Annotated in this window: 49 protein-coding genes (1 of these 49 running past the window's edge); 31 read left to right on the top strand and 18 right to left on the bottom strand. The window is 32.7% G+C overall.

Going from position 1 to position 57,671, the window contains the following annotated elements; translation table 11 throughout:
* Both QO190_RS07655 and QO190_RS07650 read left to right on the top strand, forming a co-directional pair.
* Positions 1 to 538, top strand: partial view of a DUF6048 family protein gene (locus QO190_RS07655; RefSeq protein WP_371462268.1) — the 3' portion only. Its footprint begins 113 nt before the window's first position; 538 of the gene's 651 nt are visible here — the last part of the coding sequence; the start codon falls outside the window, past its left edge; it ends in the stop codon at positions 536 to 538.
* 129 nt (positions 539 to 667) lie between these two features.
* Positions 668 to 2,650: a M43 family zinc metalloprotease gene (locus QO190_RS07650; protein ID WP_371462267.1), complete on the top strand. Its 1,983-nt coding sequence runs from the start codon at positions 668 to 670 to the stop codon at positions 2,648 to 2,650.
* A gap of 67 nt (positions 2,651 to 2,717) precedes the next feature.
* On the opposite strand, the gene coaE is transcribed toward QO190_RS07650, so the two are convergent.
* Genes coaE through ruvB form a run of 4 tightly spaced genes read right to left on the bottom strand, consistent with a single transcriptional unit; the run spans position 2,718 to position 6,388 of the window.
* Positions 2,718 to 3,338, bottom strand: a complete 621-nt coding sequence (coaE, locus tag QO190_RS07645) for a dephospho-CoA kinase (RefSeq protein ID WP_371462266.1) — start codon at positions 3,336 to 3,338, stop codon at positions 2,718 to 2,720.
* A gap of 18 nt (positions 3,339 to 3,356) precedes the next feature.
* Complete coding sequence (locus QO190_RS07640; protein ID WP_371462265.1) at positions 3,357 to 4,223, bottom strand: MBL fold metallo-hydrolase; 867 nt, start codon at positions 4,221 to 4,223, stop codon at positions 3,357 to 3,359.
* A gap of 44 nt (positions 4,224 to 4,267) precedes the next feature.
* Positions 4,268 to 5,350 (bottom strand): WG repeat-containing protein, encoded by a 1,083-nt coding sequence (locus QO190_RS07635; RefSeq protein WP_371462264.1) that lies wholly within the window; start codon positions 5,348 to 5,350, stop codon positions 4,268 to 4,270.
* Positions 5,351 to 5,365: 15 nt separating this feature from the next.
* Complete coding sequence (gene ruvB, locus QO190_RS07630; RefSeq protein ID WP_371462263.1) at positions 5,366 to 6,388, bottom strand: Holliday junction branch migration DNA helicase RuvB; 1,023 nt, start codon at positions 6,386 to 6,388, stop codon at positions 5,366 to 5,368.
* Between the two features lie 136 nt (positions 6,389 to 6,524).
* Between ruvB and QO190_RS07625 the strand changes: the two genes are divergently transcribed.
* The 4 genes from QO190_RS07625 (at position 6,525) to QO190_RS07610 (ending at position 10,653) form a co-directional block, all read left to right on the top strand.
* Complete coding sequence (locus QO190_RS07625) at positions 6,525 to 6,884, top strand: four helix bundle protein (RefSeq protein ID WP_371462262.1); 360 nt, start codon at positions 6,525 to 6,527, stop codon at positions 6,882 to 6,884.
* 50 nt (positions 6,885 to 6,934) lie between these two features.
* Positions 6,935 to 8,170 carry an imidazolonepropionase gene (gene hutI / locus QO190_RS07620; protein ID WP_371462261.1) on the top strand — a complete coding sequence of 412 codons (1,236 nt, stop codon included), beginning with the start codon at positions 6,935 to 6,937 and terminating at the stop codon, positions 8,168 to 8,170.
* 5 nt (positions 8,171 to 8,175) lie between these two features.
* The gene (gene hutG, locus QO190_RS07615; RefSeq protein ID WP_371462260.1) at positions 8,176 to 9,099 is read left to right on the top strand and encodes a formimidoylglutamase; all 924 of its coding nucleotides are present in this window, start codon (positions 8,176 to 8,178) and stop codon (positions 9,097 to 9,099) included.
* A gap of 258 nt (positions 9,100 to 9,357) precedes the next feature.
* Positions 9,358 to 10,653, top strand: coding sequence for an NAD-dependent succinate-semialdehyde dehydrogenase (locus QO190_RS07610; protein WP_371462259.1), 1,296 nt, complete (start codon positions 9,358 to 9,360; stop codon positions 10,651 to 10,653).
* A 196-nt stretch (positions 10,654 to 10,849) separates the two neighbouring features.
* Here QO190_RS07610 and pyk read toward each other — a convergent pair whose 3' ends face one another.
* Genes pyk through QO190_RS07585 form a run of 5 tightly spaced genes read right to left on the bottom strand, consistent with a single transcriptional unit; the run spans position 10,850 to position 14,989 of the window.
* Entirely contained in the window at positions 10,850 to 12,286 is a 1,437-nt protein-coding gene (gene pyk, locus QO190_RS07605; protein ID WP_371462258.1) for a pyruvate kinase, read from the bottom strand.
* Positions 12,279 to 12,734, bottom strand: coding sequence for an IPExxxVDY family protein (locus QO190_RS07600; protein ID WP_104794233.1), 456 nt, complete (start codon positions 12,732 to 12,734; stop codon positions 12,279 to 12,281). Before QO190_RS07600 ends, pyk begins: the two co-directional genes overlap by 8 nt.
* Entirely contained in the window at positions 12,709 to 13,476 is a 768-nt protein-coding gene (gene rnc, locus QO190_RS07595; RefSeq protein WP_104794234.1) for a ribonuclease III, read from the bottom strand. Before rnc ends, QO190_RS07600 begins: the two co-directional genes overlap by 26 nt.
* A complete protein-coding gene (gene fabF / locus QO190_RS07590; protein ID WP_371462256.1) occupies positions 13,476 to 14,723 on the bottom strand; it encodes a beta-ketoacyl-ACP synthase II in 1,248 nt (415 codons plus the stop codon). The genes rnc and fabF overlap by 1 nt, the downstream gene beginning before the upstream one ends.
* Before the next feature lie 26 nt (positions 14,724 to 14,749).
* Entirely contained in the window at positions 14,750 to 14,989 is a 240-nt protein-coding gene (locus tag QO190_RS07585; RefSeq protein ID WP_069800766.1) for an acyl carrier protein, read from the bottom strand.
* A gap of 171 nt (positions 14,990 to 15,160) precedes the next feature.
* Between QO190_RS07585 and folE the strand changes: the two genes are divergently transcribed.
* The 11 genes from folE to QO190_RS07530 all read left to right on the top strand — a co-directional run bounded on the left by folE (position 15,161) and on the right by QO190_RS07530 (position 30,053).
* Positions 15,161 to 15,826: a GTP cyclohydrolase I FolE gene (gene folE / locus QO190_RS07580; protein ID WP_371462255.1), complete on the top strand. Its 666-nt coding sequence runs from the start codon at positions 15,161 to 15,163 to the stop codon at positions 15,824 to 15,826.
* Between the two features lie 163 nt (positions 15,827 to 15,989).
* Positions 15,990 to 17,459 (top strand): cysteine--tRNA ligase, encoded by a 1,470-nt coding sequence (gene cysS / locus QO190_RS07575; protein ID WP_371462254.1) that lies wholly within the window; start codon positions 15,990 to 15,992, stop codon positions 17,457 to 17,459.
* A gap of 311 nt (positions 17,460 to 17,770) precedes the next feature.
* Positions 17,771 to 20,422 carry a 4-alpha-glucanotransferase gene (locus QO190_RS07570; RefSeq protein WP_371462253.1) on the top strand — a complete coding sequence of 884 codons (2,652 nt, stop codon included), beginning with the start codon at positions 17,771 to 17,773 and terminating at the stop codon, positions 20,420 to 20,422.
* A gap of 209 nt (positions 20,423 to 20,631) precedes the next feature.
* Positions 20,632 to 21,558, top strand: coding sequence for a hypothetical protein (locus tag QO190_RS07565; RefSeq protein WP_371462252.1), 927 nt, complete (start codon positions 20,632 to 20,634; stop codon positions 21,556 to 21,558).
* Positions 21,559 to 21,816: 258 nt separating this feature from the next.
* Complete coding sequence (locus QO190_RS07560) at positions 21,817 to 22,797, top strand: glycosyltransferase family protein (RefSeq protein ID WP_371462251.1); 981 nt, start codon at positions 21,817 to 21,819, stop codon at positions 22,795 to 22,797.
* 89 nt (positions 22,798 to 22,886) lie between these two features.
* Complete coding sequence (locus QO190_RS07555) at positions 22,887 to 23,351, top strand: hypothetical protein (protein ID WP_104794241.1); 465 nt, start codon at positions 22,887 to 22,889, stop codon at positions 23,349 to 23,351.
* Positions 23,352 to 23,503: 152 nt separating this feature from the next.
* Positions 23,504 to 25,390: a DUF3857 domain-containing protein gene (locus QO190_RS07550; protein ID WP_371462250.1), complete on the top strand. Its 1,887-nt coding sequence runs from the start codon at positions 23,504 to 23,506 to the stop codon at positions 25,388 to 25,390.
* 2 nt (positions 25,391 to 25,392) lie between these two features.
* On the top strand, positions 25,393 to 27,318 hold the full coding sequence (locus tag QO190_RS07545) for a hypothetical protein (protein WP_371462249.1): 1,926 nt from the start codon (positions 25,393 to 25,395) through the stop codon (positions 27,316 to 27,318).
* Positions 27,319 to 27,390: 72 nt separating this feature from the next.
* Entirely contained in the window at positions 27,391 to 28,884 is a 1,494-nt protein-coding gene (hutH, locus tag QO190_RS07540) for a histidine ammonia-lyase (protein WP_371462248.1), read from the top strand.
* Position 28,885: 1 nt separating this feature from the next.
* Positions 28,886 to 29,566, top strand: a complete 681-nt coding sequence (locus QO190_RS07535; RefSeq protein ID WP_371462247.1) for a hypothetical protein — start codon at positions 28,886 to 28,888, stop codon at positions 29,564 to 29,566.
* Positions 29,559 to 30,053 carry a hypothetical protein gene (locus QO190_RS07530; RefSeq protein WP_371462246.1) on the top strand — a complete coding sequence of 165 codons (495 nt, stop codon included), beginning with the start codon at positions 29,559 to 29,561 and terminating at the stop codon, positions 30,051 to 30,053. The genes QO190_RS07535 and QO190_RS07530 overlap by 8 nt, the downstream gene beginning before the upstream one ends.
* A gap of 41 nt (positions 30,054 to 30,094) precedes the next feature.
* Here QO190_RS07530 and QO190_RS07525 read toward each other — a convergent pair whose 3' ends face one another.
* The 3 genes from QO190_RS07525 to QO190_RS07515 form a co-directional block, all read right to left on the bottom strand.
* Positions 30,095 to 31,039 carry a LamG-like jellyroll fold domain-containing protein gene (locus QO190_RS07525; RefSeq protein ID WP_371462245.1) on the bottom strand — a complete coding sequence of 315 codons (945 nt, stop codon included), beginning with the start codon at positions 31,037 to 31,039 and terminating at the stop codon, positions 30,095 to 30,097.
* A complete protein-coding gene (locus QO190_RS07520) occupies positions 31,036 to 31,464 on the bottom strand; it encodes a hypothetical protein (protein WP_371462244.1) in 429 nt (142 codons plus the stop codon). Before QO190_RS07520 ends, QO190_RS07525 begins: the two co-directional genes overlap by 4 nt.
* Positions 31,465 to 31,531: 67 nt before the next feature.
* Positions 31,532 to 32,698, bottom strand: a complete 1,167-nt coding sequence (locus QO190_RS07515) for a hypothetical protein (protein ID WP_371462243.1) — start codon at positions 32,696 to 32,698, stop codon at positions 31,532 to 31,534.
* Positions 32,699 to 32,948: 250 nt separating this feature from the next.
* Between QO190_RS07515 and QO190_RS07510 the strand changes: the two genes are divergently transcribed.
* Positions 32,949 to 35,801, top strand: a complete 2,853-nt coding sequence (locus tag QO190_RS07510) for a histidine kinase (RefSeq protein ID WP_371462242.1) — start codon at positions 32,949 to 32,951, stop codon at positions 35,799 to 35,801.
* A complete protein-coding gene (locus QO190_RS07505; RefSeq protein WP_371462241.1) occupies positions 35,798 to 36,544 on the top strand; it encodes a LytR/AlgR family response regulator transcription factor in 747 nt (248 codons plus the stop codon). The genes QO190_RS07510 and QO190_RS07505 overlap by 4 nt, the downstream gene beginning before the upstream one ends.
* A 37-nt stretch (positions 36,545 to 36,581) precedes the next feature.
* On the opposite strand, the gene ygiD is transcribed toward QO190_RS07505, so the two are convergent.
* Together ygiD and QO190_RS07495 are read right to left on the bottom strand one after the other, a co-directional pair.
* On the bottom strand, positions 36,582 to 37,409 hold the full coding sequence (ygiD, locus tag QO190_RS07500) for a 4,5-DOPA dioxygenase extradiol (RefSeq protein WP_371462240.1): 828 nt from the start codon (positions 37,407 to 37,409) through the stop codon (positions 36,582 to 36,584).
* Positions 37,410 to 37,473: 64 nt separating this feature from the next.
* Positions 37,474 to 37,983, bottom strand: coding sequence for a YceI family protein (locus QO190_RS07495; RefSeq protein WP_371462239.1), 510 nt, complete (start codon positions 37,981 to 37,983; stop codon positions 37,474 to 37,476).
* 717 nt (positions 37,984 to 38,700) lie between these two features.
* Here QO190_RS07495 and QO190_RS07490 point away from each other — a divergent pair.
* The 5 genes from QO190_RS07490 (at position 38,701) to QO190_RS07470 (ending at position 42,503) form a co-directional block, all read left to right on the top strand.
* Positions 38,701 to 38,877, top strand: a complete 177-nt coding sequence (locus QO190_RS07490) for a hypothetical protein (protein WP_371462238.1) — start codon at positions 38,701 to 38,703, stop codon at positions 38,875 to 38,877.
* The gene (locus QO190_RS07485; protein WP_371462237.1) at positions 38,867 to 39,973 is read left to right on the top strand and encodes an LPO_1073/Vpar_1526 family protein; all 1,107 of its coding nucleotides are present in this window, start codon (positions 38,867 to 38,869) and stop codon (positions 39,971 to 39,973) included. The genes QO190_RS07490 and QO190_RS07485 overlap by 11 nt, the downstream gene beginning before the upstream one ends.
* A 440-nt stretch (positions 39,974 to 40,413) precedes the next feature.
* The gene (locus QO190_RS07480) at positions 40,414 to 41,367 is read left to right on the top strand and encodes an HNH endonuclease (protein ID WP_371462236.1); all 954 of its coding nucleotides are present in this window, start codon (positions 40,414 to 40,416) and stop codon (positions 41,365 to 41,367) included.
* Positions 41,368 to 41,699: 332 nt separating this feature from the next.
* A complete protein-coding gene (locus QO190_RS07475) occupies positions 41,700 to 42,041 on the top strand; it encodes a hypothetical protein (RefSeq protein ID WP_371462235.1) in 342 nt (113 codons plus the stop codon).
* Positions 42,042 to 42,503 carry a hypothetical protein gene (locus QO190_RS07470; RefSeq protein WP_371462234.1) on the top strand — a complete coding sequence of 154 codons (462 nt, stop codon included), beginning with the start codon at positions 42,042 to 42,044 and terminating at the stop codon, positions 42,501 to 42,503.
* A 97-nt stretch (positions 42,504 to 42,600) separates the two neighbouring features.
* On the opposite strand, the gene QO190_RS07465 is transcribed toward QO190_RS07470, so the two are convergent.
* The 3 genes from QO190_RS07465 to QO190_RS07455 all read right to left on the bottom strand — a co-directional run bounded on the left by QO190_RS07465 (position 42,601) and on the right by QO190_RS07455 (position 46,405).
* Entirely contained in the window at positions 42,601 to 43,365 is a 765-nt protein-coding gene (locus tag QO190_RS07465; protein WP_371462233.1) for a TIGR03915 family putative DNA repair protein, read from the bottom strand.
* A 159-nt stretch (positions 43,366 to 43,524) separates the two neighbouring features.
* Positions 43,525 to 44,781, bottom strand: coding sequence for a putative DNA modification/repair radical SAM protein (locus QO190_RS07460; protein WP_371462232.1), 1,257 nt, complete (start codon positions 44,779 to 44,781; stop codon positions 43,525 to 43,527).
* Positions 44,782 to 44,929: 148 nt separating this feature from the next.
* The gene (locus QO190_RS07455; RefSeq protein ID WP_371462231.1) at positions 44,930 to 46,405 is read right to left on the bottom strand and encodes a helix-turn-helix domain-containing protein; all 1,476 of its coding nucleotides are present in this window, start codon (positions 46,403 to 46,405) and stop codon (positions 44,930 to 44,932) included.
* 227 nt (positions 46,406 to 46,632) lie between these two features.
* Here QO190_RS07455 and aceB point away from each other — a divergent pair, with 227 nt between their 5' ends.
* Both aceB and aceA read left to right on the top strand, forming a co-directional pair.
* Positions 46,633 to 48,204, top strand: a complete 1,572-nt coding sequence (aceB, locus tag QO190_RS07450; protein ID WP_371462230.1) for a malate synthase A — start codon at positions 46,633 to 46,635, stop codon at positions 48,202 to 48,204.
* Positions 48,205 to 48,298: 94 nt separating this feature from the next.
* Positions 48,299 to 49,576: an isocitrate lyase gene (gene aceA / locus QO190_RS07445; RefSeq protein ID WP_371462229.1), complete on the top strand. Its 1,278-nt coding sequence runs from the start codon at positions 48,299 to 48,301 to the stop codon at positions 49,574 to 49,576.
* A gap of 206 nt (positions 49,577 to 49,782) precedes the next feature.
* Here aceA and QO190_RS07440 read toward each other — a convergent pair whose 3' ends face one another.
* Positions 49,783 to 52,194: a TIM-barrel domain-containing protein gene (locus QO190_RS07440; RefSeq protein WP_371462228.1), complete on the bottom strand. Its 2,412-nt coding sequence runs from the start codon at positions 52,192 to 52,194 to the stop codon at positions 49,783 to 49,785.
* A 196-nt stretch (positions 52,195 to 52,390) separates the two neighbouring features.
* Between QO190_RS07440 and queD the strand changes: the two genes are divergently transcribed.
* The 5 genes from queD to QO190_RS07415 all read left to right on the top strand — a co-directional run bounded on the left by queD (position 52,391) and on the right by QO190_RS07415 (position 57,587).
* Positions 52,391 to 52,837: a 6-carboxytetrahydropterin synthase QueD gene (gene queD / locus QO190_RS07435; protein ID WP_371462227.1), complete on the top strand. Its 447-nt coding sequence runs from the start codon at positions 52,391 to 52,393 to the stop codon at positions 52,835 to 52,837.
* Between the two features lie 62 nt (positions 52,838 to 52,899).
* Complete coding sequence (locus QO190_RS07430; protein ID WP_371462226.1) at positions 52,900 to 53,673, top strand: UDP-2,3-diacylglucosamine diphosphatase; 774 nt, start codon at positions 52,900 to 52,902, stop codon at positions 53,671 to 53,673.
* Between the two features lie 10 nt (positions 53,674 to 53,683).
* A complete protein-coding gene (locus QO190_RS07425; protein WP_371462225.1) occupies positions 53,684 to 54,721 on the top strand; it encodes an acyl transferase in 1,038 nt (345 codons plus the stop codon).
* A 9-nt stretch (positions 54,722 to 54,730) separates the two neighbouring features.
* Positions 54,731 to 55,270, top strand: a complete 540-nt coding sequence (locus QO190_RS07420; RefSeq protein ID WP_371462224.1) for a hypothetical protein — start codon at positions 54,731 to 54,733, stop codon at positions 55,268 to 55,270.
* Positions 55,271 to 55,397: 127 nt separating this feature from the next.
* Positions 55,398 to 57,587, top strand: a complete 2,190-nt coding sequence (locus QO190_RS07415; protein ID WP_371462223.1) for an FN3 associated domain-containing protein — start codon at positions 55,398 to 55,400, stop codon at positions 57,585 to 57,587.
* Positions 57,588 to 57,671: the final 84 nt, after the last annotated feature.

Genomic DNA, 57,671 nt, shown 5'->3' with positions numbered 1-57,671 from the left:
AGATGTGCTAAATGGTGCATTATCTGCTTTTAGCGATAGAAAATTATTTCAAGGATATGTTTCTTCTGAGATTAAGAAAAATCTTCATGCCGTTTTAGATGTAGGTTTTGAAAAAAATATTTATCAAAAAAACGGTTATGATGCTACTGCAAATGGATTTTTCGGAAAATTAGGAGGGTATTACATGCTTTCTATGGATACCGAAAATCCTGATAATGGTTTTTATGCAGGAGCAAAAATGGCCGCAAGTTTTTACAATCAAGAGTACAAAAAAGTTCCCATTCGTGGTTTTGGTGGGAGTGACCAATATCTTGCCTTTCCATCAGTGAATCAATCTGCATATTGGTTAGAAGGTTTTGCAGGAGCAAGAGTTCAGTTGTTTAAATCTAATTTATATGTAGATGTGAATGCGCAGCCAAGATTTTTATTTTATTCTACCAAACAAGAAGAAATGAAACCCATGATTGTGCCTGGATTTGGCAAAAGTTCTACTAAGTTTAATGTAGGTTTTAGTTGGAATTTAGCGTATCAATTTTAGCAAGTTTTTATTGAGATTGTAAAAATGTTACTTTTTTTTAAAAAAAATGTAATTTATTTTAAATAATTGAATAAAAGTGTATAACTTTGATACCCTTTAAAATTAAAAAAATAATTAAAATTTATGTAGATGAAGAAAATTCTATTCTTTCTAATGGCTGGATTATTATCAATAAATATCTCGGCTCAGACAAAAAAAACAAGTAAAATACTTAGCAAATCTCCCAACGGATATATAAGATGTTATTCTACTGAATACGAAAAAAGTATACAGAAAAAAAACAATAGAAGAGCTAGTACAGACGTTTTTGAAAATTGGATTGCTACCAAAATTTCAAAACAAAAAACCTTTAATCAAAGAATTACCGCAGTAAGAACAATACCAGTAGTTGTTCATGTAGTCAACAAAGGTGAGGAAGTAGGTACAGGTACAAACATAAGTGATACGCAAGTTATCTCCCAAATTACGACACTTAATAATGATTACAGAAAAAAGTCTGGAACAAGAGGTTTTAATACCAATCCAGTTGGTGCAGATGCCAATATTGAATTTGCACTCGCGGTAAGAGATCCTAATGGAAATCCTACAAATGGAATTGATAGAATTTCTTTTAATGTTAATTCATGGACAGATACACAAATAGAAGCTGTTTTAAAACCTAGTACAATTTGGGATCCTACAAAATATTTAAATATTTGGGTTACACCTGATGTAATTACAGATATTGGTGAAGTTTTAGGGTATGCTCAGTTTCCTGAAGCAAGTACATTAGATGGATTAAATTATCCGCCTTTTACAGCAAATACAGATGGAGTAGTCATTGGACATCAATTTTTTGGAAATTTGGATTATGATGATGGTAGTTTTAATTTAGATTCTACCTATGGCTATGGAAGAACTGTAACTCATGAAGTAGGTCACTGGTTAGGATTACGTCACATTTGGGGAGATGAAGATTGCGGTACAGATTACGTAGCAGATACTCCAATTCATAAGACTGAGAACTATGGATGTTTTACACATCCTAAAGTAAATACTTGCTCACCTCCTACAGCAGACGAAATGTTCGAAAATTACATGGATTATACAAGTGATACATGTATGAATATTTTCACAATTAACCAAGTTGATAGATTTAATGCCGTTTTAGCTAATTCACCAAGAAGAAAAGAATTATTAACTTCTGATGCATTAACACCTGTTACATTGTATGCTAATGATGCAGAATTAAAATTTAGTAATGTAAATGTAGAAGCATCTACAACTTGTAAAAAAGCTACAGCAAATGTAAGGTTAATTAATAGAGGAACCTCTAATTTAACTACTGCAATAATCTCAATCAATGATGCAGGTACTAATTACAATCAAAGTTGGTCTGGTAATTTAGCTCCTAATAAAGAAACTTTAGTGCCAATAACTTTATTAGGAACATCATTATCTAATAATGTCACAATTGGTGTTTCTTCTGTGAACGGTAATGTAGATGCTAGAAATACTAACAATGCAGATTCTTTTAGTTATGAGTTTTTAGCGGCTCAGAACTTTGCTTCTTCTACCGTGAAATTAGAATTGCAATTAGACGATTATGGTTCAGAAACTTCTTGGGAAATAGTAAATAGTGAAGGCATAGTGCTTTATTCTGGTGACTCTTATGGGGATGTAGAAAATCCAGCAGTTAAAAAATTCACCTTCAACTTACCTAATAATTCTTGCTATACTTTTAAAATTTATGATACCTATGGAGATGGTTTTTGCTGTGATTATGGTAATGGATATTATAAACTTACAACTGATTCAGGTGTAGTTATGGTTAATCAAAATGCATTTAATAAAGACAAAGAAATATATCCATTTATTTTGGGAACTTTATCTACCCAAGAGAATAATAAACTTGGAGTAAATATTTTCCCTAATCCTGTAAACGATGTTTTAAATATTACCAAAGTATCTAATAATGCTACTTTTACCATTTATAACGTTGCAGGTCAGTTTATTTCAAAAGGAAAAGTGACCCATAATAAAGTCAATGTTTCTTCCCTTGCAAAAGGAGTATATTTCATCGAAGTTTCTGAAAAAGGAGCAACTTCTAAAATGAAATTTATCAAAAAATAACATTGTAGGATATAAAAAAGAAAACCTTGAGTTCATCTCAAGGTTTTCTTTTTTTTTAAATTAGAATTTACAAATCCATTCGTTGCAACTCGTCTATAACTTGATGAGTAAATTCCTTTAAAGACTCTAAATCAGTATTATTTTGAATCACAAAATCCGCTAATTTCACTTTGTCAACTTCAGGCATTTGTTTATCTATGATTTCTTTTACTTCTCTGTACGTTCTGCCATCTCTATCCATCACTCTTTTTATTCTGATGTTTTCATCAGCGGTAACCAAAATAGATTGATAGCAACTTTCATTCAATTTTAATTCAAAAAGCAAAGCCGTTTCTTTAAAAACAAATTCAGCGTTTTGAGCATTTACCCAATTTTCAAAATGAATTTTCACCGCAGGATGAATAATTTGGTTCAGTTGTAAAAGCAATTCTTGATGATCAAAAACCTTTTCTGCCACAAATTTTCGGTTGTATTTCCCGTTTTCATCATAAGATTCTTCGCCAAGAAGTTCGATGATTCTAGACTTTAGATTTTCGTCTATATTCACCAATTCTTTAGCCCAAAAATCAGAATCATACACAGGAAATCCCAACTCTTCTATAAATTTAGAAACCGTAGATTTTCCACTTCCAATTCCGCCTGTAATTCCAATAATTTTTTTTCCAGTATGTAAACTTCCAGCTTCCATCTTCTAACTTCCCGCAAATTAATACCCAAAAACTTCGTTAAAACTGAACGTTTCATCTAGCTTCACGCCTTTTTCAGTCATTTTCAGACTTGCCAATTCATTGTGAGCATCGTGTTCGAAGAACAGTAAATATTCATTCTCTACACATTGTTTCAGAAATTTTCCTTTTTCTTCCATGGTAAGAAGCGGTCTCGTGTCATATCCCATCACATAAACTTGCGGAATATGTCCCGCTGTTGGAATGAGATCTGCTGCAAAAACAATCGTTTTTTCTTGATATTGAATTACAGGAAGCATTTGTTTTTCGGTGTGTCCGTCTACAAAGATCACGTCCATTTTCAAATCTGGAGCAAAACCATAATTTCCAGTTTTTGGAGTAGGCAAAAATTGTAATTGTCCACTTTCTTGCATTGGTAAAATGTTTTCTTTCAAGAAACTTGCTTTTTCTCTTGGATTAGGTTCAGTTGCCCATTGCCAATGATTTTCGTTCGTCCAAAACTGCGCGTTCTTAAAAGCTGGTCTGTAACCAGATTTATCATCATTCCATTCAATGGCGCCACCACAATGGTCAAAGTGAAGGTGTGTCAAGAAAACATCGGTAATATCTTCTCTTACAAACCCGAATTTTTTTAAATTTTTATCTATAGATTCGTCTCCATAAAGCGAATAATGCCCGAAAAACTTCTCATCTTGCTTATTTCCTAATCCACAGTCTATTAAGATGAGTTTTTTGCCATCTTCCACCAAAAGAGAACGAGTCCCTAGTTCGATTAAATTTTTAGAATCTGCAGGATTAGTACGTTCCCAAAGAGATTTCGGGACGACACCAAACATAGCACCGCCATCTAATTTAAAATTTCCGCATTGTATAGGATAAAGTTTCATATAAAGTGTGATTTTGTGCTAAAATTAAAGAATTTTTTCGAGGTTTAGTAAGTAGTTGTGATATAAAATGAATTTCCAATTTTTTTAAATATAATACTTTTTTGAGAAAATTTTCTTACACTTTTATCGTCCTTATTTTCAATTTTTGAAGTGAATCTTACATCAATAGAAATATCTCTAGAATCTTCATTAAAAATATTTTCATTAAAATAATCAACACTATATTTGTTTTTGATGTAATCATCAAAAAGTTTATTGATATTTTTGTTAAATCCTTTTGTTATAAAATCCTTTTTGTCAATGATTACTGAACTTTCTTCTATTTGTAGTTCAATACTATTGTTAAAATACTTACCTATAATTCTTCCATTAGTTTTGAAATCTGGTAAAAATTGGGTTTCAAACCATTTTTTAAAGTCTTTTTCAGGACTATAGAAAGAGTAGATATTACCATCATTTCCTTTATAGGAAGTATAGATGTCAGAATCTACATTTTCGTTAAGTTTAAAGTTTTTATAAACATTATTGTAATCAATAGAATTTGTGAAATTTTCCTTTGGGATTTCGAAAAGTTCTTGATTATTTGTATTAATCATTATTGTTTTGCCTTCCCAAGACCAATGTTCACAATTTGGATATTCTGGTTGTTTTTCATTGTTTTCTTTCCAACATTTTCTCACTCCATCTTTCATAATCATTGCAAGTCCATTGTGAAAATCTCCTGCATCATTATAAATAGCAGGAATTACAACTTGCCCATTTTTATCAAAAAACCCAACTTTATCTGTTTTAGAATCTCTAAATTTTATTTTACCTTCTGATTCTTCAGCAAAAGTGAAATCAAAAATATAAATACTGTCTTTTCCAAATTTTTTACCTTCCTTATTGAGATAATATTTTTCTCCACTATAATTTTTGGCGTATTCCCATACAATAACTACATCTTTAAATACTTTTGAATTAGTCATCGCTAATTCAAATTTGGGTTCAATTCTTACTTTTCCTTTTGCGTCTTTATACCCAATTTTTGTAGAATCAGAATTATAAAAGGTATACCAATTAGTATCTTGCTGAGAAAAATAAAAACTAGAAATCAATAAAAGAAATAATTGAACGATATTTTTCATAAATTTTTCTTTAATCTAAAACAAACTATCAGGCCTTCTTGGAATAGAAATTCCTAAATGTCTGTACGCTTTTTCCGTTACTTCTCTTCCTCTTGGAGTTCTGATGATAAATCCTTCCTGAATCAAAAACGGTTCGTAAACTTCTTCCAAAGTTTCAGGATTTTCGCCAATAGAAGTTGCCAAAGCAGAAATCCCAACGGGTTTCCCTTTGAAATTTTCTATCATTACGCGCATAATTTTATTGTCCATATCATCCAATCCATATTCATCTACATTCAGAGAATTGAGAGCAAACTTGGTAATTTCAATTTCAATTTCGCCGTTTCCTTTAATTTCTGCAAAATCTCGAACTCTGCGTAACAATGCATTTGCAATTCTCGGAGTTCCTCTGCTTCTTCTTGCAATTTCCAGAGCTGCATCTTCATAAATCGGAACGCCCAAAACTCTTGCACTTCTCTCAATAATCATTCCCAAAAGTTCTATCGTGTAATATTCTAATCGAGATTGAATCCCAAATCTTGCCAACATTGGTTTTGTGAGCATTCCAGAACGAGTAGTAGCACCAACTAATGTAAAAGGATTCAAACCAATTTGTACCGAACGAGCATTTGGACCTGTTTCCAGCATAATGTCGATTTTATAATCTTCCATGGCAGAATACAAATATTCTTCCACCACAGGCGAAAGTCGGTGAATTTCATCAATGAAAAGCACATCGTTTTCTTCCAAATTCGTTAAAAGACCTGCCAAACTTCCTGGTTTATCTAAAACTGGCCCCGAAGTAATTTTACAATTTACGCCCAGTTCATTGGCAATAATATGCGCCAAAGTAGTTTTTCCCAATCCTGGAGGTCCGTGTAAAAGTACGTGGTCTAAAGCGCCACCTCTATTTTTAGCAGCCGCCACGAAAACCTCTAAATTATCCAACGTTTTTCTTTGTCCCGCAAAATCTTTAAAACTTTGTGGACGAATCTGTTCTTCCTGCATTAATTCCTCATCAGAGAAATTTTCTTTATCTGCGTGTAAAAAATCTGGCATCAGTAATAGTACTTGTTATGTTCAAAGGTAATAAATTTTAGGTAAAGGCAAAGGCAAAGGTAAAGTTTGAGAATGTTAATAATTTTGTTGTTGAAATAAATTAATTCTATTTTTGTTAAAATAAAAATTCTAAAAAATGTTTAAGGATTTTACTGAAATGCCAGTTTGGCAAAAAGCGATGGAAATCGCTGTAGAGTGTTTTTTCCTTTCGGAGAGATTGCCAAGAAAAGAAGATTACGGATTAACTTCGCAGTTGAGACGTTCAGCAGAAAGCATTTCGGCAAACATAGCAGAAGCATTTGGTAGAAGAAGTAACAAAGATAAAAGTAGAGTTTACGATATTAGTAGGAGCGAAGCTTTTGAAACAAAAAATCATTTAATTTATGGAAATAAAGTTCAATATTTTACAGACGAAGAACGCAAAAAATTAATTGAAGAATTAGATGTAGTAATCTATGAACTCAATAAAATAATCAATTATCTCAATCGTGATTAAAACTTCTAAGCCTCAATCTTTACCTTTGCCTTAACCTTTACCTCAATCACATGAAACTAATCGGTCCTTTCAAACAAATTCTTACCCTTAATCATCTTCCGTTAAGAGGAAAACTCTCTGATGAACAATTAGAAATTATCGAAAACGGCGGAATTTTAATCAATAATGATAACTTAATTGAGGAAGTTGGTGATTTTGAAAAATTGAAATCTGACTTCCCAAACGCTGAACTCGTACCTCGAACCTCGAACCTCGAACCTCAAATCGTTCTTCCCGCTTTTGTAGATTGTCACACGCATATTTGTTTTGGAGGAAATAGAGCCAATGATTTTGCCATGCGCAATGCAGGGAAAACTTATCTAGAAATTGCAGAAAAAGGTGGTGGAATTTGGAGTTCGGTTCAGCATACCAGAAATGCTTCCGAAAAAGAACTCTTAGAAACGCTTTTAGAAAGAATCAATCGATTAATTTCATTGGGAATTACGACTATTGAAATAAAATCAGGTTACGGATTGAATGTAGAAAGTGAACTGAAAATGCTTCGTGTGATTCAACAAGCGCAAACTAAAACCAAAGCAACTTTAGTCCCAACTTGTCTTTCTGCCCATTTAAAACCAAGAGATTTTGAAGGGAGTAATGAAGAATACTTACAATATATTGTAGATGAAATTTTACCAAAAGTTAAAGAAGAAAATTTAGCGAAAAGAGTAGATGTTTTCATCGAAAAATCAGCATTTCAACCAGAAGAAAGCCGAAAATTTTTAGAAAAAGCAAAGGAATTAGGTTTTGAAATCACCGTTCATGCAGACCAATTTACAGCGGGAAGTTCTAGAATTGCAGTGGAAGTTGGTGCTGTTTCAGCAGACCATTTAGAAGCGACAATTGATGAAGATATACAATATTTAGCCAATTCAGAATCCGCTGCAGTTGCACTTCCTGGTGCGAGTTTAGGTTTGGGAGAACCTTTTACCCCAGCGAGAAAAATTTTAGATAAAAACGGAATTCTCGCTATTGCAAGTGATTGGAATCCCGGTTCAGCACCAATGGGAAATCTCATTACCCAAGCTTCTATTTTAGCCACTTTTCAAAAATTAAGCACTGCCGAAGTTTTGGCTGGAATTACATTCCGTGCTGCAAAAGCATTAAATTTGACTGATAGAGGAATTTTGAAAAAAGGAATGAAGGCTGATTTCGTAGTTTATGAAACGGATAATTTCCAAAATATTTTATACAACCAAGGTAGTTTGGTAGCAAGTGAAGTATATATTGATGGAGAGAAAATTTAATTAAAATGGGAAACAACATTTGGCAAGGACGTAACGATGGAGATTCACCGCTTCATCACAGAATATTTCAACGAGTAGAAATAGTGGAGAACTATGAAAATATTTCACCGAATAATTTCGTTTTGCATGGTTTTGCGGTAGATGAAGGCGTTAGAAGAAACAAAGGAAGAGTTGGCGCTGCCAAAGCTCCAGACATCATCCGAAAAAATATGAGCAATTTTCCTGTAGTTTCTCCAGATTTTAAATTATTAGATTTCGGAACTATCACTAGCGGAGACCGAAATTTAGAAAATACTCAAGAAAATCTTGCTGAAAAAGTTTCTAAAATTCTGCAAAAAAATGGAAAATCAATTGTTTTAGGAGGCGGCCACGAAGTCACTTTTGCTCATTATTCTGGCATCAAAAAAGCATTTCCAAACCAAAAAATTGGCATCATCAATCTCGATGCACATTTTGATAACCGTGAACCCGAAAATGGAGTAGGAGCAAGCTCTGGAACGGGTTTTTGGCAAATCGCCCAAGAAGGAGAAATTCATTCATTGCACATCGGGATTCAGAAAAATTCTAATACACTCAAATTGTTTGATACTGCTCATCAATTTGGGATGAAATATATTTTGGCAGACGAAATTTTCTTCGAAAATCTCCCGAAAATCTATCAACAGATTGACGAACTAGTTTCTTCGGTAGACCAATTGTATCTCACCATTTGCATGGATGTTTTCAACGCGTCTATTGCGCCCGGAGTTTCGGCTGCGGCGTACAACGGAATCTTTGCAGATGCTACTTTTCTGCATTTTTACAGACATATTTTGAAGTCAGAAAAATTGGTCGCGCTAGATGTTGCGGAGGTTAATCTAGAGTTTGATATTGCCGAGAGAACCGCCAGATTGGCTGCCAGTTTGGTAAATGAGTGGTTTATGATTTAGATGCAACACGTTTTCTGTTTTCTTTCACTTTCAGTCCTGCTTTCGCTACTCGCTTTTTTGTTTTTTTTCATATTGAGCGAAGTCGAAATATCTAAAAAAAACAAAAAGAGCTCAAACATGTCGCTCAATCAGGGCTAGAAATTGGTTTCGGTTTTATTTTCACTTTTTTAAATGATAAGCATTTAAAATTTTTATCTTTGGCAAAACCACGTTTAGGCTTTGGTACAGTATCTTTGTACACTTTTTTAATCAAAAATTATGGAACAATTCCTTCAAAATACCTTACAAAATTCTCAAGACAATTTTCAAAAATGGAAAAAAATTCCGTTTGAAGAAAGACAAAAACATTTCACTCAACTATCTGAAATTCTGAATGATAGAAAGCAAGAATTTGGCGAAATTATAACCAAAGAAATGAATAAGCCCATTTCGCAATCGGTTTCAGAAATAGAAAAATGTGCGGCGTTATGTGATTATTATGCTACCGCAGAAAATATACTGAAAACGGAACAAGTAGAAACAGAATTTCAAATTTCAGAAATCCATCACGAACCTTTGGGCGTTATTTTGGGCGTTATGCCATGGAATTTTCCTTTTTGGCAAGCGATTAGATTTGCAGTTCCTACCATTTTAGCAGGAAATGTAATCGTGCTAAAACATGCTTCTATTTGTGAAAAATCAGGTGTAACCATACAAGAAATCTTCGAGAAAGCAGGTTTTCCAAAAGGTATTTTTACTTTTTTAAATGTTTCTCATTCGCAAGTAGAAGAAATGATTGCTCATCCTATTATCAGAGGCGTTTCTCTCACCGGTAGCGAAGCCGCAGGAAGAAAAATTGCCGAAACTGCAGGAAAAAATTTAAAAAAATGTGTTTTGGAATTAGGCGGGAGTGATGCTTTTATTGTTTGTGAAGATGCAGATGTAGAAAAAGCTGCAAAAGATGGAGCACAAGCAAGATTACAGAATAATGGACAAACTTGTGTAGCAGGGAAAAGATTTATTATTCACGAAAAAGTATATCAAGATTTTGTAGAAAAATTCACAGAAGAGTATCAAAAATATCAGCCAGAAAATCCTATGAATGAAGAAACGAAGTTAGGATTAATGGCGAGAGAAGATTTGGCTTCAGATTTAGAAAAACAATATCAAAAAGCGCTTAACAACGGAGCGAAAGCTATTGTAGCGTTAGAATCTGTAGGAAATATGGCTTTTAAACCAGGCATTTTAGAAATGAATCCAGAAAATCCTATTGCTCAGGAAGAATTATTTGGTCCATTGGCAATGGTTTTTAAAGTGAAAAGTGATGAAGAAGCTTTACAAATTGCCAATAATACCATGTTTGGATTAGGAAACGCAGTTTTCACCTCAAATAAAGAAAGAGCTTTGTTATTCGCAGAGAATTTAGAAAGCGGAAGTGTGGCAATTAATCAAATTTTTCGTTCGGATGTAAGATTGCCTTTTGGTGGAAGAAAGAATTCTGGATATGGAGTAGAATTGTCTCTGTATGCACTCAAAGAATTTACAGCTCCCAAAACCATTATCGGTAAGTTTTAGAAATTTTATCCATTTACGAACCAAGGAACCACAAACTCCAATGCGTTTTCCTAAATCGTCTGTTCCAATATCCCCTTTGTGATATCTCTTTATAGCCTTTAATTTAAAGTCTACTGAATATTTACTTTTCCCCATAAAAAATGCCCCTAAAAAGTGTCTAACTTTTTGGGGGCAGTCCATTTTTGGAGCTTTTATTTTATATATTTGTTAATCTGAGTGTATTGGTTTTTCCACCTTCATAAACTGGCATTGCATTGAGATTTACTACGAAATCTCCTTTTTCTACATAACCGTAATGGTGTGTTAACATGTTTACTTGGATTACCGTTTCGTCTGTAGATTTGTTCATATCATAGTAGAACGCTCTTACTCCCCATAAAAGGTTCAGCATGGTAAGAACTCTTCTGTTAGAACTGAAAACGATAATTCTAGAAGTAGGTCTGTGTGCAGAAATTTGGAAAGCAGTGTAACCAGAGTGAGTAAGCGTAATAATGGCTGCTGCACCAGTAGTTTCTGCAATTTTAACTGCGTTAAGACAAACCATATCTGTTACGAAACGATCGTCTACACAAGTTATTTTTTCTATAATATCATTTTTCTTTTCGTAAAGATTAGTAGATTCTATATTCTTAATGATCTTTGTAATGTTTTTAACTACATCTACTGGATATTTTCCTACAGAAGTTTCACCAGAAAGCATTACTGCATCGGCGCCGTCTAATACGTTGTTTGCCACGTCATTTACCTCGGCTCTAGTTGGAGTAAGGCTACTGATCATGGTTTCCATCATTTGCGTAGCGATAATTACTGGTTTAGAGTAATATCTGGCTTTGTCTACTAATTTTTTCTGAATGACAGGAACTTCTTCCATTGGAACTTCTACTCCTAAATCTCCACGTGCAACCATTAATCCGTCACATTCTAGAAGAATTTCGTCAATATTTTTTACACCTTCTGGTTTTTCAATTTTTGCAATAATTGGAATTTTGAAATCAGAATGCGCTTCAATTAATTTCTTTAAATCAATAATGTCTTGAGCATGACGAACGAATGAAAGTGCAATCCAGTCGAATTCATTTTCAATCATGAATTTAGCATCTTCGATGTCTTTTTCTGTCAAAGCAGGAAGAGAAACATTAGTGTTCGGTAAATTCACTCCTTTTTTAGAGCTTAATGGTCCACCTTGAATCGTTTTTGCTTTTACCGTATCTTTTTGGTTGGTTTCGATGACTTCGAAAACCAATTTCCCATCGTCAATAAGGATTCTTTCGCCAACTTTTACGTCTTGCGGGAATTTTTCGTAAGTCATGAATACTTTGGTAGAATCTCCTTCGCAAGGCTCATTGGTAAAGGTAAGTACGTCTCCTGGATTAAGGAAAGAACCTTCTTTTACCACACCTACTCTTAATTTAGGACCTTGTAAATCTCCTAAAATAGAGATGTTATAACCGTATTCTTGATTGATTTCTCTAATAATGTCTACATTTCTCTTAACCAGTTCGTAATCGGCATGAGAAAAATTTATTCTAAAAACATCGGCTCCAGCTTTTACCAGTTCTAGCATGATTTCTTTCGTAGAAGAAGCAGGTCCTAATGTTGCGATTACTTTGGTTTTTTTCGCTCTCTTATTCATAATAATTAATTAGCTTGTATAGTTCGCTATTGGGTTGTAAAGAAAAATCTTGTATTTGAAACATGATGTTTTCTGGCAGCAAAATTAGTGAAAAATCTTTAAAACTATCCTTTGCATAAATAATGTAGTCTACATCTTTATTTTTGGGCATCAGAAATTTGATTTCTTCAGTCTGTGCAAAGAGTTCGTTGTCTGTTTTTTTTCGTAATGGTGCTGATTTGTTAGATACTATAGAATAGCAATTTTTAGTTTCTTTGTGATATCCTTCGAATTTTGTAAAACAAAACTGTTTTATTTTTAAGTCGTCTGTTCTTACGAATTGGAAGGGATTTATTTTGTTAATTTCGAAAAATATTTCGTGATCGGGTAATTTTTTAGCCAATCTAAGTAAACCAATATCCATTGGTTCATCATCTTCTAGGTCAAGAAATATTTTTTTGTTTTTCAACAATGTGTTCTTTTTTATTTAAGGAGTAAAACGCTCTTTGTGCTGCTTTTTCTTCTGCTTTTTTCTTAGAAGTTTCTGTGGCAGAAGAGATTTTTACATTATTTAAGTAGATGCAACTCTTAAATAGAAGGCTCTTATTGGGCAAAGTTTCTTCGGTGATATCATATTTGATAGTCACCTTTTTCTTTTGGCTCCATTCTAGCAATAATCCTTTGTAACTTACGATTTTGTTTTCTAGTTTTTCTATATGTTTATCGGTAAACAATTTTTCTAAAACAATTTTTTCGCAAGTTTCATAATTGGTGTCTAAATATAGCGCACCAATAAAGGCTTCGAAGAGATTCCCCGAAATGTTTTCACCTAAATTACCATTTCCACCATTTTGAATAAAATCTGTAAGCTTCAGTTTTTCGCCTAGAGAGTTAAGGTTTTTTCGATTGACAATTTTTGATTTCATTTGGGTAAGAAATCCTTCATTGGCAACAGGATAATTTTTATAAAGGTAGCAAGAAATGATGCTTCCTAAGACTGCATCTCCTAAAAATTCTAATCTTTCGTAGTTTTTGGCTCCCGTAGTTTTATTAGGAATTTTCAGAGAAAAAGCTTCATGATAGTAATCAAGATTTTTCACATTCTGCCCAATTATTTTACTAACTCTGGCAGAAAGTAGCTTTTCTTTTTCAGTCTTTTTTTTGAAAGGTCTTTTAAGTAGAAATTTTTGTAATGAATTTTTTAAGCCCATTATAATTTCTTGAATAGAACGCAAGCATTGTGACCTCCGAAACCAAAAGTGTTACTCATGGCTACTTTTACATCTTTTTTCACAGGGTGATTAAACGTAAAGTCTAATCTGCTGTCTATGTTTTCGTCATCAGTAAAATGGTTAATAGTAGGAGGAACAATACCATGTAAAATAGTTCCTAACGCTGCTATAGCTTCTATTACACCAGCTGCACCAAGAAGGTGACCAGTCATAGATTTAGTAGAGTTGATTTGAATATCATATGCATGTTCGCCTAATAGTCTGGCAATTGCATTAGATTCAGCAATGTCTCCTAATGGAGTAGAGGTACCATGCATATTGATGTGGTCTACTTCATCTGGAGTTAATCCTGCGTCTTCTAAACAATTTTTCATTACTAAATAAGCGCCCAAACCTTCTGGGTGAGGTGCTGTCATATGATATGCATCTGCACTTAAACCACCACCTGCAAGTTCTGCATAAATGGTAGCACCACGTTTTTTAGCATGTTCATATTCTTCAAGGATGATACAACCTGCACCTTCTCCTAACACGAATCCATCTCTGTCTTTGTCAAAAGGTCTAGAAGCAGTTTTATAATTATCATTTCTTGTAGAAAGAGCCATCATAGAATTAAATCCTCCCATTCCAGATGCGGTAACAGCAGCTTCTGAACCTCCACATACAATTACGTCTGCTTTTCCTAACTGAAGAAGCATCTTAGCATCTATCAAAGCATTTGCAGAAGATGCACACGCAGAAACTGTAGTGTAATTAGGTCCGTGAAAACCGTATTCCATAGAAATATGACCCGGAGTAATATCCGCAATCATTTTTGGAATGAAGAAAGGATTAAATCTAGGTATTCCTTCAGATTTTGCCCAGCCTAGAACTTCGGTTTCGAAAGTTTCTAAACCTCCAATTCCTGAGCCCCAGATTACACCCACTCTGTTTTTATCTACTTGATCTTCGATAATTCTAGAATGTGAAACAGCTTCACGAGCTGCCACCACACCGAGTTGAGTGTTTCGGTCCATTTTTTTTGCTTCCTTTTTCTCAAAATGATCTAAAGGATTGAAGTTTTTAACCTCACAAGCAAATTTTGTTTTGAAGTTAGTAGAATCGAAGAGAGTGATAGGAGCAGCGCCACTTACACCTTTTACAAGGTTTTCCCAATACTCTTGAGCATTATTACCAATTGGTGTAATTGCACCAAATCCTGTTACTACAACTCTCTTCAATTCCATAGTTTTGTTAATTTTTGTAATAAAAATTATTGTTTGATAACTTCTTCAATATAAGCGATTGCGTGACCTACAGTAGTGATTTTTTCTGCCTGATCATCAGGAATCTGAATGTTGAATTCTTTTTCAAATTCCATAATTAATTCTACAGTATCTAAAGAATCTGCACCTAAATCATTAGTGAAGCTTGCTTCAGGAGTTACTTCTGTTTCTTCCACGTCTAGCTTATCTGCGATGATAGCTTTTACTCTTGATGTAATGTCTGACATAGCAATTTGTTTTAAAAATTTTTGTTAATTCAAGTGCAAATATATAAAATTCTGTGCCAATACAAATTTTTTTCATATATTTTGATTTTAAATTATTGTAAATCAGTCTAATAATATTTTAGTAATACGAATTAGAGATTAATTCTTAATTTTGTGACATTATTTCAGACTATGAGTAACTTTTTTGAAAACGATGATGATGTTTTTACAGGCAAAGACCATACTCCGCTTCGTGAGGATGCTTTCGTAAAGACTCCAGAAGAAAAAATAAAAATTATAGAAGAAAAGTTTGCAGAGATTATGCACACTTTAGGTCTTGATATGACCGATGATTCTCTTAAAGATTCACCAAAACGTGTTGCAAAGATGTATGTAAACGAAATTTTTGGTGGACTTTTGCCACAAAACAAACCAGGGATTTCTACTTTCAGCAATAAATATAAGTATAGACAAATGCTGGTAGAGAAAGATATTACCGTGTATTCTTTCTGTGAGCATCATTTTTTACCCATTATTGGCAAAGCGCACGTTGCGTATATTTCAAACGGAGACGTAATTGGGCTTTCTAAAATCAATAGAATTGTAGATTATTACGCAAAACGTCCGCAAGTTCAGGAACGTTTGACGATGCAAATTGTTGACGCTCTGAAAGAAGCTCTCGGAACTAAAGATGTTGCCTGTATTATTGATGCAAAACACCTTTGTGTAAATTGTAGAGGAATAAAAGATACTGCAAGTTCTACCATTACCGCAGAATTAAGCGGGATTTTTAGAACCAATCCTATTACCAGACAAGAATTCTTACATTATGTAGGAAGTCATGCGAAGTTTGATTAATTTCAATTGGAAAATTTATATTGATCTAAACTTCAAATAATTAATTATGACCAGATTTAAAAAAATATCACACCAGATTTTTACAACTACAATTATTTGTTGTTGCTGATTTTTATAAAATAAAATCTTAATTCTTCAATTTTTAAATCTTAACTATAAAATAATGCAACTTAAAATATACAATTCGCTTTCTGCGGAAAAAGAAATTTTCACACCTATTAACGGCAACAAAGTAGGAATGTACGTTTGTGGACCAACCGTTTACAGCAATGTGCACTTAGGAAATGTGAGAACTTTTATGAATTTCGACTTTATTTATAGAAGTTTGAAACATTTGGGTTATGATGTTCGTTACGTAAGAAATATTACAGATGCGGGGCATTTGACTGACGATGGAGATGTAAATAACGACCGTTTCGTTAAGCAGTCTCGTCTCGAAAAACTAGAACCTATGGAAATTGTGCAAAAATATACCGTAGATTTTCATAAAGTTTTAGAAAAATTTAATCTTTTACCTCCAACGATTGAGCCAACTGCAACAGGTCACATCATCGAACAGATAGAACTCACCAAAGATTTAATCGAAAAAGGTTTGGCTTATGAAAGCAACGGTTCTGTTTATTTTGATGTTCGTGCTTACAACGAAAAAGGTGGAAACTATGGCGAACTTTCCAAAAGAAATATTGACGAACTTTTTGCCAATACGCGAGATTTAGACGGACAAAACGAAAAGAAAAATCCACAAGATTTTGCCCTGTGGAAAAAAGCAAGTCCTGAACATATTATGAAATGGATTTCACCTTGGGGAGAAGGTTTCCCAGGTTGGCATCTAGAATGTACCGCAATGTCTACCAAATATTTAGGTGAACAATTTGATATTCACGGAGGTGGAATGGATCTTAAATTTCCGCACCACGAATGCGAAATTGCACAAGGAAAAGGTTGCAACGGTGTTTCGCCAGTGAAATATTGGATGCACGCGAATATGCTGACCATGAACGGACAAAGAATGAGTAAATCAACAGGAAATTATATTCTTCCGCAGCAATTGATTTCTGGTGAAAATGATTTTTTTGAAAAACCGTTTCATCCAACTGTAGTTCGTTTTAATTTTTTACAAGCGCATTACAGAAGCGTTCTGGATATTTCAAACGAAGCGATGTTGGCTTCAGAAAAAGGTTTCCAACGTTTAATGGAAAGTTTGAAAGTTTTAAACGCTGTCACGCTGAGCGGAGTCGAAGCGTCTTCTAGTTTTGACTTAAAAGAGTGGAAACAAAAATGCTATGATGCTTTGAATGATGATTTCAATTCGCCAATTTTAATTTCTCATCTTTTTGAAGCGGTAAGTTTTATTTTTAAACTGAAAGATGGAAAAGAAAATATTACTTCGAAAGATTTAGAGGAATTAAAAACCTTGATGAATGCTTTTGTATTTGATGTTTTAGGTTTACAAAATATTGAAGAAAATAACAATTCAAAATTGGACCAAACATTACAAGTGCTCATAGAACTTAGAAATCAAGCCAGAAAAGCCAAAAATTTTGAACTTTCAGACCAAATTCGTGATAAGTTATTAGAACAAGGCATAGAACTGAAAGACGGAAGAGAAGGAACTTCTTATGTATTAAATTAAAAGAAATCTAATTTTTATAATATACCCTTTTTGTGTTCTAAATGCAGAAAGGGTTTTTGTTTTCTTGAAAATAGGCTCCTGTTTGTAATTTGAGAATACTTTTTACTAAAAATGACAAATTTCGGCAGAATAAAATTTTTTAAAATACCTTGATTTTTTAGAAACTTTATTAGATGTTATTGTATCATCAAGAGACATTAAATCCCTTTATTTAAAGGCATAAATTATCAGAAACAAATTAAAAATCATATAATTAATTTTTTCTAAAGCATATATATTTTTGTAAATTCGTGAGTTGAAAAACGAAAAAAATGAAATTATATTTCACTATTAATTATGGAACTGAGTTTGGGCAGAGGTTAGCCATTCAAGTTTCTGAAGGGAAAAATGTGAAAACACATGACCTTCATTTCTCTGATAATAGAAATTGGAAGGGCGAAATCGATTTTTTCTCTAAATCTATAGAATACAAATATTTGGTTCTAGATGATAATAATCAAATCATTAATGAGGAGATTTGCTATCATCGATTGAATTTTGTGAATAATTTCCAAGAGTATAACATTTACGATGTCTGGAACAATAAAAATTTCCCTGAAAACTATCTCAATAATAAGATTCTTCAAAATAAACTAGGAGAGTTAAAAGCAGAGAAAGTTGCCATTCTTAAAAAACATACGCATCATTTCAGATTAGAAGCACCGCTGTATTCGCCTGATTGGAAGGTTGTGATTCTTGGAAATAATGAAGCTTTGGGTAACTGGAATTATGCAGACGCTCCAAAAATGGCTCAAACTTCTGTTGGCGTTTGGGAATTGGCGGTAGATTTAAAAAAACAAAAAGAATTTGTACAGTATAAATACGGAATTTTCGACGAGAAAAAAGGCGAAGTTATTGCAGTAGAATACGGCGAAAACAGATTGGCTTTCCCTAATCAGGATGCGGAAGTTTTGCAAATTCATGCAGATCATTATTTCAGATTTAATGCCGAACAATTGTACAAAGCAGCTGGAGTTGCCATTCCTGTTTTTAGTTTAAGAAGCGAAAATGGTTTTGGAGTTGGGGAGTTTGCAGATATTAAAAAATTAGCAGATTGGGCTCATAAAACTAATCTTTCTATCATTCAGATTTTGCCAATTAATGATACTACCGCCAATTACAGTTGGACGGATTCTTATCCTTATGCTGCGATTTCGGTGTATGCATTGCATCCACAATATTTGAGTTTAGAGAATCTGCAATTTTCAATTCCAGAAAATTTAAAACTAGAATATAAGCACAAAAAAGATGAATTAAATGCTGAAAAATTTGTGGATTATGAACAAATGATTTCAGGAAAATGGAAATTCATCAAAGCCGTTTTTGAAGAAAATAAATCTGAAATTCTTAAAGACAAAGATTTCTTAAAATTCTTGAAAGAAAATGCAGATTGGCTGAAACCTTATGCTGCTTTTTGTGTTTTAAGAGATAAAAATAACACGCCTAATTTCAATAATTGGAAAACGCATAAAAAATACGTTGCAGGAAAAATTTCTCAGTTTTTTGATGCAAAACATGCCGAATTTGAAAGTGTAATGCTTCATTCTTGGGTACAATATCAGTTGCATTTACAGTTAAAAGATGCAGTAGATTATACTCACGGTTTAGGAATTTCTTTGAAAGGAGATTTGCCAATCGGTATTTACAGATTTTCTGCTGATGCGTGGACAGAGCCAGAACTTTTCGGGATGGATTTTCAAGCAGGAGCACCACCTGATGAATTCTCTGATTTAGGTCAAAACTGGGAATTCCCAACGTATAATTGGGAAGTGATGAAAGAAAACAATTACGATTGGTGGAAAAAACGCTTTAACGTAATTGCGCGCTATTTTGATGCGATGAGAATAGACCATATTCTAGGATTTTTCAGGATTTGGAGAATGCCAATGACTGCTGCACAAGGAATTTTAGGGTATTTTTATCCTGCAGTTCCTGTGACTTTGCAAGAATTTTCGGCAAGACATATTCCATTTAATTATGATAGATATTGCAGACCTTTTATCAATGACCAAATTCTTTGGGATAATTTCGGTTACGAAAAAGAGGTGATTGCAGAACATTTCTTGTATCAAGAAAATGGAGTGTATCATTTCAAACCAGAATATGATTCGCAAAGAAAATTAGTAAATTATTTTAAAACGCATCCTAGAGATTGGATGGAAGAAAAACTGATTTCACTTGCTGCGAATGTTTTGTTCTTAACCGAAAATAATGGCGAAGACATTGTTTATCATCCAAGATTTAACATTCAAAAAACATCTTCCTATCAACACCTTTCTGATTGGGAAAAGAATGCATTGCATGAATTGTATATCGATTATTTCTTCAGAAGACAAGATGGACTTTGGCATGAAAAAGCCATGGAAAAATTACCTATGTTGCTTTCTGCAACGGATATGTTGATTTGCGGCGAAGATTTAGGTTTGGTTCCAGATTGTGTTCCTGGTGTGATGGATGCTTTAGGAATAACAGCGCTCAAAGTTCAGCGTTCGCCAAAAGAAGATGTTCCGTATTACAATCCTCAAAATGCAGGTTATATGAACGTAGTTACAGCTTCTTCTCACGACAGTTCTACATTAAGACAATGGTGGAAAGAAAACCGAGAACTTACGCAGAATTACTATAATAACCAATTGAATCAATACGGAACTGCACCTTCGGAACTTCTTCCAGAATTGGCAGAGATTATTATGAAACAGCATTTGCATTCTCAAGCGATGTTGGCGATTTTCCCAATTCAAGAGTATTTTGCTACAGATTATGAAATTGTAAATCCTTATGCAGATGACGAGAGAATCAATAATCCAGCGGTTTTCCCTCATTATTGGAGATACAGAATGCATATTGCACTAGAAGATTTATTACAAAAAGAACATTTTAATGATAAAATTGCACAGTTTGTAAGTGAATCAAACAGACAATAATTGAGATTAAAATTCCTTAGTTACACAATAAAAAAGTTAAAATCGAGTTTAGATTTTAACTTTTTTTATTTTTCTACATCAAATTCTTAGTTGTTAAATATGGCTTAAATTCTACATTTTTAAAAAGATACAACCTTTCGTTATCAAAAAATAGAAAGTTTGGCACGTATTTTTAATAATGCATAATAGAACATTAAATAACTAAGAAGATGAAATCTATATTCACAAAATTATTCCTCGTTTCTGCGTTATCAGTTACAGGAATTTCATACGCACAATATTATCCTAATGATGATTATGGCAACAATTATGGCTATGAATATTATTATGATGATTACAATTATCCAGACGAATATTATTATGAATATCCTAATGATTATTACACCAATGATTTATATAGAGGATATTATAATGATTACAGGAACACGATTATCAGCATCAATTGGGACAGATTTTTTGTAGAATTCAGGCTTTCTCCTTATCAAATCAGAGAAATAAGAATCTTAAACTCACGTTTCTCTAGTTATGGACATTGGCAGAGATATTACAGATATAATCCTAACAGATGGTATTATGATAGATTTATTGCATTAGAAAGAATTTTAGGTCCTAGAATTTACGTAGTATATTATCAAAGATATTATCGAAACTATAATCCGATTGTTTACTATCAAAATTATAGAGTAAAACATTATAGACCAACTGTTTATGTGACGCCTAGATATAGAAATGTAGATGTAAGAACATTTAAAAATGATGCTTACAGAACAGGAGGTTTCAGAAATAATGATAGAGCATATAATGACAATAGAAATTTCGAGAAATCTAGAGAAAATTCAGGTTTTAGATCAGGTTCATCTGATGAAAGACCTAGAGATAATGGCGGATTTAGAAGTTCAGATTCTAGAAATGATAATGACAGAAACTACGGGAACCAAAATCAACAACCATCTAGAAATGAAGGCTTCAGAAGCGTTTCTCCTCAAAGAAGTGAAAACCAAAACAGAGGAAATGACGCAGTAAGAAGCGGTGGTTTCAGAAGTCAAGAAAACAAAGCTACAGAAAATCGTTCTTCTGGTAATAATGGTAGAGGAAATGGCAACAGTAACGGAAACAGAGGTGGCGGATTTAGATAGAAACATCATACTTTTACATACCAATATTTTGATTTTTAAATGAGGAACGATTCTATTGTTCCTCATTTTTTATGATAAAAAACATAAACCAATTTTTAGGCACGAGATTTGATTATGTTAAATATGAGAAGTAATTCTTCATATCAAACTAATTTTTTACATTCACACAAAAGCGGAACTTTAGTTTCGCTTTTTTATTTAACATTAAATTTATTTAAACTTGAATTTTGAGAAAATTTTTGTTCTAACTTCGTAGTTATGAAAATTTTATATGCGATTCAAGGAACAGGAAACGGACATGTTTCCAGAGCAAGAGAAATTATTCCCATCCTCAAAAAATATGGTGAACTTGATATTCTCATCAGCGGAACTCAAGCCGACGTAAATCTAGATGAAGAAATAAAATATCAGTTCAAAGGTTTCGGTTTTGATTTCGGAACCAAGGGTGGAATAGATTATAGAGGCAGTTTCCGAAAAGCAGATTTTTCACAATTAATAAAAGATATTAGAAATCTCCCAGTGAAAGATTATGATTTGGTGATTAATGATTTTGAACCTGTTACCGCTTGGGCTTGTAAACTGAGAGGGAAAAAATCGGTAGCGCTGAGTCATCAATCAGCATTTTTGTCTCCTAAAACGCCTATTATTTCTGGAATTCATCTGGGTGCAATCATTCTCAAAAATTATGCACCAGCTACTGATAAAGTGGGATTTCACTTCGAGCCATATGATGATTTTATCAGAACGCCAGTCATTCGTTCGGAAATAAGGAACTTAAAACCAGAAAATTTAGGACATTACACGGTTTATCTTCCTGCCTATTCAGATGAATTTATTTTGAAAAAATTATCAAAGCATCCAGACCAAAAATTTCAAGTTTTTTCTAAACATACTCGCGTAGATTATTCTCAAGAAAATGTAGAAATCTATAAGGTGAATAATGAAAAATTTAATCTATCTCTAGCAAAATCAGAAGGATTATTAACGGGTGGCGGTTTCGAAGGTCCCGCTGAAGCTTTATTCTTGGGCAAAAAACTTCTGTGTGTGCCTATGTTTCATCAGTATGAACAGCAATGCAATGCTTTGGCTGCCGAAAAAATGGGAGCAACTGTGATTTGGAGTGAGAAAGAATTTGACCAAAAATTAAATCATTGGCTCAAAAATGCAGAACCCATTCAAGTCAATTTTCCTGATGAAACAGAAGAAGTTATTAAAAACCTCATCGAAAAATATAGCTAAGTTTTTTTAACAAAATTTTAGCTTTTCAGCTTTTAACTTTTGTAAGATTCTGTCATCAAAAAGATAATTAACCAAATAATTACAAAAAAATGACAAAGAAAATAATTTTAAGTGCAGCCATTTTTGGTGCAGTATTTATGTTCGGCCAAGAGAGACAAAAACTTACGCCAGAACAAAGAGAAGCTAAAAAAGCAGAAATGGTTCAGAAAGCGAAAGAAAGACAACAAGCTCATTTAGACAAGATGACCACAGAACTTAATCTTTCTAAAAAGCAAGTGGAACAAATAAAAGCTTTACAAGAAAAAAATAATGCAGAAAGAGAAGCGAATAGAGCAAAAATGGAAGAAGTGAGAAAGCAAAGACAACAAGAAATGCAAGCGAAAAGAGATGCTCATGATGCAGAAATGAAAAAAATCCTTTCGCCTGAACAATATGATAAATGGCAAAAACAAAGATTAGAAAACATGCAGAAACAAAGAGATGCATGGAAAAATAAAGCCATGAGAAAAGGAGGGAAACAAGGCGGAATGAAACCACAAAATACACCTCAGTAAAACACAAACTTCATAAACTTTTTATTTTAATTTTTAATTCACACAGCGAGAAAATTTTTTCTCGCTTTTTTTTGTGATTTTTATCAAGTTCTTAAAGGTTTGTTTAATAAAAGTTTTTTCTTAAATTTAGCCAAAACTAACAAAACCATTTTATGAGCAAGCTTTTCTCTTTTATCTTTCTTGTTTTCAGTACTTTACTATTTTCTCAAAATTATGCGGTTTCTGCGATTCCTGAAAATTTACTTCATAAAGCCAATGCTGTAGTAAGAAATGATGAAACCACTATTGATATTAATGCCATAGATAATATGGTGCAGACTTACAATAAAACCATTACCATACTGAATAAATCTGGTGAAAATTTTTCGAGTATTGGTATTCCTTATGATAAAAGTGTTTCGGTAAGCAATATAAAAGTGTCTATTTTAGACCAAAATGGAAAGGTGATTAAGAAATATTCTAAAAGTGATTTTACCGACGCCAGTCATAGTCCTAGCTTTTCCTTTTATGATGATAGCAGAATTTTGTTTCTGAGCTATATGTCAATCACTTATCCTTATTCTATACAATATTCTTACACCACAGAGACAAGAAATACAGTATTTATGCCAGATTTTTTCCCAATTGATGACTATAATATTTCTACAGAAAAAAACAGTTTAGTAATTAATAATAAATCTGGAATTAAATTAAGAACTAAAGTTCATGAGAATGATTTCGCGAAAATTTCGTTTACAGAAAATGGACAAAAATATTCTTACAGTTTTTCTAATGTTCCAGCAGTAGAAGATGAGCCTCGTTCGCCAAGTTTAAATGAATTTTTACCGAGAGCAGAGTTTTCATTAGATCAATTTTCATTAGAAGGGAAACAAGGAAATCTTACCCAATGGAATGAATTCGGAAATTGGTTTTATCAAAATCTAATCAACCCTGTTTCTGAAGTTACGCCAGCGCTTCAAGCAGAAGTAGCAGCACTTAATCTTACAGGAAGTACGCATGATAAAGTTAAAAAACTTTATCAATATATGCAGAGTAAAACCAGATATGTTGCGATAATGGAAGGAATAGGTGGTTGGAAACCTATGTTGGTAGAAGATGTTAGAAAAAAAGGATATGGTGATTGTAAAGCATTAACTAATTACATGAGAACCTTATTAAAAGCGGCAGGAATTAAATCTTATTATTGTAGAATAAAAGATGATCGTTCAGTTCAAAAGTATGATGAAAATTTCCCAAAAATGTTTGGAAACCATGTAATTCTGATGGTTCCTACAGAAAAAGGAAATATTTGGTTAGAAAACACTTCACAAGAAATTGCTTTTAATCATTTGAATTATACCTCGCTCAATAGAAATGTGATGGCCATTTCTGAGGATGATATCAAGTTAATCAATACGCCTACATATAAACCAGAAGAAAGCAGTGAAATTCTAAATGCAGAGGTTAAACTTAATCCAGATAATAGTATAAATGTGGATGCTAAATTTAGATTTTCTGGGGCACAATATGATTTCCAGATGCCACTTACTTCCTTAAACAAAGATGAGGTAAAGGAAGCGCTTAAAGAAAGATTTTATTACCTTAATATGGAAAATCTAGAGGCTAATAATGTGACGAATAATAGAGATGAAGCGCTGATAAATTATGAAGTGAAGTTGCAAGCGAAAAATTATTCTAAAAAATTAGGTAATGACATCATTTTAAGAGCAATGCCGTTCTTAGATCTTATGCAAACTACCAGTCATGAAGATAGAAAATTACCTTTAGAAGTCTATTTTTCTTATCAAGATACTTACAATTTTTCTCTAGAAATTCCAGAAGGATATAAGTTGGCAGAAATTCCAAAATCTGTACAGTTGTCTTCTGAATTTGGCAACTATTCTCTCCAATTTTCTATGGAAAATGGCAAACTGGTTACTCAACGAAAAATTACCATTTTGAAAAATATTTATCCTAAAGAAAAATTCAAAGAATATATAGAGTTCAGAAAAAAAACCAATAATCACGACAATACTAAAATTCTTTTAACTAAAATATAACCATGAAGACTAAAATTTTAACTGTTTTTTTATTCTCAATTTCTGTCTTGGTGTTTTCGCAGCACAAGTTTATGAAATATCCAGAGTTCAATAAAAACGAACTTTCTAAAACAAAATCTACCATCAAAGAAGATGCTCCTGCAGAAATATTATACAGTTCTATTAGTAATTTGATCATTAATGGACAATTAGAAACCAAAGTCTTTAAAAGAATTAAAATTTATAATAAAGAGAAATCTTCGCAATATTTAGATGTAGAAATTCCTTTATATGAAGGAAATGGAGAAAAAGAATATGTTTCTGGATTGAAGGCAGTGACTTACAATTTAGAAAATGATAAAGTCGTTAATGCTAAAGTAGAAAAAGACGCAAAATTTAAGTCTAAGGAACAAAAAAATCAAGTAATTCAAAAATTCACGTTTCCTAATGTAAAAGATGGGTCTATTATAGAATATCAGTATCAAGTAAATTCTCCTTTTTTACAATTGCTAGACAAAACTTATTTGGAGTTTGATATTCCTGTTATTTATGAAGAATATATTTTTGATTTTCCTAAATTTTTTGGGTACAATTATAATTTTCAAGGAGGATTAATGCCAAAATATAAAGAAGATCAAGCTCAAATGATGTATGGTCAAGATTACTACAGTTTGAGATTAGGTTTCGAAAATGTACCGCCTTTTAAAGCCGAAAATTTCATGAAAAATGAAAGGAATTATATTGCTAGTGTGAGACCTGAGTTAAATTCTACAAATTTTAATAATATTTTTAAATCTTACGCTACAACTTGGGATGATGTTAGAGATAAGTTAAAAGAGTATGATGATTTTGGAGGACAATTAAGTAAAAAATCTTTGGCAAGAAATGTGCTTTCACAAGATATTTTAAGCATGACTTTGCCAAAAGAAAAAGCGGGTAAAATTCTAAAATTTGTTCAATCTACTTATAGTTGGGACGGAAATGTTGGGTTATTTACAGGAGATGGTATTAAAAGTTTAATAGACACTAAGATAGGAAATAGTGCAGAGATTAATCTTTATTTAATTATGCTGATGAGAGAAGCTGGGCTTAATGTAAGTCCTATGATTATGAATACTGTAAATAGAGGAATTTTGAATATTGCATTTCCTACAATTGGTGCTCCTAATTATGTAGTAGCTTGTTTAGAAGATAATGGTAATTACTATTTGTATGATGCAACTTCTAAATTTTCTTTGCCCAATTTATTGCCACCAAGAGCTTATAACTATAACGCTATTCTGTTAAAAGATAAAAAAGCGGAAATTCTACAAATTAATAATTTCATCGAAAGTAAAACCTATCTTAATGTAGATGCTAAACTGAATGAAGATACTACTTTTGAAGGCAACTTTAAAGATAGAGATACTAAAACTTTTGCCATTCTTGACTATGATGAATATGCAGACAATAAACAAGACTACGAGAAAAAGTACAAAGAAAGATACACCTTTAATTTTAATAATTATAAATCAGAAGTAGTAAATGATAATGAGTTTCAGACCAGTTTTGATTTCAATACAGACGGTTTTGTAGATGGAGTTGGGGGTAAATTAATTTTCAATCCTCTGCTATTTTTATACCGCCAAAACCACGAATTTAATCAAACCGAAGAAAGAAAATATCCTATAGAGTTTCTTTCTCCTTATGAAACGGTAAAAAAAGTGGTAATTACCATTCCAGATAACTATAAATTTGAAAATCTACCGAAGTCTAAAAAATTTAAGACCGAAGATGAAGGGATTATTTATTCTTATGTAGTGAGCACTGAAGGGAACAAAATCACTGTAGAAACCTCAGTTAAAATAGACTCGGATAATTTTCCTAAAGAATATTACCCTGCATTTAAGCAGATTTTTGATGCCATTACACAACTCGAAGGTCAGCTCGTAACGCTTGTAAAAAAATAAACGAAAAGCGAGATTTTTTTCTCGCTTTTTTCTTTGCAAGGATTTGTGTAATTTTAGGCAAAATAATTTAAAATGTTAATTTACGGAGTAGACCACTTTACTTACCAAGATGTCATCAATATTATCAATGGTAAGCAAAAAGCAAATTTGGATAAAAAATCAAAATCCCAAATCCAGAATTCTTACCAAAATGTTCAAAAGATTGTAAAATCAGATAAAACCGTTTATGGAATTAATACAGGTTTTGGTCCGCTCTGTGATGTGAAAATTTCCGAAGAAGAAACCGCACAGTTACAAGAGAATCTTGTCATTTCGCATTCAGTAGGAGTAGGAAAGCCAATAGCTAAAGAACTTTCAAAAATTATGATGGTGTGTAAAATTCACGCTTTGTCAAAAGGATTTTCGGGGATTTCTTTAGACGTTGTAGAACGATTGATGCTCATGCTAGAAAAAGACATTATTCCTGTAGTTCCAGAGCAAGGTTCAGTTGGCGCAAGTGGAGATTTAGCGCCACTTTCTCATTTGGTTTTACCACTTTTAGGTTTAGGAAAAGTTTGGGATGGCGAAAATACAGTAGAAACTGCCCAAGTTTTAGAAAAACATCAATTACAGCCTTTAAAATTACAAGCTAAAGAAGGTTTAGCGCTGATTAATGGAACTCAATTTATCTTAGCACATGCGATTTTAGGCTTAGATAAATTTAAATACTTATTAGATTTAGCAGATGTAGCTGCAGCTTTTTCGATTGAAGCATATCAAGGTTCTGCAAGTCCTTTTAAGAAAGAATTACACGAAATTAGAGCGTACAAAGGCAGTCAATTGGTGGCGAAAAGAATGACCAAACTGCTCAAAAATTCTGAGAATTTAAACTATCACGAAAATTGTGGAAGAGTGCAAGACCCGTATTCTATGCGTTGCGTTCCGCAAGTTCACGGTGCCAGTAGAAACGCTTATGAACATTTAAAACAAATGGCAGAAACAGAACTGAATTCTGTAACCGATAACCCTATCGTAATTTCTGATGAAGAAGCGATTTCTGGAGGGAATTTTCATGGTCAATTAATGGCTTTACCCATTGATTATGCAACTTTGGCCGTTGCAGAATTAGGAAATATTTCTGATAGAAGAAGTTATCTTTTACTCGAAGGGAAATATGGTTTACCAAAACTGCTCATCGAAAGTTCTGGTCTTAATTCAGGATTCATGATTCCGCAATATACTACTGCTGCATTGGTTACCGAAAATAAAACGCTTTGTTTCCCGGCTTCGGCAGATTCTGTTCCTACGAGTTTAGGTCAAGAAGACCATGTTTCTATGGGAAGTATTTCGGGGAGAAAATTTAATCAGGTTTTAGGGAATTTAGAAAATATTTTAGCGATAGAACTTATGTTTGCAGCGCAAGGTTTAGAATTCCGTAGACCGCTGAAATCTTCTAAAATCATCGAAGAAAACTATGCGATTATTCGTGAAAAAGTGAAAAAACTAGAAAACGACAGATTAATTGGCGAAGATATTCTTACCATTGCAGAAATGGTTAAAAATAGAGCATTTAAAGTGGATGTTTAAAATGAAAAATTTCATATTAATCTTTACATTCTTTGCTATTGGTGTTTTTGGTCAGAGTAATCATCTAATTTTGACTGAAGATAGCGATTCTACATCTATCAAATATGTTAGAGAAATGTGCAGGTTTTTCAATGTTTCTGAAATTCAAAACATTAAGGCAGAATTTGTTTTTAGGTTTTGGAATACATCAAATGTTTTAGAAATTAAAAAGATTGGTGATATAATAGAAGGAAGATTAATTTATTCTGCTAAAAATCAGGATAATAAAAATGATTTTTTTAGAAAAGAATTTATTTTACCACAGAATATTTCTCAACTAATTTATGAAAACGTAAATAAAGATACTTTTTTAAAAGTACCTAAAGATAATCTTGATTTAAATTTAATAGGTTTAGATGGAAGGGTATATTATTATGAATCTAAAAATTGGAATCAATATTCTATAAAAAATTATCTTACTGCAATGTCTTATAAAGATGAAGGAAAATCTTATATCGATTTTAATAATTTTTTAAATTCTAAAATAAATTATGAAAATTATTATAAACAGTTTGAAAATGAAATTCCATACATAAACTATACATACTATGGAGTTCCATATACTGTAACTAAAGCTAGATTTCTGAAAACTAATAAAGAAATAAGAAAATATAAAAGGCAAAAAAAACTAAAATATGACTAACAAAGACTTCTTCAGACTCATGATAAAACTTTTCGGGCTTTATCAATTTTTATTACTTATATTTACTTCTTTACCAAGAAATTTGCAGTTACTATTTAATGATTTTTTTTCAATAAGTAGTATTATAACTTTAATTTTAATAACGCTTTTTATACTTGCAGTTTACTATGTATTTGTTAAAAAACCAGATTTAATCATTGATTTTTTTAAACTAGATAAAGGTTTTGACAATAATGAAATTACAGTGAGTAACCTCAATTCTGATACTATTTTGCAAATAGGAATGGTTTTGATTGGTGGCTTTTTGATTGTTGATAATTTTGGTTATTTCATTTCTTCATTTATTAACTATTTTAAAATAAGTTATATGAGTGAAAATTTAGAGAGTTTAAAAATTTTTGAATCTCTAATTTTAGGTGGTGTAAATTTAATTTTAGGTTTTTGTTTAATCATTTATAGAAAACAAATCGCAAAAAAATTTCAATAAAAAAGGACTTCTATTTTGAAGTCCTTTTTAGTGATATGAGATTACTCTTTTACTAAATTTTTAGTTTGAGTGTTTCCATCCTTGTCAATAACTTTTATGAGGTAATTTCCTCTTTGTAAAGAAGAAATATTCATTTCTTTTGAAGCTGATTCTTTTATTTTTTTACCTGAAAAATCATAAAGTTCTATTTTTGTAATAAGAGTCTCAGATTTCACAAAAACAATATCTTTTGCAGGATTGGGATAGATGGAAATGTTGTTTTTGATATTAGACAAGTCAGCTGTAGCCAGCGTTCCGGAGTATAAACTATTTACCTGAGCATCTGTTAGTGCCACGTCAAAAATTTGTAAATCATCAATCGCTGCATTTAGAGTTAACCAAGAAGAAGTACTTGGAGTAGCACCTATTTTAAATAAATTATTGATTGTGTTAGATGTGTTGATTGCTAAATTTTGTGTTTTGATGAGTGCACCATTCATATAGATTTTAATTTTAGAGCCATCATAAGTCGTTACTAAATTATACCATTGTCCGTTATTAAAAAAGACATTAGAATTTTCATTAATGGTGATTGTTACACTATAACCGGCACCCCAATTGTATTGTTCTAAACCATTATTGTAGTTCATGGTAAGGCCAAAAGCTTGTCCGTTTACAGCATTTCCATAACTAAATATGTAACTTCCACCGGTTGCATTATATTGGTTGAATTTTATCCAAGTTGCAACAGTTCTAGGGTTATTTCCTAATGGTAAATTATTGATAATTGCTTTTAAACCTCCAGCATTGGGAATATTCACTGCTTGTCCACCATTTCTACCCGTAACAAATGAAGTCGGAAAAGAGGCATTCAGTTGAGTAAGTTGTATAGTAGAATTGCTATTAGAATATGTGTTATCAAATGTAAAGTGTTGAATTGGGTTTTGTGCCTTTATCATCAAAAAAAACATGAAGATTAATGAAGAAAGTAGTTTTATTTTCATCATTTTTTAGTTTTAATGGTTAAAAAGTAATTTTGAAATTCGTTTTCTATGTCTGTTATATCTATTTGTTTTGGGCTTTTTTTCGGCATGTAGAAAATAATATCCCAAGAAAATTCTTTAATATTGAATTTCTTAAATCGGCCATTTTCTAAGAATCTTACTTGATCAGAACTATTGATTTTAATGGTTTTGATGTTTTTCTTTTTTAAGAAAATTTTGGCCTGATCTAAATAATATAAGCCATCTTCTACAATCACAGAAAACTCATCTTCACTCGCAGATTCTTTTTTCAGTTGGTTAATTCTTTCGTTAGAAGGCATTACAATCACTACTGTTTTTTCTTTAATATTCAATTTTTTTTGAGCCAGTAATACGTTGAATGTGAAAAGAAGTAGAAGAGCAAAAAGGTTTAATTTGAATTTCATCATGTTAGAAAATTTAAAGAAATTACCACGGAACTTATAGAAAAGTCCCGCAGTAATCATATGAAGAAGGTTACTTGTTTGCGTTTGCTTTAGCACAATCTATCGGGTCCATTCCAGAGTTGGCATAATCTGTAGGTGGAGTGATATAGTTTTCGGCTAAACTTCCTGGTGCAGAATAAGAATTTTGCTGTTCTATTTGCATATTCATAAATCCACAAGTTCCGTCAGGTTTTTTGAAAACTGCTACAATAGCCATAATTCTAGAAGTTAAAGTTTTTACATAAATTCCTTGATTGTTCCTTAAATCTTGATATTGTGGCGCCCATTCACTTGTTGGGTAACAATAGATTGGCGTTTCTTTCCAGCCGTAATCTGCTACACGTTTTTTTACTGCTGCCATCATTGCTTGTTGAGAAGGTGCTTTTGCTGGAGTTGCTTTTTTAGGGAGATTTATATTTGCAGAATAAGCTTCTTCTTTTTTCTTGTCCATATCTTTAAAGATTTGAGCAATTTTTGCAGGAGGATAATTTTTAATTTTGTCTTCCATTCCTGCTTTATAGAAGAATAAATATTGTTGTCCTTCAAATAAATTATGTCCATAAGGATCACTGCCAGAAGCTGCGTAAGGTTCATCTGAAGCGTAAAATAATCCTGGTTCTAGTTGTAGTAAACCTTTTACATCTCCTTTTTTTACACCTTTTGCGGGATCTTTGTCTAAATACTGTACATATGCAATATCTGGCATATAACAGTCTCTGTAATGTAAAATTCCTTTGGATTTCATTTGTTGCAATAGCATGGCTTTGTATTTTGCATTTACACCAGAGCTAATCCAAGTGGTATATTGAGCATCAATAATTGGGTTTCCTTCGCTGTTTTTTTGAAAATGATATCTTGAATAAAGATTGACTTTGAAATTAGCATCATCAAATTCTAAATACACTTTTTTAAGGGCTAAAACCTTACCATTAGTAATGTTTTTAATTCCTAAAGGAACTGATGCGTAGTAAATTCCGCTTGGTCCTTCTTTTTTGAAATTTTGTTTTTCTAAGAAAGGATCTGCAGCATCTTCTTCTAATGCTTTTAAATCTTTTTTGTCTGGAGTAATCGCTTTTTTAGCATCTCCTTCTGGTGTTCCTAATGTTTTTTCGGCAACTTTGGTAAGGAGTTTTCCGAATTGTGCATTCGCTTGAAGAGTAAAGCAAGTAAGAAGGAGAATAGAAATAGTTTTTCTCATAATGTTTTTATATATTAAATTGTGTTTTCATCAATAAACCAATAGCGATATAATTTTTGTAAGAATTGGCTAAAGTGTTTCTTCATGTTTTTTTTGCAAAATTATTTCTAGTGATGCTTTGTTCTGGAGCACATTTAACCAAATCTGATTTTGGATTAACGTAACTAACTTTTAGATTTTCGTTAATTCAAAATGGTTTTTAGTAAACTCTAAAACGGAGTGAGAAGAATTATTGCTAATTTTGTTGATAATGATTAAGAAAATCTTATTTTTTCTAGCGGTTTTAATAAATTTTGTTGCTTCTGCACAAAATAGTATTCCCTATTATTACCATCTCAGTAAGCAAAACGGAATGCCTACAGAAGTGGTTTACGATATTTACCAAGATAGAAAAGGTTTTATATGGCTTTCTACAGAACAAGGTTTGTACAGATATGATGGTAAAAATTATCAGAATTATGCTTTAGATGAACAGACTTCTAAATCGGGTTCTTGCATCAGCGAAGATAAATATGGAAGAATTTGGTACAGTAATTTTGATGGTTATCTTTATTTCATAGAAAAAAGTCAACTGAAATTGTTCAAACCTCACATTCCTATTGGTTATCTTAAATTTGGACTCATTAATAATTCGATTTTTACGGTAGAAGAAGAAGGAGTTGTCGTTTATGATTTGATGACGGGTAAGAAAAAGAAATCTTATGCCATCAATCAGAAAAAACTCAATTTTACACATAGCGACGGGAAAAATTTTTATGTTTTCGCAGATGAATTGCTCATCATCAATGAAAAAGGAAAAACTGCAGTTCAACTTCCAGAAGCGCTTAAGAATTTCAGAGCAGGAATTATGCAAAACACCAAAAATGGTTTGCTTTTTACTTCTAAGCATGAGAGTTTTGGGTATTATTTTAAAAATAATACATTTTCTAAAGTTAATTTTCCTAAAGAAATCACTTTCGTGCAAAACACGTCTTTTGATGGAAAAGAAAACTGGCTTTGTACTACTGATGGCGCTTTTAGAACGAATTTATTACAACTTTTTTTTAAAGGATATAACATTTCTACGGTTTATAAAGATAGAAATCAGAATTATTGGTTTGCTACCATCAATAATGGGATTTTCTTAGTTCCCAATCTTCATGTGCAGTTTTTTGAAAGTAAAAATATTATCACTTCACTTTCTGCGTATAAAAACCAACTGCTCATCGGGACACAAAATGAAGAGTTATTTCTGAAAAATATTGAAAATCAAAACGAAAATTTAATTTTTAAGGGAGAAAATAAACACGAGATTTATTTGTTGAAATCTTTCAATAATTCTCCGAATATTTTCACTTCTTCTTACGGTTTTAGAATTCTAGACCAAAATGGAAAATTAGTCTACCAAGACGAAGCAGCCATTAAAGATATTGTTCCATTAGACGAGAAAAACTTTGCTTTTGCAGCAAGTGGAACTTGTGGTTTTCTCAGTTTTGGAAATACAAAAACCGATTGGCAAAAAGTTTTTCCTCCCCAAATTATTTTAGGAACTCAGAATACTTTAATCAATAAAGTGAGAGGGAAATCAGTGGTTTTCGATGCGGAAAAATTAAGACTATATTTTGCAACCAATAAAGGTCTTTTTACCGTTTCTAAAAATAAAACTCAAGAAATTTTATATCATGGAAAGTCTGTTTATATCAGCAGATTGGTTCAATATGGTTCGCAGATTTTTGCACTTACTCAGAATAATAAATTGTTGCAAGTAAAAGACTTTCAAATCATTCAACCCAAGATTTTTCAGTCGCTTTCTCAGAATAAAATTCTCAATATCAGAATGATTAATGAGAGATTGTATCTGAATTCTGACAATGGAATTTTTGTTTATGATTTTAAAACTCAAAAGCAATACAAAAAACTTTCTTACAATCAAGATTTTGAATTCAGTCAAATTACAGAAATAGGCGATAAGGTTTTTATTGGTGTAAATAGAGGGATTTTATCTTTGCCGCTTTCTTATCAAGAACATCAAAAATTTCCGAAATTGATTTTGGATGAAGTGAAAATAAATGGTAAAGTCACTTCTTTTTCTTCCCAAAAATCATTTGAAAATGATGAAAATAATTTAGAATTAAAATACGCTTTACTCAATTTTACTCCAGGTGAAAAATACAAGGTTTTTTATAAAATAAACAACGGAAATTGGCATCTCGCAGACGAAAATTCTAGAAAATTAGACTTTCCGTCACTTTCTGCTGGTGATTATCAAATCACAATGAAAACCGAAGATAAAACTGCAGCGCCAGTTGTATTAAACTTTACCATAAAACAAGTTTTTTGGAAATCTTGGGTTTTTATACTTTTTGTAGGCGGTTTGTTGATTTTTTTAATCAATTTTTATTATCGATATCAAATCAGAAAAATAAATTATACCAAACAACTGGAAATTGACACGATTCGTCTAGAAAAAGAGAGCAATAGTTCGAAACTCAAAGCTTTTAAATCCCAAATGAATCCGCATTTTTTCTATAATGCACTCAATACTTTGCAGTCGTATATTCTAACCAATGAAAAAAAGCCAGCGCTTACTTATTTGTCTCAATTTTCTGGATTAACGCGCAAAATTTTAGAATTTACAGAACAAGATTACATCTCTTTAGAAGAAGAAATAGAAACGCTGAAACTGTATTTAGAATTAGAAAAAGCAAGATTTAATGGAGATTTACACTATGAAATCTCGACTAAAAATATGGATCATCTTTCTAAAATTCATATTCCTGTTTTGCTTCTGCAACCTTATGTAGAAAACGCAATTAAACACGGGCTTCTTCATTCTAGAAAAGAAAAAATATTGAATATTTCCTTTGAACAGAAAAAAGATTTTCTCTGTATTAGGATAGAAGATAATGGAATTGGTATCGAAAAAAGTAAAATTATTAATGCTCAAAAAGGCAACCAAAAACCAGCTTCTTTTGCAACTTCGGCACAAGAAAAAAGAGTAGAAATCCTTAATAAAATGTATAAAAATTCTGTTTCTATCATCATAGAAAATAAGGAAAACGAAAATGGAGTTTCTACAGGAACTTTGGTTAAAATTCAACTAAAACCCATGAATGTATTATGAAAGCACTGATTGTTGATGACGAAGAAAGAGCTAGAGTTTCTCTTAGATATTTAATTGCGGAATTTTTGCCACATTTAGAAATTGTGGCAGAGTGTGATGGGATTCCTAATGCTGTAAAATCTATTCATAAACATAAGCCAGATTTGGTGTTTTTAGACATCGAAATGCCTGGACATTCTGGATTAGAAATTCTAGATTTTTTTGACGAAAAAGATTTAAATTTTGGAATAATTTTCACCACAGCTTATCAAGAATATGCCATTAAAGCATTTAAACTTTCGGCGGTAGATTATTTGTTAAAACCTATTAATCCTACAGAATTGCTAGAAGCGGTAAATAGATTTCAGAAATTAACAAGTCAGAAAATAAAAGTGCTTCACGAAAACTTAGGAAAAGATTTTTCTGAAACCAAAAAAATAGGAATTTCTCATAGCAACGGAATAGAACTTATTTTGCCAGATGAAATTATTTATATCAAAGGGGAAGGTGCGTATTCAGAAATACATTTGACGGATGGTAAGAAGATTCTAGCAAGTAAAAACCTGAAAATGTTTGAAGAAAATTTAGCCGAAAATCCACAATTTATAAGAGTTCACAAATCTTATATCGTGAATTTTAATCATCTCATTTCTATTAATAAATCAAACGGAGGAACCATTGTCATGACAAATCAGATGGAAATTCCTTTTAATTCTGATAGTTATGAACTGATTTTAGAAAAAATAAATTTGATAAAAAAATAAAAAAACTTTGCCAAATTTCTCAACCTTTACCTTTACCTCAATCTATCATTACACTCGTCATACTTAGACTTCCACCAATCAATTCATCATTAAAAAGCGAAATTTCATCAGATTTTTCTTTCAGACCAAGCGTATAAATCAGAGGTAAATAATGATCTGGAGTAGGAATGGCATTTTGTAATGCCGCACCTTGTTTTTCAAAATGAATTAAATTCTGAAAATTTCCATCGAGAATCCATTCATTGGTTTTGGCTCTCGCTTCTATTGCCCAATCCCAACCAGCACCAACCGTATTGATGTTCTTCCAGTCAATCATTCTAAGATTGTGAACCACGTTACCACTTCCGATAATCAGAATGCCTTTTTCTCTTAATTTTTGTAATTTTTTAGCCAAATCAAAATGATATTGAGCAGCCTGAGTATAATCTATACTCATTTGGATTACTGGAATATTTGCTGCAGGATACAAATGTTTTATCACGCTCCAAGCTCCATGATCTAATCCCCAACTATCGGTTTCTATAACTGAAGTGGGAGCCAAAAGTTCTGCTGTTTCTTTCGCCAATTCAGGATTTCCTTTTGCAGGATATTCTACCTCGAAAAGTTCTTGCGGGAATCCATAAAAATCATGAATCGTTTTCTGCATTTCTCCCGAAGTTACATAAGTTCCTTTGGTGTACCAATGCGCAGAAATACACAAAATAGCATTGGGAGTAGGAATTTTTTTAGAAATTTCTCTAAATCCTCTCACAAATTGGTTTTCTTCTATTGCATTCATCGGCGAACCATGTCCTAAAAATAGAACCGGCATTTTTTCGCTTTTGGGCAATTGTTCAGAAATGTATTCTAATACGTTGATGTTCATTTTAATTAAAAATTGATGCAGAATGCTTTAATACATTCTGCATCTTTCATCGTTTGTGTTTGTTTTATTCTTTTACGAATTGTAATTCTCCAGCGATTTTTACTTCATCGCTTACTAAAACACCGCCAGTTTCCAAGGCTGCATTCCAGTTTAAACCGAAATCACTTCTTTTAATTTTTCCTTCAAAAGTAAATCCAGCTTTAGTGTTTCCCCAAGGATCTTGGTTGATTCCCCCGAATTCAACTTCTAATTGTACTGGTTTAGTAACTCCGTTAATAGTCAAATGTCCTGTTACATTATCATTTAAAGAAGAACTTTCGAAAGTAATGGTTGGGTTTTGTTCTGCATTGAAAAAATCTGCACTTTTCAAGTGAGTATCTCTATCTGCGTTATTTGTGTCAATAGAATCTGTTTGGATAGTCGCGCTTACTTTTGCGTTTTTGAAAGTATCATCTTCTGCTTCTACTTCTGCAGTAAAAGTGTTAAAAGCTCCTTTTACGTTAGAAATCATCATGTGTCTTACTTTGAAGGTAATTTCACTGTGCGTAGTGTCTAAGCTCCATTTTGTTGCCATAATATTTTGTATTTTAGTTATTTATTATGGTGCAAATGTACAGCGCACAGAATCCTTGATGCATTGATGTAAGATAAGAAATGATTTTTTTTATACATCTACCATTAATTTGAAAAGATTGATAATCTGTAATGTGCGTATTGTAATGTTTTCAATAAACATTCCCCAGCATTTATTTCAGGAAGTAAACAGGTAATGCAAGTGTTATTTCGTGTCAGAAAAAAAAATTAGGGTAGATTGTTTTTATTTTACTTTTCGTTGGTATTTATTTCATCTGTTTTTTGTGTTTTTTGAGATATTTGTTCGAATCAAGTTCGAATCAAGTTCGAATCAGCTTCGGAAAAAGGGTACTTTTTGCGAACAAAACTCGAGTTTGACTGCCACTTGATTCAACTCAAACCCTTATTTGTTTTCTTCAAAATGCCATATAAAGTTCTAGTATAATAAGAAGCAAGCATCTTACCTTTGTCCTGTAAGTAAAATGCAAGCAGACATTCATTACCCTTTCCTTATACATTCCTTTGACTTTCCTTTGGGTAGGTTATGGTTTTTTAATAAACTTTTGAGCATCAAGAATACTTTTGTATATTTGGTGATGTGCAACATCCTAAGAACGGAAGTAAACTTCCTTCTCGGGACTTCGCAAATCCGTGCGAACGTTAGGTGCAAGCTTAAGACAAAACGAACATTGACAAATAAACAAAAAACACATAAAATATGGAATGGATTTTTGACGGAATAGGAACTGCAATAATTACGTTGATAATTGGTCTTCTGACAGGAGGTGCTGTGGGATATAAAATTGGCATTAACAAGAACACAGTCAAACAAAAACAAAAGGCTGGAGATAATTCTTCACAAATTCAAATTGGGAGAGACAGTAATGGCAAGTAAACAAATCCAAGAAGCTGGAGACAATTCTCAGCAATTACAGGCGAACAATATGATTGTCAATATAGGTATTGACGAGAAAAGGGCAAGAGAAATCTATCAAGAAATGAATTTGCAATTAAGAAAAGACTATTCTCAAGAAGCACTCAATATAGCAAATTCAAGAGTGACAGAATTTGAAAATAGACTTTTGCCTAAAATGGAAGCGGTTGAAGGAGCTTTAGAAGCTTTTGCTGACCCAAGTTTTCAGTTATTACTTGTTGAAGCACAAAAGACAGCAGCTTCTACGGAGAGACCAGCGGATTACGACCTTTTATCAGAATTATTAATACATCGTTTTCAAAAAGGAGAAAACAGGCTGACAAGAGCTGGTATTAGTCGTGCTGTTGAAATAGTTGACAAAATTTCTGATGATGCTTTACTTGGGTTGACTGTTTTTCATTCCGTAAATTACTTTTTCCCAGCAAGTGGAATTATCCAACAAGGACTTATTACTCTTAATGACTTATTTGGTAAATTGTTTTATGACAATCTTCCTGTTGGTAGTGAATGGCTTGACCATTTAGATATTTTAGATGCCATAAGAGTTAGCAATTTTGGTGGTCTTAAAAAAATAGAACAATACTATCCAGAGATTTTGAGTGGTTATATTGATATAGGAATTGAAAAGAATTCTGATGATTTTAATAAAGCCATTGAATTGCTTAATAACAATGGACTTCCACAAAATATTCTAATTGAGCACGAATTGAATAGTGATTATGTTCGAGTAGTCCTGCCTAATAAAGACGATATTGACACTTTAGCACTGCACCGTCAAATAGTGAATAACGGTCAGTTGTCATTTATAAAAATTCCCTTGACTGAAGCACAAAAGAGTATTGTAAAATCAATATATGACTTATACAAGCAGGATGCGGGCATAAGACAACAAAATGTCAATAAATTTATGGAAGAGTGGAATAAACAACCGTATTTAAGTAAACTAAGAGAATGGTGGGACAATATCAATACAGGAATACAGTTAACCTCTGTTGGAAAAGTATTAGCTCATTCTAATGCACAAAGGTGTGACAAAAACTTACCACCATTAAATTAAATGACAAAAAAGCCAGCACCTAACAGCAGTAACTGTTGCACAACTCCTTTTTTTAGAAAATAGTTTTCAAAAACATAATATTTAGATCTCTTTAAAAGCAATTTTAGAGAGGTTTGTTTTTAAAATATTAAAATTTAGAGCGCTTAGAATGGTGTTTTTTCATGTTGTAAAGCATGGTTTTTATAAAAGTTTTAGTATATTTGAGTAGTGCAACTTGCACTATGAATTTACAAAATCCTAAGAACGGAAGTAAACTTCCTTCTCGGGACTTCGCAAATCCGCCGAACCGTTACCTGCAACCCTAACGAACTACACCGCTAACATAAAACGAAAAATAAAACGAGAATATGTATCTTGACCATAAAGAAAATTTAAAAGGACAAATAGTTCTTATTGACCCTTTCATTCACAAAAAGGCAAAACTTTCTAAAGAAGAATTTTTGGAAAGAGTAAAAAAGGTCAAATATCTACGGACTGCATATAATTCAAGTTATATCTCCTTTTATATCACATCGGTTGACGAGTATAATAACCTTATTAAGTTTCACGAGCTTGTGAACAAAGGAATTTTTGATTTTAGCTACCATGAAGTTTTTGCAGTTGCTATTCAACCAAAACTTTACAATTGGTTCAAGACAACAGACATAGCTACTATTCAAAAACAAATTGCTTGTTGGATGGCAGGTGCTTATTATTTCAACATAGACAAAAGAGAAATCCAAAAAAATCAAGTTTACAAACCTCTATTTGAAGAAATACTTAACATAGTCGAACAATTTTTTAATGATTTTCCATTGCCAGACTTTTCAGAGTTAACTGAAAGACTTTTTAGTAATGGAGATGAAACACTTTTTGACGAACAAAAAAAGTGTAAAGAAAAATATTTACAAGTCTGCCAAGAATATTGCAAAACTGAACAACCTGAATTTTTGAGTTCTCCATTTGGATACGACAACGATAAACAATGGGGAGTAAATGATTACCATAATTTTGAATTTGTCCAAGCATATTTAAATGATAGCGATTGGGAGAGAATTGTAATAAAAGGTAATAATGAAGATGATATGCAAAGAGCTGAAAGCCGTGATGATTTATGGATTAAATGGAAACACGTATACACAACATTTGACCAGCGAAAAAATTTCGTTTACAGCTTCTATTTCGAACCAATTATAGAAAAAAATCGGAAACCAAATCAGAAAAGGGAAGCTATACCGCAACACGTAAAAAATAAAGTTTGGCAACGAGACAACGGTTTGTGTGTATTGTGTGGAAGCAATGAAAAATTGGAATTTGACCATATTATCCCAGTTTCAAAAGGTGGTTCTTCAAGTTATAGAAACCTTCAACTACTTTGCGAAACTTGTAACAGAACAAAACACGCAAATTTATAATGACAAAATTACTGAAATCAAGAAGGGCAGCAGGTAACATCAGTAGCTGTCGCACAACTCCCATTTTTAGAAAATAGTTTTCAAAAACATAAAATTTTGACCTCTTTAGAAGCAATTTTAGAGAGGTTTGTTTTTTAAAATATTAAAATTTAGAGCGCTTACAATGGTGTTTTTTATGTTGTAAAATATGGTTTTTATAAAAGTTTTTAGTATATTTGAGTAGTGCAACTTACACTATGAATTTGCAAAATCCTAAGAACGGAAGTAAACTTCCTTCTCGGGACTTCGCAAATCCGCCGAACCGTTAGCAAACATTTTAACCGACGAAACGAATGAAAACAAAACTTTTATTTTTTACAGTTATTTTAATTATTTCATCATGCACAAGTACAAGAAAAGCAATGGATTCTTGGCTTGGCGCAACAAAACAACAACTGTTTATGAAATGGGGTCCGCCAACGAAAACTGCATCAGATGGAGCAGATGGAGAAATTTTAGTGTATTCAACCCAAGGGTATAATCCTGGAATGCCAGGATATGGAGTTGCTCCATCAACTTACTGGGACAATAAATATTTCTATGTTAACTCACAAGGGAAAATTTATTATTGGATGACCAAAAGAGAGCAAATTCCGCCTCAACAAATAGATTTAAATATTTACAGAAGATATTAAATGGAAACTTTGATAAATAGTCCGTATTTCGAAAAAATAATACTTACTATTCTAGCGGTTGTATTGAAACTTATAATTGACGCAATAACAAAGGGAGAAAAAGACTTAAAAGCTTTGTCTAAACTTTTATTAATTTGCGCTACATACATATTGCCAGTCATAACAATAATATGGATAAATTTAGATGACAAGGTTATCGATTCTAAATTAAACACAACACTAATTTGTTTTAATTTTTCAATTATTGTTTTCAATCATTTACAATCAAGAATAAATGAAAATTATAAAATGATTGGCGATTTAGCAAAAACAGAATTTGACAAAGTAGAAAAGGTCAAACAGATAAATGAAGTTCAAGTTGAAAAAATTAATGCTATTAATGAAAACCAAAAATATATCTTAAATGAACTATCAAAAATAAACGATAGAATAATTGGGTATTTTAAGGATAAATCTAAATAAAAACGTTTGCTAACAGTGGTAACTGTTGCACAAATCCTTTTTTAGAAAATAAATATTAAAAAACCTCTTTAAAAGCAATTTTAGAGAGGTTTGTTTTTTAATACTTTTCAGTTAAGTATTTCCAGTATCGTTTCGGAACCCACTGAATATGGAGTTTCATGTTTTTTCGTTCAGGAATTCCAGTTTTTACAAAATAACGTTGCCAAAGTTTTTGGTATTTTTTCTCCTCATCGTGATGGAATTGTTCAGAATTTCTGAAATTTTGCAATTGAGAAGAATCAGGCGTGAAAAAATGAACTTCTTTTAAATCATAGAAAATTCCATAATGCCTTTTTAAATCGAAAATCATCCACTTTTGGTCAGCGTAACGTTCTTTGAAGTGCTTTCTAATCAACGGCAAAACATTGAAATCGGGTTCTATTTTAGCAAAATAAACTTCATCTTGTAATAATTCAAATCGTACAAAAGCCAGCATTCTATGTCTTTCTCTGCTTACGCTTCTACAAATTTTAGAAATTTCTAAAATATCTTCATTCCCGAAATCTTGTAAAATATTTTGTTTTGGATGTTTTATAGAATGCCGAACTGCGCTCAAAATTAATCGTTCCAAGTCTTTTCTCTCCGACAAATAAACCATCATGAGTTGAGAAATGCCTTGCTTTCCTAGGTTTTCTTCTAATTTTTTCAGAACTCGGTCAGATTTGGTAAAATCAGTAATGACTTCGTGTGTTTCTGCGAAGAAATTCTCTTGACTGTAATTTTGTTGAGCAACAATTTCCACCAAATCATATTTGTATTCGAAAACTTCAAATATCGCTGTAAATAAACCTTCAAAAGTGGAATCGTAGAGTAAGGTGGTCATATTTTAAACGCAAAGGCGCTAAATAATTTTCATTTTATCATTGTTTTTAAGACGCAAGAAAATCAAAGATTTTCAGATTAGTATTTCAACGAAGTTGAAAACTTTGCGACTTAATTTTTTGTCATTATTTTTAAAAGTGTTTTGCGTCATTGCGTAGATTTAAAACAAACTCAACTGCTCCGAAAACGGATTTTGCCATTTAGATTTCATGCCGTTTACGATGATTTGTCTGAAATTTTGCTCATCAATCAATCGGTTGAAAATATTTTGACTTTCAAATTCTATAAAATATTTGGCTCTGTTGGTCGCAACGCCCATTTTTTTGAGGTGCTCTAAATTCAGTTTCTGAAATTTTCTCGCCATCAGAATTTTATTCACAGAAGTTACGCCCACTCCAGGAATTCTTAACAGCAATTCTTTCGGAGCGGTATTGATATTTACTGGGAACTTTTCTCGATTTCTCAATGCCCAAGCTAGTTTTGGGTCTACTTCTAAATCTAAAAACGGATGGTTTTTGTCTAAAATTTCATTGGCATCAAAACCGTAAAAACGCATCAACCAATCCGCTTGATACAGTCGGTTTTCCCTTTGCATTGGAACTTGCGCATGAATGGAAGGTAAATTTTTATCTTCTAAAACAGGAACGTAACCAGAATAGTACACCCGTTTCATGTTGTAATTTTGATAAAAATGTTTGGCTACATGAATAATTTTCAGGTCGGTTTCGTTGGTTGCGCCCACAATCATTTGGGTAGATTGACCAGCTGGAGCGAATTTCGGAACTTTTCTAAAAATTTTTCTTTCTTCTTGATAAACCGTTAAAGCATTTTTAATAAAACCCATTGGTTTTATCATGTCTTGATGTGATTTTTCGGGAGCGAGAAGTTTTAAGCCAGATTCTGTAGGAATTTCTAAATTAATGGAAAGTCTGTCTGCGTACAGACCAGCTTCTCTAATCAGTTCATCACTTGCGCCGGGAATGGTTTTTAGGTGAATGTAACCATTGAAGTTATGCTCTTCTCTCAGTTTTTTGGCAATTCTCACCAATCGTTCCATGGTGAAATCTGCGTTTTTAAAAATTCCAGAGCTTAAAAACAAGCCTTCAATGTAATTTCTGCGATAAAAATTCATAGTGAGATCTACCACTTCTTCCACCGTGAAAGCTGACCGTTTTATGTCGTTTGATTTTCTGGAGACGCAATATAAACAGTCGTAAATGCAATGATTGGTCAAGAGAATTTTGAGCAAAGAAATACATCTGCCATCTTCTGTAAAGGAGTGACAAATTCCCGCAGTATGACTGTTGCCTAATCCGCCTTTGTTTTTACGATTTCCACCACTCGAAGAGCAGGAAACGTCGTATTTAGCAGCGTCTGCAAGGATTTCTAATTTTTCTTTTATTCTGTCGAAATTCATAATCTTCTCTGGTCAAAGATAGTTCGCGCAAAATAAAATTTCAATAGATTTTGTCTAAAGTTATCCGCAAAAAATGTTAAAAAGAATTAATTGCAATAGTTAATTTAAATCTTAACAAAATCGCAAATCACAAATCACAAATCGTAAATTAAAGCACTTCTTTTCTGATTTTAGCAATCGCTTTTTTCATGCTTTCATTGAAGTGTTCTTTTTCTAATCGGGTTGGTGGTGCTTTTCTTACTTCGCAGTCAGAGATGCTACAAGTTTCGCAGGTTACGCCTACATCTTCAGATTTAATGCTGTCGTTTTTCGCAAATTTTATTTTTTTCAAAGAATTAGCATTCAGTAAAATTCCCAAGCAGTAACTTCTGTTGGTTCCGTCTGAAAAAGGATTTCTGTGCGAGGTGGAAATAACCAGATAACTCAATCCAGAATCTTTGTAATGAGAAATTTGTGCAGAAGTGGCGGTCTCGTTTTCTTTTAGTTCTTTTAGATTTTTAATGGCAATCCAGCGTCTGCAATAATGTTCGTTAGTCGCATTTCCGTGAGGAGCTTGTTGTTGATTTAGGTGTAATTCCTTGAGAATTTGAACCTTGTCTGTGTTTTTCTTTTTGACGAAACACAAATAAAATAAATCTTTTATTCCGAATTCGGCTGAAAGTAAATTGGTTAATCGGTAATAAAAAGTTTCAGGAGAATTGGTAAAATGGGCAATTAATTCATCAAATTTTTGAGAATTAAAGTCTGGTTCATCAAAGAATTCTTCTGTTTTTTCAATCAATTCATCTTTTGGAATCAGAATACAACCTGCAAAATAGGAAGCGTAGAAATTGCTTAATAATTCTTCGAAACTGGTAAAATCTAACCAAGAATAAGTATTCGGTCTTGGATTAAGTTCGAGAACTTGAAACCCAATTTCTTTGGCTAGAATAAAGGTTTTTTGGTTTTCGTCAAGCAAACGATTCAGAAGTAATAATTTTTTTTCAGGAACGTAAAGCGAACGAAGATGATTTAAGGTTCCGTATTGTTCAAAATCTTCAGATTTTATTTCATAGTCGAAAACATCAATCAGGATTTTTTCTAAATGTTTGATGTCAATATTTTTCCCAAGCTTTAATTGATTTTCTTCGGCGAAATTTTTGGCTTTTTCTTCAATATCTGGAAAATGATTGTCGTATAATTCTTGAAAACTTCTTACTACAGCGAAGTAAAAACGCTCTTTTCCGAGATTGTAATTTTGGGAAATTTCAATCAGAGTATTGATAAAAGCAGTTACTTTTTTAGGAGCTTCACTGATGATATTAATGAGCGTGTTTTTATTAATTCCAAAAAGTTCCAGCGGAATTTCTTTGAAGAAATCACTTTGTAAAATTTCACTAAAAGGAGCGAGGTTTTTATCTAATTTGGTAGAAACTAAATCGTCAAATTTACAATTCAATACATCAGCTAACTGAATGATTTTATCATGTTTAGGATATTTTTTTCCGTTTTCTATTTCGTTGAGATACGATTTAGAAAGTTTGGTTTTGTCTGCCAAATCTTGCAGTGACCAATTTTTCTTTTGTCTCTGTTGTTTCAGTTTTAAACCAAAAACGGTCTTGATAAAATCACTTTCGCTGCTCATGATAAAATTTTTATTGAATCTAAATAAGTGGTAAAACCCTTTAAAATTCAAAGATAAGAAATATAAGCGATTTTTCGCATAATAATTTTTTCTAAAAATTTAGCGAACGTTCGCTGTAAGTGAAAATATTTTCTATATTTGCAAAAGAACAAATTCAAAATCTATTCATTTCGTTTCAAATAAAAACTAATAACCACATTTTTTTGAAACCCACAACAAAATATACTATGGAGTCTAATTTTAAAATCACAGCCACTCATCATTATCCCGAAATTTTCTCGGAAGAATTGGTGAAATTTTTGATTCACTTGCATAAAAAATTTAATCAAGACAGATTAGAATTATTGTCTTCAAGGAAGATGGTGCAACAAAAAATAGATGAAGGTGTTTTTCCAAAATTTCCAGAAGAAACTGCAGGAATTAGAGAAGAAAATTGGGTGTGCAGCAGATTGCCAAAAGATTTACAGGACAGAAGAGTAGAAATTACAGGTCCGGTTGATAGAAAAATGATTATCAATGCTTTGAATTCTGGAGCTTCTACTTTTATGGCAGATTTCGAGGATTCTAACTCGCCGACTTGGGGAAATTGCATGGAAGGACAAATTAATCTTTCTGATGCGATTAATAGAACCATAGATTTCGTAAACGAAGAAGGAAAAGCATATCAATTGGGTGAGAAATTGGCGGTGCTTTTGGTAAGACCTCGTGGTTTACATTTAGACGAAAAAAATATTACAATAAATGGAGAAAAAGCTTCTGGTTCTTTAATTGATTTCGGGATTTATTTTTTCAGAAATGCGAAAAAATTATTAGAAAACGGAAGCGGTCCCTACTTTTATTTACCAAAATTAGAGCACTATAAAGAAGCACGATGGTGGAATGAGATCTTCAATTTCTCACAAAATTATTTAGGTATTTCTCAAGGCACTATTAAGGCCACAGTTCTCATAGAAACCATTACTGCTTCTTTTCAGCTCGATGAAATTTTATACGAACTCAAAGAACATAGTTCTGGACTCAATTGTGGAAGATGGGATTATATTTTCTCTTACATCAAAAAATTCAGAAATCACAAAGAATTTTTAGTTCCAGACAGAGATCAAGTGACCATGACTTCACCTTTTATGAGTGCATATTCTAAACGAGTGATTCAGGTTTGTCATAAGCGTGGAGTTCATGCAATGGGAGGAATGGCAGCACAAATTCCCGTAAAAAATAATGAAGAAGAAAACGAATTAGCATACGCAAAAGTTAGAGCCGACAAAGAGCGTGAAGTGAAAAACGGTCACGATGGAACTTGGGTAGCGCATCCTGGTTTGGTTCCTGTAGCGAAGCAAATTTTTGATGAATTTATGCCAACTCCAAATCAAATTTCAAATAAACACGAAGATTACCATATTACAGAAGCTGATTTACTGGAAGTTCCAAAAGGCGAAATCACCGAAAAGGGCGTAAGAAAAAACATCAACGTAGGAATTCTTTATATAGAATCTTGGCTCATGGGAACTGGAGCAGCTGCATTGTATAATTTAATGGAAGATGCTGCCACTGCAGAAATTTCTAGAACTCAAGTTTGGCAATGGCTAAAAAATCAAGCAAAACTGAATGACGGAAGAATATTGACGCCAGAAATGGTTCTGGAATTTGAGAAAGAAGAACTCGAAAATATCAAAAAATATGTAGGCGAAAATCGTTTCGAAAAAGGAAAATTTGATTTGGCAACAAAACTCTTTAATGAGTTGGTTTTCGATGAAAATTTTGAAGATTTTTTAACCTTAAAAGCGTATCCGTTTATCTAGATGTGAGATTCGAGATTCGAGATACGAGATTTTTAACTCGGAACTCGGAACACGGAACTCGTATCAAAATTTTAACAAACAAACCCAAAATATCATGAACAGACAAGAACAAATCCAAGCGCTCGAAAAAGAATGGAGAGAAAATCCAAGATGGAGCGGAATTACAAGACCTTATTCGGCTGAAGAAGTTTTAAAACTAAGAGGAAAATATAAATTAGATTATACCATCGCTACTCAAATGTCAGAGTTGCTTTGGAAAAAGCTAAATAATCAAGATTTTGTAGCTGGATTAGGAGCTTTAACAGGAAATCAGGCAGTTCAGGAAGTGGACGCAGGTTTAGAAGCGATTTATCTTTCTGGTTGGCAAGTTGCCGCAGATGCGAATCTTTCTGGAGAAATGTATCCTGACCAATCGCTTTATCCTGCGAATTCAGTTCCAGCAGTGGTGAAAAAAATCAATAATGCACTTTTGAGAGCAGACCAAATTCAGTCTGTAAATGGAGGTGATGAAAAAGATTATCTGGTTCCAATCGTTGCCGATGCAGAAGCTGGTTTCGGAGGAAATCTAAACGCTTTTGAATTGATGAAACAAATGATAGAAGCTGGTGCAGCTGGTGTTCACTTCGAAGATCAATTGTCTTCTGCTAAAAAATGCGGTCATCTTGGAGGAAAAGTTTTGGTTCCTACTCAAGAAGCGATTAATAAATTGATTGCAGCAAGATTAGCAGCAGATGTTTGCGGAGTTCCTACTGTTTTAGTGGCAAGAACAGATGCAGATGCAGCAGATTTATTGACGTCTGATATTGATGATAGAGATAAAAAATTTGTAACTGGTGAAAGAACTTCTGAAGGTTTTTTCCAAGTGAATTGTGGAGTAGAACAAGGTATTGATAGAGGACTTTCTTATGCGCCTTATGCAGATTTAATTTGGATGGAAACTTCTAATCCTGATTTAGAATATGCGAGAAAATTTGCAGAAGGAATTCATGCAAAATTCCCTGGAAAAATGTTGGCTTACAACTGTTCACCTTCTTTCAACTGGGCAGCGAAATTGACAGTTCCTGAAATGGAAACATTCCGTGAAGAATTAGCAAAAATGGGATACAAATTCCAATTTATCACTTTGGCAGGATTCCACGCTTTGAATACTGCGATGTTCGAATTGGCATTGGCTTACAAAGAAAGAGGAATGGCGGGTTACAGCGAATTGCAAGAAAGAGAATTTGCATTACAAGCGAAAGGTTTCCGTGCGGTGAAACACCAAAGTTTCGTGGGAACAGGTTATTTTGATGCAGTTCAAACCGTTGTTACCGCAGGAAATTCTTCTACCACAGCTTTAGCTGGTTCTACTGAAGCGGAGCAGTTTCATTAATCAAGAGCCAAGTAAAAGGTAAAAAGAGCCAAATAAAAAGACTCAAGTAAAAAGTAAGAATATAGTTTAAAAAATTCTGAAATTTTAGAAAATAAAAAATGATTTATTCATAATTCATTTCCATTTGTCACTCTTAACAAACAAAGAGTCCATAGTTTTTAATTTGTTGAAAAAATCGCCTCGCAATTTTGCGAGGCGATTTTGGTTTATAACTTTATTTTCACTTTACTTTCTTTCGCCGAATCCCAAACCAAATTCACTTTCAAAGTTTTCTTCTCAGAATCATAAGTGTATTCTAATTTTTTACAACCTGCTTTTACAGAATTTGGATTTTTAGAAACATGGTGAATGATGAGTTCTAAATTTTTAGATTTTGCTGAAAAATTTGCGCCCACTTCATTTTCTAACTCAAAAGTGATGGTTTTTCCATTGGTTTTAGCTTCAAAATTCATCATTTCAAATTGTCCTTTTTCGTAGGCTCCGTTTTGTAAACCATCGTCATTGTACAATTTAAGTTGGGTTTCTGTTACTTTTTTGTCAAAATAATAATGTAAAATCAAAGAATTCCCATCATATTCTTTGGTAGATTGCATCGGTTTCGCCATTGGAATAATACTTCCTGCTCTTACAAAAGTTGGGATTTTATCTTCTTCCGTGGCAAAAGTCTGAGTAGTTCCGCCAGAAATTTTTTCATCAATATAGAAATTTACCCAATCAGAATTTTTAGGGAAATAAATGCTTTGTTCTATTTGTCCTTTATTTAAAATCGGAGAAATTAAGAAATCTTTGCCCCAAAAATAAGCGGTATTATACGTGTACAATTTTTGATTATCTGGTTCTTCAAAAAATAAAGGTCGCATTAAAGGAGTTCCGTTTTTATGATTTTCGAAAACCAAATTATAATTATAAGGAAGCAAAGCGTAACGCAATTCAATCGCTTTTTTGGCTAAATTTTTTGCTTTTTCGCTTCTGTAAACCGGTTCGCTTGGTACATTTTCATCAGCGTGAGGTCTGTAAATTGGGTTGAAAACGCCGTATTGCAACCAACGAGCATACAATTCATCGTCTTCATTTTTTCCTGCAAAACCGCCCAAATCACTGTGCATAAAAGCAATTCCTTGCAATCCCATTTGCAAAGCAATGTAAGGCTGACTTTGCAATCCGCCCCAACTTCTAGAAACGTCGCCACTCCAAGGAACAAGACCGTTTCTTTGAGCGCCAGAATAACCAGCTCTCATCAAAATAAACGGACGAGCATTTGGTGAAGTTTCTGCAAAACTTTCTTTGACCAATTTCGCCCAATCCATTCCGTAAATATTGTGAACTTGGTCGCCATTTTTTCCGTTTCCATGAAGGATTGTAGAAGGATGAACTTCTGGTTCACCTAAATCTCCCCAAATTCCTGTAACGCCTTGATTTAATAAGTCTTTGTAAATATTTTTGAACCAAGAATTTCCTTTTTGGCTGTAAATGTCAATCAAACCAGTGTGACCGAAATAAAAATCGTACATAAATGCTTTTCCCTCGTTGTTTTTTGCCAAAATATCTTTGTCCAGAGCTTCTTGATAACGCGAAGAAGTGTTCACTACGAAAGGTTCAGTAATGAGAATGGTTTCTACGTTGTTTTTTCGCAAATCATCAATCATTTGTTGAGGTTTCGGGAAATTATCTTTGTCCCAAGCGAAATTTCCGAGCGTTCCTTGAATAGATTTTCCGAACCAATATAAATCTAAAATAATGGCATCAACTGGAATTTTTTCTGCTCTGAATTTCTCAATCATTTCCAAAGTTTGTTGCTGAGTATGATACCCAAATCTGCTCGAAAAATTTCCTAAACTCCATCTTGGAAGCATCGGTTGTTTTCCTGTTAAATCGGTGTAATTTTTAACCAAATCTTCCCAAGAATTTCCAGAAATCACCTGATAAACTTTTCTTCCAGAAACGGTTTCATAAGTCAATGAATTGTCTTTTTTGCTGTCTAAATCGAGGTAACCAATCGGTGCATTGTCAAAATGAATCAAATATTTTTTACTCGAAACTACAATGGGCATCGTGTAATTGAGCAATTCAGATTTGGTTTCGTAACCATAATGAGCACGATTGTACAACATTAATCTGTTTCCGCGACGATTCATTCCGAGTGCTCTTGCTCCAGCTCCATATAAAACTTCGTCTGGAGAAAGATTGAAATTTAAAGTTTCAAAATTTTGCGGATGATTATTGATTTCGCCGTTTTCATACGTTCCGTAACCGTTTTTTTCTGAAATCAAGAGTTCATCACCTTTATAATATGAAATTTGAAATGGTACTTTTTGAATTTTTACGGTAATTCCTGAAGTTTCAATCCATGCAAAACCTCTGGTTTCTCTGAAATTGTATTTTACAGATTGTGGAGCAAGAATTACGGCGTGAGAATCTTCTGTAAGCGTTTGATTTTTTGGGATAAAAGCCGTTTCTACCATTTCTGGAGTGTAGAATTTCACTTGATATAAACCATCGTTTACTGAAATTTCGGCGGTGTTATTTTTAAATTCAATTTTTTGAAAAAATCTTTGACTGTTTTGTGCGAAAAGAATTGCTGAAAAGAAAATCAACAAAAACTTGAAAACGTTTTTCATTTCCTAAAGCATTAAAATTTGTTAGCGTAAAGGTAAGGAAATTGAAATTTAAAAATTTATGAAATTTATCTTGAATTTTTCTCTAACAGATTAAGCGAATTAGACTGATTTTAAATTCTAATCATCTGCATAATTTGCAAAATCAGCGAGAGATTATATTGTAATTTCAAATTCAAAAATTCTCTATCTTTGCACCATGATACGCATTACTAAAATTTTCACTTTCGAGACGGCGCATGTTTTGTATAACTACGACGGCAAATGCAAAAATATGCACGGACATTCTTACAAACTTTTTGTGACCGTAAAAGGAACTCCAATTAATGACATCAATAACGTGAAAAACGGAATGGTAGTGGATTTTGGAGACATTAAAAAAATTGTAAAAGAGGAAATTGTAGATGTTTGGGATCATGCGGTTTTACTCAATGCTTTGACACCGCACAAAGAATTGGGCGAAGATTTGGCTCAAAAAGGGCATAAAGTAATTGAGTGCAATTACCAACCAACTTGCGAAAATATGCTCTACGAAATTGCCGAAAAAATTAAAGATAAATTGCCTTCTCACGTTCAATTGGCGTATCTGAAACTCCACGAAACCGAAAATTCTTACGGAGAATGGTTTGCGGAAGAAAACAGTTAATGTGCTAATTTGATGATGAGATAATGAGATAATTTTTTACTTTGAACCTTGAAACTCGAACCTTGAAACAAATAAAATTACAGCCTAATAAAAAAATCTACTTCGCTTCTGATCAGCATTTTGGTGCGCCAACTCCTGAGTTGAGTAAGCCAAGAGAAGCTAAATTTTTAGCATGGTTAGACGAAATAAAAAAAGATGCACAAGTGCTTTTTTTGATGGGCGATTTGTTTGATTTTTGGCATGAATGGAAATATGTAGTCCCGAAAGGTTATGTAAGAATTCTGGGGAAATTAGCAGAACTGAAAGACAGTGGAATAGATATTTATTTCTTCGTGGGTAACCACGATTTATGGATGAAAGATTATTTGGAAGAGGAAATCGGCATTCCAGTTTTTTTTGAAAAACAATATTATGAAGTTTCTGGGAAAAACTTTCTTTTAGCACATGGAGACGGACTTGGACCAGGTGATAAAGGTTACAAGAGAATGAAAAAACTTTTCACCAATCCAGTTGCACAATGGTTTTTTAAGTGGCTTCATCCTGATATTACGATGAAAATTGCGATTTATTTTTCTACCAAAAATAAGATGATTAGTGGAGTAGAAGACATGAAATTTTTAGGCGAGGACAAAGAGTTTCTTATCATTTATTCTAAAGAAAAATTGAAGTCTGAAAATTTAGATTATTTCGTTTATGGTCATCGTCATTTGCCTATGATTATAGATTTGAAAATTGATGGAAAGGAAGCAAAACATGTGAATCTGGGTGATTGGATTTCGTATTTTACGTATGGTGTTTTTGATGGAGAGGAATTTAAAGTTTTAGAATATAAATAAGGAGTAAGTTTTGAAAAATATTTTCAATATAAAATCTGAAGCAGATTTCCAAGCGGCATGTTTGGGAACATTTTTCTATCAGTACGAAAATGTAGAAGTTTACCGAAAATTTGTAGATTTTTTGGGAAAAAATCCTTCGGAAATTAAAGAAATAAAAGATATTCCGTTTTTACCCATTGAAATGTTTAAAAACCATTTGGTATTAGACAAAGTCTTCGGCTCCGCTCAGACTGACAAATCTTTAAGCTTTTTTCAAAGTTCGGGAACGACTCAGATTCAGACTCGTTCTAAACATTATATTGCAGATTTTAATCTCTACGAAGAAAGTATTTACAAGAGTTTTGAGCAGTTTATAGGGAAACCAGAAGACTATATTTTCTTAGGATTATTGCCTAATTATTCAGAAAATCCACATTCTTCATTGATTTATATGGTAGATTTTTTGATGAAAAAGTCTGGAAAACCAGAAAACGGATATTTTCTCTATAATCACCAAGAATTGTTTGAATTGTTACAGAAATTAGGTCAAGAAAATAAAAAAGTAATTCTTTTCGGTGTTTCTTTTGCTTTGTTGGATTTTTTAGATTCTAAAAACGACTTTACGACTTTACAAATCAACGATTTTACAGTCATAGAAACGGGCGGAATGAAAGGTAGAAAAGAGGAAATGACCAAAGATGAACTTTTGAAAATTCTACAAAAAGGCTTCGGAACAGACAAAATTTTCTCTGAATATTCTATGACAGAATTGCTTTCTCAGGCATATTCTCTAGGCGAAAATATATACGAAACGCCCAACTGGATGCGTGTTCTCATCAGAAATACCGAAGATCCGTTTTCTTATATGGAAGCAGGCAGAACTGGCGCCATTAACATCATAGACTTGGCGAATAGACATTCTTGCAGTTTTATTGCGACACAAGATTTGGGCAAAATTGTAAATGATTTTGAGGTTCTTCGCTATGCTCAGAATGACAAACATGCGTTTCAGGTTTTGGGAAGAATTGACCATTCTGATATTCGCGGTTGCAGTTTATTGGTTTCATAAAATTCTGCGATGATTAAAGTAGAGGAACTTACTTTTGCCTACATTCAAAAATTTTGCGATTTTGAAAAAGATATTGTCTTGACCAATCATTTTCATACCGATTGGGAAGCTGATATTTTGGTGATTAATCAGGAAGGTTTTTCTCACGAAATTGAAATTAAGTTGTCGAAGAGCGATTTCAAAAATGATTTCAAAAAATTTTATCAAAACCTAAATAGCGGAGAAAAATTTCTGAAGCATGACAAAATTGGTTGTGGTGATTATGTCTGTAATCATTTCAGCTTTCTATTGCCAATGGGAATGATTGCGTTGGAAGAAATTCCCCAGCATTGTGGCGTGATAGAATTTTATCACAATGAAGATACCTGGAAAACGGAATTCTATATCCGTAGATTACCTCAAAAAATTCATGAGGATTTTTATTGGAATTTAGTAGACCAAAAAGATTTTTTAAGAAAATTATCTAGAAATTATTACTTCAAAAAACTAGAATTAAAAGGAAAAACTGAAGAATTTATTTTCAGAAATGAATTGGGAAATAAAAAATAACATTCCTTTTTTTAAGATTTGTGTTAAAAAAATGACTTTTTTTTCTAGAAAAATTACAAAAGTCATAAAAAAATGCCTCTTAAAAAGATTTCTTTTATATATCTTTACTTTCTGAAATACGAACAAAATGAAACATAGATTTACTTTATTGCTGGTACTCTTATTATCTGTAATTTCCGTAAAAGGACAAGATTATTTAGATGATATTATGTTCCAGTCTTTTGGTTGGGATGAATACTCTCAGTCAAGACACACCAGTGAAGGTGGCTTTTACGAATATTATAATTCAAGAGCCGGAAATTTAAAGGCGATGGGTTTTGATATGATTTGGTTGCCACCACCAAGTGCTTCTACAGGAGGTGTTGGTTATTTCCCTACAGAATTGTATAATTTTTCTCAAACTTCTTGGGGCTCTGAAGCTCAATTAAAAAAAATGCTTACTAATATGAATGCAAGAGGTCTTTATCCTATTGCAGACGTAGTGGCGAATCACAGAAGTGGAACTACTGGTTGGGTAGATTTTACAAATCCAGCGTGGGGTTGTGAAACAATTTGTAGTAATGATGATGCGGCAAGTGCTTCTTATGTAGGTTGTAGACCTTCTGGTGCTCCAGACACAGGAATGGAATTTGGCGGTTCAAGAGACATGGATCATACCAATTTAACCGTTCAGAATGGATACAAAGAATTTTTAACTAGACTAAAAGGTTTAGGTTTTAAAGGATGGAGATGGGATGTAGCGAAAGGTTTTTCTGCATCATATTTTGGAAACTATATCAATGATAGTAAACCATATTACTCTGTAGGTGAATTTTGGGATAGTGATGTAAATGCTCTTAAAACTTGGATTAACGGGACGTATTCTGGTGGTGCAACTATTTCTGGAGCTTTTGACTTTTCTTTATATTATACTCTTTCTGGAGTTATGGTTACTAATGGAAAGCAATTTGCCTCTAATAATTATGCGTCATTAAATTGGTCAGGAAGTATGGCTGGTTTAGCAGGGCAATATGGATTCAGCGAAAAAGCAGTAACTTTCGTAGATAACCATGACACTTTTGTTCATGACTCATCTTTTCTTGGCTCTGATATTCCTAAGGCTTACGCTTATATTCTTACTCATCCAGGAATTCCATGTGTTTTTGCGCCACATTATTATGGAGGAACTTATACTAAAGATGGGATAACAAGAAACTATGGTGCAGGATATGCGACAGCAATTAATAAGTTAATGGCAATAAGGAAAACTACTGGAATAAATGCTTATAGCCATATTACCATTGATAAAGCGGAGGCTGGATTATATGCAGCTTATATCAAAAAGAGTTTCACAGATTCAGAACCAGTAGTTGCTGTTAAAATTGGTCCATATAATTGGACTCCTACTTTAGGAACAGGATGGGTGCTTTCTGCTTCTGGTACTGATTATGCAGTTTGGACTAAAACAGCTGTAAATGTTGCTCCTAATATTAATATTACCCCTGCTGTTAGTAAATATACTCAAGGAACTAATTTAACAGTAACTATTTCTTCCACTGATGATAGTGGAGTAGCTCCTGTTGTTAGGTATACATTAGATGGTTCCGATCCTACAGCTTCTTCACCTATTTATTCTTCTCCATTTGTAATTAATTCTAATACTACTGTAAAAGCGGTAGCTTTTGATAACTTAGGATTAAGTTCGGGAGTAGTTGAAAAAGCTTTTTCTTTTGAAGCTCCTCAAAATATTGTAGTGAGATTCAAACCTCCAACTACAACTCCTAATTGGCCATTGCCGAAAATTCATTATTGGAATTATTCTCCATCTAACGCACTCCCTGCTGCAAATTGGGGAACTCCTATAAATATGACGGCAGATACTGAAAATGTAGGTTGGTTTAAATATACTTTCCCGAATGTTAGCCAAGTAAGTTTCTTATTCAGAGATGGGAATTCTACTGGTACTTTAGGAGTAACCCAGACTGGTGATATTGTGAATGTAACTCAAGACTCTTGGTATGAATGGGACCCTACAAATTCTTTATTTGTGAAAAAAGTGAATTTGTCCACTGAAGATTTAGCGATGAATGCTAAAAAGGTAACTTTAGAAATTTTGCAAAATCCTGCTTTAAATGGTGTAATTCGTGTAAGATATTCTAATGCAAAAGGCGGTAACCTTTATCTTTATGATTTAAGTGGTAAAATGCTTAAAACTCAAAAAGTTTCTGCCAATTCTGGAGATGACACCATTTCAGTAAGCAATTTACAAAGTGGTAATTATTTACTGATGCTGAAATCTGACCAAGGAATGTCAGTTTCAAAAGTAATTATTAAATAAGATTACAACAATACTGTCCTAAATAAAAATTATTAAAAATAGAAACAGCCTAAATACCTATTTTACATTTAGCTTTACATTTAA

The sequence above is a fragment of the Cloacibacterium sp. Arc13 genome (assembly GCF_041431305.1).
GTDB lineage: Bacteria > Bacteroidota > Bacteroidia > Flavobacteriales > Weeksellaceae > Cloacibacterium > Cloacibacterium caeni_B.
This window is presented reverse-complemented; position numbering and strand designations above follow the sequence as displayed.

What these genes read in the sequence shown, in the direction of transcription:
- QO190_RS07650 (WP_371462267.1), top strand. Translation starts at nt 668, where the DNA reads ATGAAGAAAATTCTATTCTTTCTAATGGCTGGATTATTATCAATAAAT.
- coaE (WP_371462266.1), bottom strand. Translation starts at nt 3,338, where the DNA reads ATGGAAGCTGGAAGTTTACATACTGGAAAAAAAATTATTGGAATTACA.
- QO190_RS07640 (WP_371462265.1), bottom strand. Translation starts at nt 4,223, where the DNA reads ATGAAACTTTATCCTATACAATGCGGAAATTTTAAATTAGATGGCGGT.
- QO190_RS07635 (WP_371462264.1), bottom strand. Translation starts at nt 5,350, where the DNA reads ATGAAAAATATCGTTCAATTATTTCTTTTATTGATTTCTAGTTTTTAT.
- ruvB (WP_371462263.1), bottom strand. Translation starts at nt 6,388, where the DNA reads ATGCCAGATTTTTTACACGCAGATAAAGAAAATTTCTCTGATGAGGAA.
- QO190_RS07625 (WP_371462262.1), top strand. Translation starts at nt 6,525, where the DNA reads ATGTTTAAGGATTTTACTGAAATGCCAGTTTGGCAAAAAGCGATGGAA.
- hutI (WP_371462261.1), top strand. Translation starts at nt 6,935, where the DNA reads ATGAAACTAATCGGTCCTTTCAAACAAATTCTTACCCTTAATCATCTT.
- hutG (WP_371462260.1), top strand. Translation starts at nt 8,176, where the DNA reads ATGGGAAACAACATTTGGCAAGGACGTAACGATGGAGATTCACCGCTT.
- QO190_RS07610 (WP_371462259.1), top strand. Translation starts at nt 9,358, where the DNA reads ATGGAACAATTCCTTCAAAATACCTTACAAAATTCTCAAGACAATTTT.
- pyk (WP_371462258.1), bottom strand. Translation starts at nt 12,286, where the DNA reads ATGAATAAGAGAGCGAAAAAAACCAAAGTAATCGCAACATTAGGACCT.
- rnc (WP_104794234.1), bottom strand. Translation starts at nt 13,476, where the DNA reads ATGGGCTTAAAAAATTCATTACAAAAATTTCTACTTAAAAGACCTTTC.
- fabF (WP_371462256.1), bottom strand. Translation starts at nt 14,723, where the DNA reads ATGGAATTGAAGAGAGTTGTAGTAACAGGATTTGGTGCAATTACACCA.
- QO190_RS07585 (WP_069800766.1), bottom strand. Translation starts at nt 14,989, where the DNA reads ATGTCAGACATTACATCAAGAGTAAAAGCTATCATCGCAGATAAGCTA.
- folE (WP_371462255.1), top strand. Translation starts at nt 15,161, where the DNA reads ATGAGTAACTTTTTTGAAAACGATGATGATGTTTTTACAGGCAAAGAC.
- cysS (WP_371462254.1), top strand. Translation starts at nt 15,990, where the DNA reads ATGCAACTTAAAATATACAATTCGCTTTCTGCGGAAAAAGAAATTTTC.
- QO190_RS07570 (WP_371462253.1), top strand. Translation starts at nt 17,771, where the DNA reads ATGAAATTATATTTCACTATTAATTATGGAACTGAGTTTGGGCAGAGG.
- QO190_RS07565 (WP_371462252.1), top strand. Translation starts at nt 20,632, where the DNA reads ATGAAATCTATATTCACAAAATTATTCCTCGTTTCTGCGTTATCAGTT.
- QO190_RS07560 (WP_371462251.1), top strand. Translation starts at nt 21,817, where the DNA reads ATGAAAATTTTATATGCGATTCAAGGAACAGGAAACGGACATGTTTCC.
- QO190_RS07555 (WP_104794241.1), top strand. Translation starts at nt 22,887, where the DNA reads ATGACAAAGAAAATAATTTTAAGTGCAGCCATTTTTGGTGCAGTATTT.
- QO190_RS07550 (WP_371462250.1), top strand. Translation starts at nt 23,504, where the DNA reads ATGAGCAAGCTTTTCTCTTTTATCTTTCTTGTTTTCAGTACTTTACTA.
- QO190_RS07545 (WP_371462249.1), top strand. Translation starts at nt 25,393, where the DNA reads ATGAAGACTAAAATTTTAACTGTTTTTTTATTCTCAATTTCTGTCTTG.
- hutH (WP_371462248.1), top strand. Translation starts at nt 27,391, where the DNA reads ATGTTAATTTACGGAGTAGACCACTTTACTTACCAAGATGTCATCAAT.
- QO190_RS07535 (WP_371462247.1), top strand. Translation starts at nt 28,886, where the DNA reads ATGAAAAATTTCATATTAATCTTTACATTCTTTGCTATTGGTGTTTTT.
- QO190_RS07530 (WP_371462246.1), top strand. Translation starts at nt 29,559, where the DNA reads ATGACTAACAAAGACTTCTTCAGACTCATGATAAAACTTTTCGGGCTT.
- QO190_RS07525 (WP_371462245.1), bottom strand. Translation starts at nt 31,039, where the DNA reads ATGATGAAAATAAAACTACTTTCTTCATTAATCTTCATGTTTTTTTTG.
- QO190_RS07520 (WP_371462244.1), bottom strand. Translation starts at nt 31,464, where the DNA reads ATGATGAAATTCAAATTAAACCTTTTTGCTCTTCTACTTCTTTTCACA.
- QO190_RS07515 (WP_371462243.1), bottom strand. Translation starts at nt 32,698, where the DNA reads ATGAGAAAAACTATTTCTATTCTCCTTCTTACTTGCTTTACTCTTCAA.
- QO190_RS07510 (WP_371462242.1), top strand. Translation starts at nt 32,949, where the DNA reads ATGATTAAGAAAATCTTATTTTTTCTAGCGGTTTTAATAAATTTTGTT.
- QO190_RS07505 (WP_371462241.1), top strand. Translation starts at nt 35,798, where the DNA reads ATGAAAGCACTGATTGTTGATGACGAAGAAAGAGCTAGAGTTTCTCTT.
- ygiD (WP_371462240.1), bottom strand. Translation starts at nt 37,409, where the DNA reads ATGAACATCAACGTATTAGAATACATTTCTGAACAATTGCCCAAAAGC.
- QO190_RS07495 (WP_371462239.1), bottom strand. Translation starts at nt 37,983, where the DNA reads ATGGCAACAAAATGGAGCTTAGACACTACGCACAGTGAAATTACCTTC.
- QO190_RS07490 (WP_371462238.1), top strand. Translation starts at nt 38,701, where the DNA reads ATGGAATGGATTTTTGACGGAATAGGAACTGCAATAATTACGTTGATA.
- QO190_RS07485 (WP_371462237.1), top strand. Translation starts at nt 38,867, where the DNA reads ATGGCAAGTAAACAAATCCAAGAAGCTGGAGACAATTCTCAGCAATTA.
- QO190_RS07475 (WP_371462235.1), top strand. Translation starts at nt 41,700, where the DNA reads ATGAAAACAAAACTTTTATTTTTTACAGTTATTTTAATTATTTCATCA.
- QO190_RS07470 (WP_371462234.1), top strand. Translation starts at nt 42,042, where the DNA reads ATGGAAACTTTGATAAATAGTCCGTATTTCGAAAAAATAATACTTACT.
- QO190_RS07465 (WP_371462233.1), bottom strand. Translation starts at nt 43,365, where the DNA reads ATGACCACCTTACTCTACGATTCCACTTTTGAAGGTTTATTTACAGCG.
- QO190_RS07460 (WP_371462232.1), bottom strand. Translation starts at nt 44,781, where the DNA reads ATGAATTTCGACAGAATAAAAGAAAAATTAGAAATCCTTGCAGACGCT.
- QO190_RS07455 (WP_371462231.1), bottom strand. Translation starts at nt 46,405, where the DNA reads ATGAGCAGCGAAAGTGATTTTATCAAGACCGTTTTTGGTTTAAAACTG.
- aceB (WP_371462230.1), top strand. Translation starts at nt 46,633, where the DNA reads ATGGAGTCTAATTTTAAAATCACAGCCACTCATCATTATCCCGAAATT.
- aceA (WP_371462229.1), top strand. Translation starts at nt 48,299, where the DNA reads ATGAACAGACAAGAACAAATCCAAGCGCTCGAAAAAGAATGGAGAGAA.
- QO190_RS07440 (WP_371462228.1), bottom strand. Translation starts at nt 52,194, where the DNA reads ATGAAAAACGTTTTCAAGTTTTTGTTGATTTTCTTTTCAGCAATTCTT.
- queD (WP_371462227.1), top strand. Translation starts at nt 52,391, where the DNA reads ATGATACGCATTACTAAAATTTTCACTTTCGAGACGGCGCATGTTTTG.
- QO190_RS07420 (WP_371462224.1), top strand. Translation starts at nt 54,731, where the DNA reads ATGATTAAAGTAGAGGAACTTACTTTTGCCTACATTCAAAAATTTTGC.
- QO190_RS07415 (WP_371462223.1), top strand. Translation starts at nt 55,398, where the DNA reads ATGAAACATAGATTTACTTTATTGCTGGTACTCTTATTATCTGTAATT.